This is a genomic window from Paenibacillus xylanilyticus, assembly GCF_047246825.1.
Taxonomy (GTDB): domain Bacteria; phylum Bacillota; class Bacilli; order Paenibacillales; family Paenibacillaceae; genus Paenibacillus; species Paenibacillus xylanilyticus_B.
The window spans coordinates 57,672-111,532 of sequence record NZ_JBFOLB010000010.1 but is presented as its reverse complement, the minus strand read 5'-3'; the positions used below and the strand labels follow the sequence as shown (position 1 = coordinate 111,532).

Genomic DNA, 53,861 nt, shown 5'->3' with positions numbered 1-53,861 from the left:
GATATTTAAAATATTTAGACAGCATCTAATATATCACATTTATTTTAGGAGATAAACATTATATATTCCCGGTGGCTGGCTTCCGTCTCAGGCACATCTGGAAAACTCAAACCTGCAGGGATTATTGAACATGGCCCGAGCCCGAAACACAAGCAGGCCTTTCGCGGAGTGTGCCAGCAGATCGTTACAGGCGAGGATAAGAATCATGTTTACCTGGAACCGAGGATACAAGCAAGGGTTAAGATGAGGAATTGGACGAAATCGGGTTTATTACGCACTCCGGTGTTTGAACGTTTTATCGTGTAATGAAAAAAAGCTCCCATTAATACTTGAGGAGCTTTTTTTGTTGCTTAATATTCACTTACCTCAAACGTCAGCACTCGGTCATACAGGATATAATCTTTACGGCTCTTGAACGGCCCTTTGTTGTTATCATGCTTATCGATGGCGTATAATGCCTTTCCACCTCCTGCTTGTTTTGCTTCGTACCAATTAATGAAGTCATTTACTTCCTGCAGGCTCAAGTCAAATTCTTTCTCAAGACCGGTGGTCATGGTCACGACGAGAATCGCACGATTTCCAGTAGGTTGTTCAGGATCAGGATCAGATGTCGTTGGTGGGTCTGTGGGTTCGGGTGCATCATTCTGAAATGAATATTTCTCGACTGTCATTAAAGTACTACTTCCATTGTTACCACCAATAATGAAAATCTCTCCATTGACAGTTACCGCGACACTCTGATTTCTTGGGGAAGTTAAATCTGTGAATGATCTAACTTCGTTGGTGTCGAGATTATATACTTCTACTCGTGATTGTGAATTAGTATTATTAAGCCCACCAAGTACATAAATTTCTCCATTATGAACTGTTGATACTGCTGAAGTAGTAGCTGTTTTAAAGCTGTTTCTTTTTATCCATGTGTCATCAGCCACACTATACTCGTATATTGCTCCCGACATCACACTAGCGAAACCGGTTCCTCTCCCATAAGCATACATTTTTCCTTTAACTATGCAGCATTCATCCCATTTACAGCTATTGGGAAATTCCTTAATGTAGTCCACTTTCATTAGTAATATGATAACGTTCTACAGTTGATACAATTATCGAACTATTAACTCCTCCACCAATCACGTAAATCATCATTTAAAACTGTGCCACCCGACCAAGCTCTAGCTATCGACAGGCATGAAACTGTCTCCCAACTATCTGTGAGAGTATTGTATACTTCTACCTTGTTAGTCCTATACTTACTACCATTACTATCGCAATATCCTCCAATTACATAAAATTTCTCACCATATACAGCAGCAGAAATCTAGATGTGAATGATATGATATAGATATCTGCAGTGGTAATGAATCTGAATTATCAGAATTAGTCAGTTCGGATAACCCTGAACAATCTTCAGGCGATCGCGCTATCCTTGTTGTTACTGGCTTGGAGAAAGAATACGACCTTCCAATGAGCGATGTAAATGCATTCCTTAACTGGTACGATGCTCGTGATGCAGGATCAGGACCAGCTAAGTTTGCCATCAACAAGTATAGCAACAACAAAGGTCCATTCAGTAAGCGTACAGATTACGTAATCTTCGATACGATTTTAACGTTCGAAGTAAGTGAATATACGACCAACTAATTACACGGCTCTGTGCTTATTGCACGGGGTCTTTTTTCTAACAGAAATATATGGAAATAACCACATAGGTCTGATAGACTATTCTGGATTAATTATATACTGGGAGAATTAACCATGCTTAAATACCTCAATTTAATTTAGAAATGTTTGTTTTAGGTATAGTCACTTTATTTTTTTTACTATTAGGCTTGTTAGCTTGGATTCTCATGTTCAAAAATATTTACTTGAAAATAACTAAGCGATCATTAAAAATGAAACCTTGTGAAGCATGTGGACATAGCATCTCTTCCACTGCAATTATTTGCCCACACTGCGGAGAGAGTTATCGGTCATCAGCTGCCTATGAATCAATTACTGGCTGCATTATAGCTGGAATAATGTTTTCGGTAATAGGATTGAAATTTATTGAGCTCTTTATTGAGGAGTTTTTAACAAAGTAAGAAGGAACCTAACTATGATAATATTTTGGAGTATTAAAAGAACTATAGCCGCAAGCTTATTAAAACGAATTGAATTAGGTGCATATTTGGAGGAATAGAATGCTTGACTACTTGTTAAAAGTCTTCGGATGGCTAACTGTGGTTGGTGTGATTTTATTGTTTTTTGTTGGAGGAGGAGCACTTTTCTACAGGTCATTTATTAACACTAAGATAAAGATCTTTAAAAAAGGTCATTACTTGAAGTGTAATGAGTGTGGAAATAAAGTCCCGCATGATGCTCGCTGCTGTGAATGGTGTGGTCTACGCTTCAAACGAACAGATCCTTTGTCAAACTCCATATTTTATTGTTTTATTTTTGGTTGCATGATGATCCCTGGTGGATTAGGCATGACACAAGAATTTTACGAAAATATTTTTTTCTTCTTAAATGACTAAAACAATAGGAGTAACCGCTATGGTCGCTCCTATTTTTGTACCCGAAATTCATACTGCTCTCGAAAGTATCTCCCGCCCATGATTTAAATGGACAGAGGACTAGACTCTTCAATTGGTCCCACCGTAATCCATGAGCGTTTCTCGATCATCCTGGACGTGCCATACGGATACGCGGACCTGACTTAAGGCTTCTGTAAGGAAATCCATTTCTGTAGATAGTACTTTGTGTGTACGGTTCATATGATCACCTTACTATATTATATTGGTAAAACAAAAAGTGTACTGCCAGCTTTATGCCTGCAGTGCACTTTTTACCGATGCTTTCGGATTATAGTTATATAAAAACCCAATTCGACATTTTTGTAAATAGTTTCAAATATATATAGAAACATTTTCCTAGTTCTGTTAGACTAAATGTGCTCATTTGAATTTGGAGGATAATATGTTAGATACCTTTCTCAATATTGCTGCATACATAATTATTAGTAGTTTGCTTTTGCTCCTTCTGCATATAGCTTATTTGTACTTTAGAATTTTCCTGGAATGCATCCGTTATAATTTTATGAGGATTTTTTTTCGTTCTAAAACTCAAGAAGAAGAAGACCTTGGTTTTGGGGACTTGATAATGTCTTTTACAGTTTCTTTTCCTTTATTTTTACTTTCTGCAGCAGGTTTCTATATGCTCATAAAAGAAGGGATTTCTATGGAAGAATTATTAAATGCCTTATCCAAAGCTAGGCGTCATTAAACTCATATCTTATCAACTTTGATTAATTTCGTTTTTCCCCTTCAATTTCTAGGAGTCGTTCATCCAACTCTTTTATATCTCCATCCACACCTGCAATCAACTTTAGGAAATTTTTCCTTAGCCGGTTCATCACGAATGCAGCTTCTTCCCTCGTTATCGTTTCCCCTGGACGTTTTCCGTCAAAATACCCATTGGGTGTAACCTCTTCCCATGCCGCCTCTGCCCACTTACTTGGCTTGTTAATGTCTCTTCCCTGTGATACTGGTTTGTCCTCCTTATTAGGCTTCAGCCCATAAAATCCAGCTCAGCCCTTCCCAAATTCAGGTCGATACAATCTAACCACAAAATGCTAGATGTTCTTAGGCTCGTTCATTCTATTCATATATAATAAGCCGCATACTCCAATGAGAGCAGCGGCTTTGCTTATGTACAAGCTTCATTGTTGGTAGTTGAATGTGAATGAAAAAATAAACTGAATCTACATTGACTTTATATTTCAAAAGCCATAAATAGTACTATACGTTACTTGGCGATGTACTGGAGGTTACGCGTTTGTGGAAGACTGATTCAGGGAAGTTAATTAGTCATGTTGAACGACGACCTTCTTAGTTCAATAAAGCTACTGTTCTCCGTTTGTTAGAACACTTACTATTCCTTTAGTCGTTTAAACTTGAAGAGATCAAGTAATGCTTAGAAGAAACGAAGCTTGAATAAACTAAACGACCGTTTCCCGGTAGAATACCGGAAAACGGTCGCAGCTTAAATCTTACCTGTCTACTTGACAGGATTATGAACACAAATACCGTTTTTTCTTTTCAAATTCTCCTCCAGATATCAACTTCCAAAGCTACAGTTTTCTTGCATACATAATTTCGCCATATCCGCCAACAAATATAAATTTCCCGTACATTTTGATGCCGTCCTGCATCCTTTGTATACCGACACTGCTTAAACCTTGATTTTTCGAAGGAACAGCGGTCTCTTTCCACTGCACTCCGTCTTTAGACAGATAGTACGTATTCGAACCGTTGTTCTCCCCATAGCTCGTAGCCATAGCAAAAAAGTTTCCGTCAAAAGAGGTCAGGAAGTCGAATCCGGTAAAATCGCCTTTCGTAAACGTCGTCTTTTTCTTCGTCCAGTTTAACCCATCTTTCGATACCCATGTCTTCAGAGAGTTGCTTTGATCTGCCGCAACATAGGAGCTACCATTCCAGGCCAGATGTGCTTGATCCAAATCTATTGTCTTCACAAACTTCCAATGAACGCCATCCGTGGTCTGCATGAGTTTCGTCGTACCGACGCCGGTATTGAAATTGTGCACGCGGAAGGTGGCGAGCAGCCGATTGCCGTCCCAAATCATCGAGGTCAGCCAATTGTCGCTGACGTTGGGGATCCGGGTCCATTTAAGACCATCTTTAGACGTATAGGTACCATAAGTTTGATCTGAAGCTACAAAAAATTTGCCTGTCCATAAGATCTTTCGCAATTGGCCGTATTCGTCTTTGAAAGGTACACTTGCTTTCTTCCAGGTGTACCCATCCCCCGAATAGTAAATCCCGTTATGGCCTGCAGCGACAAATTTATTCGCACCCCAAACCACATCGTACAAATTCGGTCTACCCAGTTTTTCCCGGTAGGCAAACGGGTTACTGCTACGCCATGTAGTACCGTTATCGGTATATATGACGGTACCGTTCATGCCAACAGCCACGGTTCTTTTCCCGTTTGTGGCAAGACCACTTAGCTCGCCTCCCGTGTGAGAGCCAACTATCCGGTAACTCCACGCAGTACCGTCCTTCGTATATATGGAATATGTGCTGTCGGGTGCGTCCTGTCGATCGTTTGATCCAATCCCGGCAAATCCGTTAGCCACCGGATAGATGATATAGATATTGGTATAAAGATATGAAAGATCAGTTTTCTTCCAATTCACGCCGTCTTTTGAGGTATAAGCGATATTTTTATTGATACCTGATTTTTGATTGGTTGCACCTGTCACAATGTACTTGTTGTGGCCGTATACAATGGTCGATAGTTCTGCGCCGCTTGGGGATTTAGATTGCTTCTTCCATGTGAACCCGTCAGCGGACGTATAAATTCCGTTACCGACCCCAATGTATTGTTTTCCCGTCCAGGCAATGTCCCGAATAGCTGCAGACTCGTTGTATTTTTTGGCGGACCAATTCTGCCCATCCTTCGAAATCAGCACGAATTTATCATCATAGATACTGGTTATAAAGTAAGTCCCATTTACATACTTCAGAGAGTTCGCCCCATACTCGTTATACAATGAACGCGAGGTTGTCCAGTTTTCCCCATCTACCGACGTGAATATATGCTTTTCCCCCAAGGCGACAAAGCCGCCATTCCCCCAAACCAACTGATGGATCGTTTCTCCCGGGTTAAAGTTGATTTTCGTCCACGTTAACCCGTCTGTTGAAATAAATCCTTCGGAAGGTTTCTTGTAAAGAGTAAAGGAATATTCCGTATTGGAACCAAACATCACATATTTGGATCCATCCCAATCAATAGCGGTTAAATGATATCCTCCGAACTTCGATAGAGCTTTCCAAGTGATTCCGTCCTTTGATTTTATCACCGAACCGTAGGCACCTACGGCTATGTATTCGTTCTTTCCCTTAGTCAATGCATATGGTGCGTTAGAACTATAACTTTTGTCGACAGTCCACCCTTCACCAATCGAGATGGGCATTTCCTTTAGTGTAATCGAGTCAATTGTCTTATCTTCGGCGTTCGCATCGACCGAACCTACGGGGTGAACCAAAAATAATAACGACAACGACAAACAAACTACCCATAAAAATGTGCTTTTTCTTCTCATGTTCTCCTCCTGTTGTTAAAAGCCTTGTTGTTGAAATCATTCTTCATCTTACTTTCTTTTCCACAAAATGTAATGGGTCTTTATACCTATAATAATAAAATTCCAACTCTTAGGACCTATTATATTGAGCTGTTATCCTTCCAGGGACCCCCTCCCGGAATCAAAAAGTTCACATATCACTTAAACGCGAAAATCCACAACCTCAGTTGGTTGTGGATTTACAGTATAAAACAGTGAGAGCTAGGAGCTAGTGAACCCCTATCCAACAATAAAGATGGTTCACCCCCTTAGGTTCATTTTGTTATGTAAATTACAATATACTAATTTATATATTTGTCCTTCTGAGAATACGGATATCGTTTACCATCATTAAATTGTCTACTCTCTCCAAAACACCTTTTTCATGGCTACCTTGAAATCTTTGGGGTAGTACTTTACCATTGTTGCGAAGTTGAATGCTATAGATGTTCCTAACAGCAATGTGGCAACACTATTTCCGAAGAAAACAAGATTAAGAACGAGCATCGCTAGTGATCCTACTCCCACAGAGAAAGACAACACAAAATGCTTATCCATAGCAACATTTCCCTCCTTTGAATATGCCGTTTACTACTCTACGAAAATTTATAAGGATATGGCCAACTTTTTATTCGTGAGAACAGAACATTATCTAACTTCTTTAAATCTTACTTATTTTAAATCACGGTCATAGGCTCCAGCAAAAGCAATTCCTACGATTTGTACTTGTTCGCAATCCTTAAATTCCGCTTGAGAGTCAATAAGCCCTGATACGACATGGGCTGCTCTTTCTGTGAGTTCATCCTTACTTAATATCTCATTTGAACCAATACGAACATTTTTGTTTATATAATCATCGTGATCATCCTGGCGAGTATATATGTTCACCACAACATGATACGAGAACCTCTGATTATTACTGAATTTTTTCACGATATCTGTCATTGGGGAATATTTCATTGCTTCCTCCTTAAATTACATGCTCTGTCTGCACTATCCTCTAAATAAAGCGATTTCTCGGGCTTCTGGTTTTGCATCATATTCTTCACACGTAGGTCCTCCATGACGATTACTTGGTTATCGCGAATCATCCGGGTCGACACGTTGTGTAAAAAGTCCTTTCTCTGGTTTGCCATTTTTCTCGTGGTGTCGAGCAACCTTTAGACGTGTTTTGTCCCGATTTCGGCTACCTTTCTGTTTCCTGGACAGTTCTCTTTGTAGCCTAGCTAAACGTTTTTCCGAACGACGAAGGTGTTTAAAATAGGTAATTAAATCACCCGATGGCAAAGTCTTTGAGTCCCAGATCGACGCCGATCTTGTTTTCGCTTCGTGGCAAAGGTTCAATCTCGGTTTCAACCAACAAGGAAGCGAAATATTTCCCTGACGCTGTCTTGAAAATGCCGCTAACATGGCTGAATTAGTAGAATAACTATACGATATTTTAGCAATTTTGTCTTCGTTTGATATCCATACAAATAGCTGGTACGAATAGGATCAGAGTACGATTATACTTAATGAACACGTTATGAATCAGTCCGTATCTTATTTGTGTATTCTCTATCCTCTAAAGAAGGACATATCTGTAATAGGGATAGGAAGGGTTCTCATTTACTGTTTCAATTATAATTCAATTATAATTTCGTGATAATAGGTTTTTCTGCTTTTTTGGATAATCATAAAAAGACATAGATAACACAAAACAGGCCAAACGTGGATATGGACCATAATCGCCCCGGTACTACACTTGTTTCAATATTTACGAGCCTTTGTGTTACCAGTGTAATACGGATATCCTCAAGTAGTACTTTAGAAAAAATGAAAAAATCATCTTCTGCGGATTTGATTCTCACAATGGTGTACATTACATTAGGTATTAATCAACGCTCAAACCTAAGATGTATTCTACCCTGGATTTGGTAGAATTTGTTGTTTCTCTAATTTTGTATTTATCCGTGCGATTAATCAGCAGTTTACAGGTCTCAATGTCTTGCAATAGCTTTTCTATGTCATTGTTGTCTATATGTTCTCCAAATGTCATATTTCTTGTATACCGATCCAGTCTAGCATGTATAAAATCCGCAATCTCTTTATACTTCAAACTCTCTAGAGCAATAGTAATAATATATAAAGTTCTTGTAAACGAACTATCGTTGACTACTCTCCAATCTTCTTCCAACGTTTTGGCTGAAACTTGTGACACATTTAACCCTTCTTGTTCCATATATTCCTTAAAATCTAACGCTATTGATGATTTAATAGATTCATAACTTGTCATGTTCTTTGCATCCTTCTTTATCCCTTATTATTCATTTTCAAATAATATACTAGCGTGGTAAACATGAAAAAGTCGAGATTTACATCTCGACCTTTTCGTGTTGCGCATACATTTAATTATATTTTCATTATTAGATCAATTATAACGGAAGTATTTCTTGCTTCAGTCAGATACTGAACTATTTCCGTTCCACAGAGTATCCTTTATCCTCAAGCAACTTCACAATCCCATGCTCCCCTAAGTAGTGAGCAGCACCTATCACAATAAAGTACTCTTCTTTTTTATCACTCTTCAAATATCCATCGATCTTGTCAGCCATGCCGATGTTTCGGTCGACTAGCATGGCTTTGTTGTACTCTTCGTTATCTGTGTAGTTATTTGTGAATTCTAACAACTGCTCGTCGTTTCCTGTTTTCCACATCTCTGCCAATTGGTTCATACCATCATCCAGTACATCAAAGTTCTCCAGTGTTGCATTCAGATTTTCTTCTTGAAGCTCTTTAGAGAAATTATTGAACATGTTTAGTTGTAACTCGTAAGATTCTAGTTCAATTACTGGAATTTTTCGTTCGATAGCCTTTTGAACAAAATACAGATCCACTCCTGCCGTAGCTTCATATCCAGCAGGCGTCGTCTTGAGGCTGGCGAGGGTATTTTCTACAACCCAAGGCTTGAATTCATCCAGCACATCAGGCTCCAACCCGTTTTTCTTCAAAATCTCCCCTAGCTTGGCATATGTCTCGCTTGAAATATGATCCTTCAGTGTCGATCCATCTTTGTAGGATCCCAGATCCAGGATTAACTGTTGTTGTGCTTCGTCTGTTGCTTTACTAACGTCCAGCTCTACGCCCAAGTAATCCGCTTCAGCAAAAGCTTCTTCAAACTCCTCGCGCAAGGGGTAAAAACTATCGTCAGCAAGATGCATGGATCCAACTAAGTATACGGTGTTTCCGTTGCTCTCCACTTCCCACATAAAGCCGCGGCCACCCGTTTGTGCAGCCGTTTCCGTTCCTTTGGAGACGAGCAGCACGGTACGTGTCTTCGCATCCCAGTTTACTTCGTAACCTGTTGCGTCTCCAATGATACGGATGGGTGCATACGTTACACCGTTAATACGTGTTAGCTTGTTTTTAAGAGTAATCGTTTTTCCATCCACGACGACCGTAATCGTATCATCTATCGCAGTCTTCAGTTTTACGTCCATCGCATCCAGCGTAGAGCGAAGCGGAACCAATGTTGTTCCCTTATTATTAATTGGTGACCCTGCAGTATACTCTACTGCCTGGTCATTGACTTTAATGGATGTCTCTTCTTGAGGTGCAGCCAGGGCCGGCGCTGCTGAAGCTAGCAAACCTACTGAGATGGTGAGAGACAAGAGCATGTGTTTCCAGTTTTTCATATTATGTATTCTCCTTTTATATATAGTTCATAGAATGAACGTACATTAATAATACGCATGCTGACTGGAATAGGTTCCATATTTTCCCTACCAATGATCTTTTTTTAAAAAGTTTTCTTCGGCCATTCCTAACAACTAGTCTCTTGACTGGCTGCCTACGAAGTATGAAAGAGGACGTTGGTTCCCTTCCATCCAGATCTGTTCCATTTGTGGACATCAGGATGGTAAGAGCCACATATCCGGGAGTGGAGCTGCCCCAGCTGCGGTGTCCATCATGACCGGGACGTCAACGCAAGCTTGAATATTTGAGTTGAGGTCCTGCGCCAAATAAGTCTAACTGCCTCCGTACAAGAAACACCGAACTGCAGGAACTGTGGGGGTCGCTTGGCCGATAAATCTAACCGCTGCTTGAATGTATGCCATCCGGGTCAACTATGGGTTCTTCCCGAGAAGCTCCGACTTCTAAAAGTCGGGGTAGTTCACGCACCGAGAAGGAAGTTTTCAAATAGATACAAGATGTGTTATCATTTTCCAATGATATGATATGTAGTGCTCTTGCTGTGATTCATCTAGAAATCGTCACACTCGAATACTATTGTGCGTGACGATAAGTTTGATAAAGATGATCGGTGGGATGTAGGCAACTGACATGTTCATGTCTTTTCTTGAAATAATTTCTGAAACAATTAGTAAGATACTCTTATGGATCATCTGGGGAGGTAGACATATGTGGGAAGATAAAGATCATCAAAGACTCGATAAACTCCGTTTTGATTTTACCATCAATGTAACCGAAGAATATAAAAACGTGTCAAAACATAAGAGAATTCTGGCCCCTGTTGTTCATTGGAATGTGGTTGTTTATGCCAATAATCGAAAGATAAATCAAGACGAAGAAGAAGTTTTTGTGATTGATGAGTTCTTTAATTCACTTGCCAAACAAGGGGAAGTCCCAATGTATACTTGTTCTTGTGGGAACTTCGAGTGTGGTGGGTTTTATATCAATGTCATGTATAAGAAAGATATTGTAATTTGGAAAACAGAGCAAAGGCCTGTTCAAAAGTTTACTTTTTCAAAGATAAATGTATTGCTTTTTGCAGAAAAACTCATGAAAGAGCTTAAAAAGTTGAATAATGTGTTATTGGAAAATGGGTTGACCCCCTATTTTGAGATAGATGAATTTAAAAGTAAAGTTCAAAGTTATGCTACATATAATCATTTATGAGGTTACAGTGATATACAGCAGAAAGTCATGAAAAACGAAAAGAATCCATTTTAGTTCCATCAAAGTGGATTCTTATTTTAACTATTGTCAATTCGCGTTGACTTAACAGAATCCTTCATTTACACATGTGCTTTATAGTTGGGTTATACTGTCAGGAACCTGTGCCCCCACTAACCGACGGCCTAGAATAAAACAGTAAAAATAGTCCAATTCCTAACTTGATGGCTCCATCAAGAAATCCGAAGTAAAGAAAGGGTACATGCTGAAACAACATTCCGCCTATAGCGATTACTGTGCAAACCGTTCCTAGGATAATCATGGACCTCCCGTGAACATAATAAAATATAAAGAAATGAACACCCGTTGCAAGAAATGCCCCAAGCCAGATCATTCGCCAATCCATGCTAGGAAAAAACGGACCTGCGATTAGAAACATAAGAATAAAAAGAGCGATGATCCCAAGATTCCCCACCCGATCTTGAAAAGGTATACTTGGACCCTGAGATAATCTTCGGTGTACATTCGAATTAAAAAAAGAAATGTAGAATCCAACAAAATATCCTGTCATAAAAATAAAAGGATTTAAATAATGTATTCCCCCAAATAGCGTTGATAGAATAATGACGCTTCCGATGATGGTTAACCACAAACCACAAACCCGTTTTTGGTTAAATTGCAATGGAACTTCACGATCATATCCCAGTTTTTGAAGCATACTTACCTCCCATAAAATATAGTGGAGCTATGCGGAGCACATGCTCCATTCAGTTATTCTTCAATTTGGCTAAACTATCCTGCCTGTTAGTGTAACAAAAAGCAGCTGATCACATAGATCAGCTGCTTTTGTTGTATTAGTGAACTGACGTCACCTTATTACTTAACGCATTCTGACCATCAACACTTTTAATATAAATTAGTTGTTGGAGCGCTTGCTTCACATCTCCATCAAACGGACCTCCATGATAGCAAATCAGCTGTTCAATGTCATATTTGAGCAATCGCTGTATGGAGCGGATTGCCTCTTCCAGACCCATTGTATACTGGGGATTAGCGATAGCAAGCTCACCATCCTCAGACGGCATCTGCTGCGACTAATGTTTTGCTGGAAGGGTAATTGGCAGTCCTTTTCAAACTAGCTTACGGTGTCCGCTTTATACTCATCTTCTGCTTTACTGCAGGATTGTATTTGGACCGCTATAAAAAGACACATGCTTCAATGAATGCGCAAAACTTCTATCTTCAATTCTATAACCAGCCTTCTTCTTTTTTTAGCACGCCTCGGTCATCTACTAACCACCCTGTAAAATAAGGAACCTCCTAGTGAAAGGCTCCTTATTGCTTTTTTGAATTGTAAACTCGGAGAGCTTATCGTCGATAGAACGATCGTATGACACACATTAGTTACTCTTACTCATAATGATAATTCGAATTCTCTAGCTTATAGAGGTACGGTGATTACTCTATCCTATGCAGTAAATAATCTTATTTACCGCACGTTCTCTATTAAAACCATCGCAATTCTAACACTTATTTTGGAACTATCCTTCCTGTTCGTTGAACGAAGGCTGAAAATATAGCATGTAACAATGGTGCCACATGCCCATAGAGTATATCTTCTCTTCTCTATCGTCCCCGAACAAGAACCAGGCTAAACTGAGTTTGTCTTACTTACCATCGAAGTCCGAGACTTTCGTTTTTTCTGCAGTCCTCTCCAGGACAGATACGTCCAGATGCGCAGAATGTATTCGACGGGTCCAAACCGGAACTTTTTCAAATAAATTGGACTGAGCCATAACTGCATGCAATATACAGCAAGTGCGATAAGCGCACCGATGAACACACCGGCATGGCCAAACAGTCCAAGGCCATATCCGTAGAAAATCGACGTACAGATTACACTTTGCATTAGATAATTCGTGAGCGAGAGACGGCCAACCGCCTCAAACCTTGCCTTTAAAGCTGCACGACGGTTTCCCGTATACAGAAGTGCAAAGGCGTAAATGTAGCCTAAAGCAAGCAGCATACCTCCGAGTGTTGATCCAATACCGATTCCAGGCCAACTTTCTGCACCTAGCTGCGGAGCTAATACGCCGTATGCTTTAATTAATAGTCCAACCGGAATCAGGAACGCGGTACGGCGATAATATGTACGTCTCATGGCTTGTGGATCGTCAAACGTTCCGATTCTAGCGGAACGCATACCGAGCAGAAACATTGGCAACGTGATAAGCGGGGCTAACACGATAGCGAGCAAGATAAAGTTCGTATCCATATCCCCAAACGGATCGGCATTGTTGCGGAAATCTTTGATCTCCGTATAGTTGCCGTTGCCATATACCTCCTGGCTTTGCACAATGTAATTGATCATCTCAGGAGAAGTGGCAGACAGCGGGTCTGATGGATCCGAAGCTGGGAGACCAAGCAGTCCCGCACCAGTAAGTAAAATGATCGCCCATATCAATAGTGTTTTGGGCTTCCGGTTGAGGAATAATAACAGGAAGAAACCAGTTATGCCATAAAAGGTCAAGATATCCCCTTCCCACAGAAAAGTCGAATGCAGCAACCCAATAATGAATAAAAGCAGAAAACGGCGGGCTAGATGACACTTCGGTCGTAGTTCCCGTGTTTTCAAGCTATCCGATAGTTTAATCATCCCGAATCCGAACATAAATGCGAAGATTGGCATGAAACTGCCCACTACCGTGATATGCAGAAATGAATGAACAGCCAGGTCCGCCCCCTCAATCCCAAACAGGTGCGGTTCGCTCTCGCCGAACAGACCGTATTGGAAAATCAACATATTCGCCAGCACAATGCCCACTAGGCTGAATCCGCGCAGTCCATCGATTAATTGAACGCGCTTTTTGTATGTACTCAATTCAATCACCTCTGTATACAGCATAGCGCACCGTCCTAAATGAACGTTAAAGCCTTCCTTAACGTTTCCTTAACACGGCAATGAAAACAACCTTCTTCCTTTAAGCATCGTTAAGGTTTCTCTGGTACAATGACTAATGCTACATGTAGACAAGGAGGAATTTCCCAATGAATTCAGCAAAAATTCTAATCGTGGACGACGAAAAAGCCATCGTGCAGATGATCGAGTTCGTACTGCGCAAGGAAGGCTTCGAGTATATCTATACAGCAGACAATGCGGAAGAAGGAATGCGACTTCTATTGGAATATGGCGCTGATATTATTTTGCTCGACGTTATGCTACCTGACCGTACTGGGTTTGAGCTTGGACCACAGATTCGGGCACAATCCGATGCACATCTAATTTATTTGACGGCTCGAACGACAGATCTGGATAGACTGACAGGCTTTGCTGTAGGCGGCGACGATTATGTTACCAAGCCGTTCAACCCCCTGGAGATTGCTGCCCGAATTAAAGCGCGCTTAAGGCGAGGAATTGCCGAAACAACACTCCAAACCTTAGCCACGCCTAACCCGGATCCTCGTCAACGATATGATTTCGGGGGATTCGTTCTTGATGAGCGGGCTGGTGAGCTGCTTGTTGGTGACCGAAACATCCCCTGCCCTGCTCAAGCTTACCAACTGCTGCTGTTCCTGTGCCGCAATCCAAACATTGTATTCTCCAAAGCCCAACTGTACGAATCAGTCTGGGGCTTTGACGGACTCGGCGACGATAATACGGTTATGGTCCATGTCCGCAAGTTACGTGAACGCATTGAGCCGGATCCGAGCTCACCACGCTATCTTCTGACCGTTCGGGGTCTCGGATATAAGCTTGTGAAGGGTGAAAACGGATGAAAAAGAAAGCCAAAATGAAACGTAGCCGCATCGCGAGGCGATTGGGATTACATTTTACCGTCCAGTTCTTCACCATCTGGTTGTTGGTGTTAGCCATTGTATTAATTTCTTTATTTACCATTATGTATCACATTGGGAACGAACAGCTGAAGAATGACATACCATCAGAAGTGCTAGATTCGCTGTCGATTGAGACCATGATCGAAGACGACAGCGTGGAGCTTCCTTCTTTCTGGCCGGGTCAGCTTGAACAAAAGGGGTATTGGCTTCAGATTGTCAACGAAAGTGGTCGGGAAGTGTATAATCTGAATGTACCTGAAGGTGTGCCGGAGAAGTACTCTGCTTCTGATCTACTACGTATTAGTGATACAAGAAGGCTGAATGAATACCAGGTCACAACGTTATACGAAGAGATTCTGGGTGACCGAAATCTCTATCTGCTCGGGTGGAAAGATGTGGACAAAACAAGGCTTGTAGAATGGTACCAAGGGTATTCTGAAAACGGAAAGGTACCGGAATCCGCCGCTGGTACAATTGATAATAAAGCGAAATCAATCGGTGTTTCACTTGTTGTTCTGGACGAGAATGGCCGTATTGTACAGAGTTTCGGACTTCCTTCAGAGCACAAGACATACGGGGCACTTGCTCTGATTGAAATGAACCAGCAACCGGCTAAATCGAAGATACAGGTCTCCTATCATTACGATCCTGCTTCCCAATATACCTGGCTGATTGAACGAGCACGAGAGGATGCCGAACCAACAAACCAGCCGATATTACGTACCATGCTCATCGTTTTGGTTATCATCGGCTTAGCGATTTTACTGCTGTCCCTTAGTCTTGCTGTTTGGCACGGCTACCGGTACGGCGGTCCCTTGCTACTGTTCATGAGGGGTTTCGAGCGAATGGGCCGGGGCGAGTACGATCAGGTCTTTACCGAGAAAGAACGTATGAAAATTTATAGCAAAAAGGGCCGCTTTCGCGCCCGCTATAAGTTGTACCATGAGGTAATTGCGGGCTTCTCCGAAATGGCAGATAAATTAGCTCTTGCCCGTAATGAGCGCCTGCGTCTCGAGCAATCTCGCGAAGAATGGATGACCGGCATTTCGCACGATCTGCGTACACCGCTCACTACCGTTCAGGGTTATGGTCATCTTTTAGAGAGTGGACAATTCAGCTGGAGTGAGGATGAACTGAGAGAGGTTGGGAGCACAATCCGCGAAAAGAGTACATATATGTTAGAGTTGTTACAGGACTTTTCGCTTACGTTCGAACTGAAAAATCATACGCCTGGCGAGAAACTGGAGCCGCTGGAACTAAATGAATTCGTTCGCCGTGCCGTTCTTCGCTATGTTAATGATGTGACGTTGCAAAATGTAACTTTTGATTTCGAAGAAAGCCCAACTTCTCTTCGTATTCTAGCGAATCCAAAGTGGTTCCAACGATTGCTCGACAACCTGATTTCCAACGCTGTCAAGCATAACCCTCCAGGTACGGAAATCAGACTGAGCGTTATGCGGGAAGGAAAACTTGCCGTCATTACGGTCCGTGACAATGGTGTAGGTATGGACGCGGAGACACAATCCCGCCTCTTCACTCGTTATTACCGAGGGACCAACACCGACGCGGGAGTTGATGGAGTTGGACTCGGTATGAGCATCGCTTACGCAGTTGTGGCCGCGCTTAATGGCACGATTACGGTGGAGTCCAGTATCAATGAAGGTACAATGATTAACCTGACCTTCCCTATAGAGACGTAGATATGCCATGTTGTTGGAATGAAAAGCTGGGGAAACTTAAGAAGTTATAAAGTATCGCCGGAATGTATAACTGCCTGGAGTAGATACACTGGTGAGTAGGAGGACGTTACCGAGTCCTCCTTTTTATATTCTTGGTTATCTTGATTTGGAGTTTATAAACTATATTTAATGTCTAGGTGGCTGAAACTGAGCTGCGGCATTCTCTTTACGTATTGTACTAAACTAAAGTTTCCCGTTAGTTGAATGAAAATAGTCAGCTTGTTTACTTACCAATGGTATATAACATCAAATATCAGTCGAACACTTTACAAACTCTAGTTCATTTTAGCTTTAATAAGTTCTTTCAGTTCAATAGGATCGTCCGTTTTAATTGCTACATAGTTATATTCTTTTTCAATCCCCATAAAAAGTGTTACTTTTTGAGGAGTCTTCATTTTTAAAATTAAATCTGGACATACCTTTTCAAAATCACGTATTACGAAGTCAATAGTGTCCTTTGAAAGTTTACTTTCTAAAATTGTTGAATCCTCAATCAATAACTCAATATTAGAAAGATCAATTTTTGCACGTTTTGTTAAACCTAATGGCAGATAAAATGAATCATTAGCGAAATGAATTGGATTTAAACGCAACGCTTGTATGTTCGCTAAGAAAAAAATAACCGTGTAAATATTCAACACTAATAGAATAATTGATAAAATTGGAGCTATTTCATGTAGCCAGTAATGTACTCCTAATGTTTCTAATATCATGGCGTGCATCAACATGATTTGGAATGCAATAAAACTCGATTTTTTATACATTGTGATTCCTATTGGCGCAGTATTTTTCCAACTGCTGAATGCATAATAAAGCATAAGCAATTCAGAACAAATTATTTGAATAATTGAATTGTTTCGTACGTAATGCCTCACTGCTTGCGAGAAAGAAAAAACAACAGGGAGATTACTTCTCTTTACATCAGTTAGTATCTTCGGCATATAACGAACAAATGTGATAATTAAAAGAACCTCAAAAAAAATGATACAACCTTCTAAAACAATGCCAATCAAAGTAATCGTTTCATAAGGCTCTAGCAAAGAAATTGGTATAAGAAATCGAATTAAAATACATCCTAATGCTGGTAGGATAATGGCCGATTTAAGCGTGAATTTGTTTCGATATAGCATTAAGAACAAAGGCAATAATATAATTAAATCTAACATTGAGCCTAGAACAATAAAATGGTTTTTTTCGGATAATATCTTTGAACCTATTGTAGTTTGATATAGCATAAAGTTGCCACTAAAAATCAAAACCAGCATCATGAACCACATTGGTTTTGCTTTCTCAATCCAAGTCATTCTGCTCATCTCCAGCTAGCTTTGTCAGTTTTCCAAGTATCCGTGCTAAATGCTGTAAATCTTCTATTGGTAGCATCCCATATAGCTTTTCGTTCATTTCTTTTTCCAGTAACATCAATTGATCGAAATACTTTTCACTTCTCTCAGCTAATTGGAGTTTTATTTTTCTTCGATTTTCTTTGTCTATTGTCCTAATAATATACGCATTAGCTTCGAGCTTGTTTAATAATTGACTGATTGCACTCGTTGATACACTTAAGTTATCTGCCAAAGCTTTTGTTGAATTAACTCCAGATCGAATTAATTCTAATACTAACACTTGTTTGGCCGTTAATTGATTATCAATATGCTTCTCGTATTTACTTGCTAATTGTATATTCAACTGTGTTTGTAAACTATTTATTTTTCCAACAAGATCTAACATGGAACCACCCTTTATTATTAAGATAACTTAATAATAAAGGGTGGTTCCTTAAATTTCAACGCATAAATTTTATGTGCTTCCAAAATTATAGCGTGAATTCTTCAAATCACAGATAGTACTGTGTTTCTGGTTCAACTAACCTGCCCGTTAGCTTAATAAATACATCAATCCAGCAACTGCAAACGAGCAGACACCTGCTAAAGCAGACCATGTAGCAACTTTCTTCTTTTTATGTACAACGGTGAGGACTTTATAGCATAAATGTCATAAATTTAAAGTTCATTCCTTCTTCTGTTTCAACAAATAGGTAGCCCTCCAATCATTTTCTTGAAGTGAAATCTTTGATAGCTCCTACTAGTGCAGCCGGAAGCAAAGTTATAGTGAAAATAGCCGTAAATAAGTTAAGTTCCTTGGTATGGTATGGAGTAAACCATTCTGTAAAAAGCCTTGTATTAGAGAACCTTTCTAACACCACCCCTTCTCTCACTTGAAAGGGTGACCAGGACGAATCGTCAAAAACGACAAAGAGCAACTGTAGAATAATAAATCCGCCAAGGGTGAGCACCCATCCTTTTGAAAGAAACGAGAAACCTTTTTTTTGTGAGTTTTTCATAGTCAAACTCTCCTTTTTTATAGTTACAATTTTAATAAGTTCTTATATTCTATAAAGTCATTCAACTTGTAGCAATGGGTTTACTTGATCTAAGAAAAGATTTATTTTCGGTATGTATTTTGAATAGATTAGGTAACATCAGTATTTAAGTCACCATTCTTAGGCATTGTATCTTCTACTTGACGTCTTTCTTTTTGGAATCAACTCCACCAACTTTTCCTCTAATCGTTTCTCGCCCCACTCTCAAATAAGATCGTAATTTCCTGTTACTCATTAACATATGTCTACAACAAAATTCTCGCGTCTCCCTCGGGTAAGGATACGATAACAACTCTAATATTCTTCCTCAATGCCGATAATGTGTACATAGTGTATATATAGTATATACACACTATGTACACAGGTGTCAAATTCATCTTTTTACTCGTCTCTTTATGTATTCCTTCGCTACTTCGATTAAAAGTGTGATTTTCTTTGTTCAGTTTAAAAATTCCTACGTTTTTTCTAACATGACTGCTTTTTTCCAATGTTTCAGCAGGTTATATTGAACATTTCTACTTAGGTAAGTTAATGAACTCCGTTCACTGTCAGCTGAATGATATATATATAGCCATGTAGTACCATCTATGTGTTGATTCAGAACAGCCATAGCTAACTACTACAGATTTCTTCGCAAAATGGACCGATTCTAGTGTTCTCGTCACTTTCTTCTACATCCAAAACATTACCTTAGATAAAAAAAGGTTATACATTACTCCAATTTGAATTAAAACATAGAATATATCTCATCTGTTGAAAATGTCCGGCAATCTGGAAACATGTAAAAAGTTAGGTTATATTACTTATAGCAGGTTCCTACTATTAGATAAAGGAGAGATAGTTAAAAAATGAATCGTAACAGATGGGGTATTCTCTTGCTGTCTGTATTGCTTGTATTAGCGGGATGTAGCAGTGGAAAGGAAACGGTAAAACAAGAGGAAGTTGAAGTAACGGATGGGGCCCAAGAATCCAGTAAGAATATGAAAGATACTGAGGATAGTAAGGAAGAAGTCTCCTTAGTTATGGAGTCGGATGCCACCGAGCAGGCTGCGGATACCGAGATCGTGGATGGTTCCGCTTCTAATAGCTTAAATCAGCTGGACCCCAATATATCGATTGAGGGTGAAATTATGGTTGAAGATAATAAGATCATCGTGGAGGGTAGCAGTAATTTACCAGCCGAGATCGAAATACGGGGGCAAATCTCAGCAAAGGGTTATACAATGATTGGATATCGAGATCAATCACTGACACAAAATGATGGCAGTTACCGTCTTGAGTTAGAACGTCCGGATATAACTGAAGCACCATTGAATCTTAAAGTGTTTATTAAGCCTGCTGAACTGGAGGAGCCTGTCCAAGACGTACTGGGTGAGTTTGGTGAGAAGATGACGGGCTCATACGTACTTCAGTATCTTTCCAATGATAAGATCGAGTATGAAGCAAGTGCCATAGGCAAGATTAAACCTGGGGAAACTCAAGCTGAACTAAAAGCTCCTACAGGTGAAAAACCGGATGATCAGGGGAACCCAGAGATATGGATTGAACCGACCGTTACTTTTGACGATAAGAACTACTATGTCACGGGCAAAAGTAATCTGGTGGAAGGAACCGAAGTGAATGTAAACATAGACATCCCTGATAAAATTGTCACTGGTTATACGGATCGCTCAAATGTTGGACCTGACGGTACCTTCCAGCTGCAAATCAAGAAGCCGAAAAACGTTGATACCTTGTTCATGTTGTTGCGAGTGAAGCCAGATAAGTATATGTGGCCAACGGTTAAAGAAGCATACGGTGAAAATGGTGAGAAATTCAAAGGTAAACATGTGAAGACGGAGAAAAAATCGGATTCCGTGCCTCAAAAGTACATTGAGGTTAAAGTTAAGGTGAATGGAAACTCATAGTACTTTTATAAATGGATAGATCTTTCCTATTGCTATCCACAATGGTATTATTCTGAACCCAGGCAAGCCTAATTGCAGCCAACTTGCTAAAACATTAGGCAAGAGTTAAAGGAAAATAGCGTTCTTTCAAAAGATCGATAAACAGTCTCATGTAATGAGGCTGTTTTTGTTAGGGTGCCGCTATTTTGAATTCCTTTGCTCAGAATAATCTTGTTAAGTAAGGTGTCTATAAAATAAGGTTTGAGGTATTTCGAATTTGCGAATAGCTAGAGAGATCGGTGCCTTCATTTATCTTCTTATTCAGAATGTTTACTCTCTCCTGATCCATCCTCCAAGGCTTCAGCCGCTCTGTATGAATATTTATTTCGAGTTCGATCGAAATAATTGTTTTCGTTCTTGTTGGAACCACAGCGCTGTTCCGGCAAAAGGCTACAAAACGCGTGCTGGCCATAAGTTACACGTTATCGATTCTTACAGGCAAATCAAGATTAATCGCCGTGTTGTTAACAAAGGAAGTGTGGGAATTAACATGCAGCAACAGCTCTCGCTCTCTACGAGTAATTGTAATACTTGCTTTATCCTAGCCCAGATCACTTTTGAATGGAAGTGTTCTGAAACAGCACGTATAGGAATCAGGCATTCTGTATTTTCAATTTTCCGATTGTCGAGTCTTTTTGAAACGAACCGAAGCTAATCGCTGCATTGTAAATTAATAAAGTACACAATAATTAAAGTGTTAGTGCAAGTGTTGTACTAATACAAAAAGAGTCGCTTTTCTAGCGACACGAATCGAGACTATATTCTTGCCCTATGGACATCCCTGGCTGTTTGACTGCTTAATTTCTGTTGTTATATGCTTTAAGTTGACGGTATCCATATAATTGAACAATTAGCATATAATATATAAACGGATATAATACAAATGACCACCATAGATTCCAGCCATTTGAGTGCCACACTATTCCATACCTAATGGCAAATCCCTCGTATATTGTCGAGAATGTTGAACAAATTATAATGTACATGAGCTTAGACCACCATGTTAGGAAATGTTGGTACCAATTAATTATCAGTATTGTACCGCTGGATAAATTCCAATTATAACCCATAGTGCTAAAAAGTCCACTTTCTCAGCATTGAAGTAACCCCATAAATAGAATCGGAAAGAGGCATGCTTATCCCAGAGTAAATCCATAAATAATGCAAATAACACCGTTGAATAAATTTCATCCAGTGTTAGTCGTTTGCGAATGAATACCGCAGTACTATTAAAAATAACGCATGAAATGATCAGGAACACCTACAATGTTTTAACACGTCCTTCCTTGACCTCCCCATTTATTTCCCCTATGTTACGTAAAAATACTCAGACATAAAAACAACTTATCTACAATCTTCTCTAGAAAGGAAACATGTAGTCTATGGGGGACCCAGCAACTCGGATACGAAACGTACCGGCACAAACGAACTATTCTGCTTCAAAAGTAAAGGCGCATCCAATGAGAAGTGAAAAGCTGCTCTCCTATGATATCAACTACTCGGTCAGCAAATTTAATTTTTAGTGAAATCGTGATTTTATTTGATGTGTGCTGATTGAATTAAATGTTTACACATTTGTTCAATGGACCACTTCTCATCTCATTACTTTGGTTACAAATTCAATATAAAAGATCGCTACTGGAACTATGTTCGGTAGCGATCTTTCATATTGAACTTTAGATTTTATAAGTACTCGACCGTTTTGCCAAGTCCAAATTAAACTGCTCCAAATCCTTGAACTTTCCAACAACCCTTCTTCTTCTAAAAATGATGTATACTTTCGTTTTTCAGAAATAGCTTGTTACGTTTATTACTGCTCATATTTCTAAACTTTAAATTCTTGGACCAGTTTATCTAAGTTTGATGCACTCTCTTTCACCTGATCCGATTGTTGAACTACTTCCATAGATTGTGCGGTAGATGCTACCATATGACTGGCTATCTCCTGACTAGACGCTGCAGATTGTTCACTTGCTGATGCAATTTCATGAATGGATCCCACAAGTGTCTTAATGTTAGCAGTTACTTGTTGCGATGTTGCGTTGAGATCTTTAACTGCATTGGCGTGTTCGAGAGTATCATTGTAATACTGTTCCGCTGTGTTTTCCAATAATTTATAATCTTTTCCTACCTGGTCAAACATAAAGGATAATAATTCTTTTGCGTTGGATGATAGATTGGTTACAGAACTCATGACCTCCTCGGTTACATGTTGTATCTGATCTGCAGCCTGTCTGGAGTCATCCGCCAATTTTCGAATTTCGTTTGCTACAACTGCGAATCCTCTTCCTGCTTCTCCAGCCCGAGCAGCTTCAATGGATGCATTCAGAGCAAGCAGATTAGTTTGTGCTGTAACATCCAAAATAGACTGAGAAAGAATACCAATCTGATCTACAGCAGTTGCCTGTTTCAGTGCTTCAGTCATCTTTTTGCTAGAATTCTCATAAATGTCCATGGCTGCTTGGCTCGACTCACGGGCCTCTTGCTTCAACTTTTCAGCTTTAGTGCTGGTCATATAGGCATATTCCGCTTGTTTAAGCGTTTGTGTCGTAATATATTCAGCGCCCTGCTGCATCTCATTAGCCGACTGGTTCATATTTTCAGTGTGGGCTGATGCCTCCTCCATCGCTGCTGAGAGTTCTTCAACTGTTGCAGATACTTCCCGAATCCGTTCATTCAGACCTGCCATGTTTCGATTCGTAAGATCACTGATCTGGTTGATGTGGCGAGATTCATGAATCACACCATTGATCACATTTGAAGTCGAATTGGTCATTTTGCGGATCGCACGTGCGATAACACTGATCTCGTTGTTCCCCTGTGTTAAAGATGGGTCTATGGATGCCGTTAAATCACCTTGCGTTACCTCTTCACAATAAAGAGTTATCGCTTTCATTCTTTGATGAATGCTACGAATCATTACATAGGATAAACTAATAAGAGCAACGAGTGATAGTAAGAGAACCGTCCCCAATATCATTACTCGTTGTTGAATCACTTCATGAGTATTAGCATACAGATTTGCTGACTGTTCTTCATTGTAATCACTCAACAGGGTCACAGTCTCAACAATGGCTGTACTGCTAGTGTTAATTCTCCCTCTTTCTTCGCTGTCATAGGTTCCCGTGATCTTTTTGACATCCATGATCTGTTCAATATCTTGAAAATATGTATCCATCTTTGCTGCCAAATCTGTGAATATCTCTTTTTCTTTTGTATCCAGTGCTCTGGCGGAAAACTCATTCAGGCCATCTGTAACACTCTTTTTGCCTTTTTGAACCTGCTCATACTGCTTTTCCGTAAACTCTGCATTATCAAGAACCTTGGTGTAATTAGCTCGCATGTTATAGAAATTACTTTTTAATTCAAGGATATTGGTTTGGTGCTGAAAACGGTCATTATAGAGAATCCCCTGTCCCTTTTTAGCTTCGTTCATACTGAACATTCCTATGAGAAAGACTGTGACAAGGCCTATTAGACTGATGGTAATCATGATGACCATTGTGGTTGTCATTTTCAGATTTTTTAATATGTTTCCTTTCCGCTGTTTTTGATTCGACTCCTCTAACATTTCTATTCCCCCGTTTTTCATGTTAACTGATCCATCCTGGTTCTTATGGATGTGTTAATCTATATATCGTACTTGGCTACACTATTTATTAGTTTTTGGCTATGTTAGTCCTTAATGTTGATATTTGATTAAACGAACATTCATTCTAAAATTAGATTAAAATTATTGTTCCGGAGATGATTTAACCATGAGTTTGGAGGAATTGAAACGGTTTACGGATAGCCTGGTGATAACGGAATACGGGAGCGTATCTACCTTTTGCGATCTCGAACAAAGGGAATTTCGGCTCCATGACGAGCAATAGATAAAATTCTAGGGCAGAAGCATAAAGACGGTCTTGTTTGTCCGTATTGCGAAAGATATTCTGTTGTTTGGATCGGTAAATACGTTGTAACAACCCGTACTGAGGGAGGTGAAACGTCAATGTTCCCGTTGTAAGCCCTGCCGTCACACGTTTAACGACCTTACGAACATACCTATCCAACGCACACACAGACTACATATTTGGGCTCGATTCATTGATTGAAGGCTTTTCCCTACGTAAGTGTGCTGAAATACTGCATAAAGAATTACACATGTGACCTTGTTTTCCTGGGGAAATAAAATCCTCGCCGCTTTGAAGCAAATTCCAACCAAAATCTTTCCAAGGCATCGTTGAGTGACTGGTTCAACGATCTTTACAGTTGATCCGGCACAAAGAGAAGCGATAAAAAACCGCATGTTTTGTAGTTTAGTTCGTTACTATCATTCAGAGTCCTAACCTTTTTAAAGACATTCAGGCACCCTCATGTGATAATCCGCTCTACTTTGATTAAAAACTATCCTGCTCCGCTTTTGGAATTGAAGAAACCGAAGCAGGATGAGAGATGCTTTACGTGGCGTCCATCGGATAGAAAGGGAAAGATCTATTCCATCATCCTCGTCTAGAAAAGAGAAAAGCAGACTAAAGATCCACTTTCTTTTGTTTACGTCTGATACTGTAGTATCGCATTCCTGCAGGCACCCCTTTAATTTCAAGAACTCCATCATAGATGAGATCTCTTAGGCGGTATTCAAAATAAGAATCTCCGATATACTGCTCACAATAACCGAGCACCTCTCCAATTAGGCGAGCTGATTTTAAGAAACCCTTATCGCCTGCGGGAGGCCTAAGATCGTCCAGTTTTTCTAGCAAGTATTGATCGTAATAATCTGCTGGAACTTCAAGCACAGCGTTGTCACTCCAGATACGTAAACTTTCTGACTGTTCCGTGATATCTTTCCATTCTCGTTCCAACTGTTGAATTTCAGCAGAATTCAATGTTCTCTTACTATCCAGTCGGGTGACAGCTTCCCGCAGTTTTTGAGAAGCAAGCTCTCCTGAGTGCCTATAGGTAATGAAAGCATCAGGCCGGTTGTAAAGCTCTTCACAGATTGCACAAGCATCATGGACAGAAATAGCATTAGGTTTGCCACGAAGTAAGTGAACCGCATGTCGCATCCCTACCTGCTCGCATGCATTGTTACTCGTCCAAATAATGATCTCTGCATCTTTCGGAATGAGATCTAATTTACCTAAAAGCTGATTATACTCATTTTCGAATCCATCGTAGTCTTCAAATCCTCCGATGATGTTGTTACGGAACCAATTGCTACGCTCCATACGTCCTTCCGATGAGTCCAGACTAAGCGGTCCAATCGCGTAATTCTCCCGTAGCGATATAAGCTTGTGCGTTTCTTCGACACCGAGTTCTCTAAGAGCCTGTTTCATGCTGCCCGCAAAGGAATCCCCGATCACGATATGGACATGAGTACAAGTCGGTACAGGCGACCAGAAGGCCGTTTTCTCCTGAAGGTCCATCAACTCGTCATACAGCTCAATCAGTTCCTGGACAACCGTTCCACTCGCTCCCTCGTTCTCCTTCAATAACTTGATTTTAGCCAGAATAAAATGAAGATAGGGCTTTAATTCTCCTACTTCTAAGTTCTCGGTTGCACTTTTAATGGCTAGAAAATCACTCATATTCAAATCAACTTCCCTCCTCTTCATATATACCGTTTACGTCGTTCCCGTCTACAAGTGGCAATTAGCTTACATCACGGAACTATGCTCTTATACTATTCTCATGGTACAAACGTCCTTGTAACACATATGGTTTGGTGCATTACGTTCCGATTTTGTTCTAATATGAGGATGACCGGGTTTCTCATCTTTTCTATACATATCTGTCTCATCTCTTTCAATACTTAAAGACTCCATTATCTAATTCAGACAGAAATTACGATTGTTTGATAAACTTGAGCCATTCGTAGCCTACTTGAGTTATTGTCCCATTTCAAAATAGAATTTTCAATTAACCTCTCTAGTCACGCAATCGGTTTATGAACCTTAACAACATATCAGAAATGATCCTGTTGATTAAGGAGAATAGCGACTTATGCATGCTACTAGTTGACAGGATAACTGGGAAGCAACTACTGCATAAAAGCAATAACAACTACTGATTCCTTATAGAACTTAATTCTTTTACTAGGATAGTCGTGAAAAATTGAGAAGACACAGCTCTATTGCGCTGATGAATCGTATCAAGTCTTGTCTCTGAATTGAAATCAATTCTAAGCTGGTAAAACCAAACATCCGATATAATAAAAAAGGCTGAGGAGATGATTTCATGTTCAAAACAATAAAGAGCTGGTTTAAGCTTCGAAATGATGATACCGCTAAAAGAATTCCAAAACCCAAGAATATTGCTACTACGCAAACAGCTACTAAAAAATCTAGAATTGATCCCTCTAGAATTGGGGATCTAGGGGAGCATAAAATAAACATTCAGCTGGATCAGCTGCCCAAGGATACAAAATACATAAGCGATATTATGATCATTAACCCCAAATCAAGAACAGGGTACTCTCAGATAGATCATGTTGTTATTTCGCCTTTTGGTCTATTCGTTATTGAAACCAAGAACTACAATGGTGAAATTAAAGGTACACGCAAAGATAAGTATTGGCGTGTGAACAATAGATTTAATATGTTTAACCCTTTGAAGCAAAACTATGGCCATATCAAAGCTCTGGAACATGTTTTAGTTGAATACTCAGACCTCTTTTTCATTTCAATCGTTTCTTTTACAATGCGTTGCCGCTTTAGCATTGATCCAGAACTCCGTAAAATTGAATCAAATGAATTGATCGTTTATGATACTGAACTTTCTGAATTCATAAACCGAAAGATTATTCGAGTTAAAACGACTACTGAAAATGTACCAATAAATAATGTGGAGGTTCAACAAATTTATGAATCTCTTCTAAATGCAAATATTACAGATGCAAGTAAACGAGCGGAACATATAAATAAAATAAAGAAAGACAGTTAACCTTGCAGTGGGTATTATCAAAGATATTGAAAGTATAGAGAGAAGCCCAATACCAGTTAACTGGTATTGGGCTTCTTTTCAATTCAACTAAGCTTACAGGCGATTTAACCTGTGATTTGTCCTATATTTTTATTAGATACCTTATCGGCGAGTCTAATCAGAACATTCATGTCAACAGCATTGATTATTTCATTTTGGAGACTTGCATAATCATTTTTTAACTTCTTATTCTGATCATTTGCCTCTTCAAGACGTTCGGCCAATTCGATAGTCATCTGCCTTAACGCGGTTATATTGTTACCCAGCTGATCCATGACCGCATTAAACGTAGTTAAAAACTCCTGATTCAAGTGATTGGGTACCTCAATGGAATGAACGATATTCTCAGCTACAGATATCTTCTCTTTGGTATTCTTTTTCTGAGAGTTACCTGCAGGAGCGGGATGCGAGTTATTAATCGATACGATATTGCCATCACTTTTATTTTGACTTCGGGTTCTTTTTGCATCCTCAATATCTTTTTCGTGCTGTTTACGTAAGGAACTATTCCAACGGAATCCACACGCTGCTTTCGATCTATTTAACTTTTCGCTAGCTTCCTCAAAAGCTTTTAACTGGGTGCTTCCCGTTTCAATATGTTGTAGTACGGTTTGGGCTAACAACAGATCTGCTTCAACGTCCCAACTATCTTTACGTGTCTCCATCAAGAACACTCCCTCGTTTGGTATATTGTTAATTCTATTTATATCCCAAAGCGTATTAAGATATTCCTAAGGTTCAAATTAATCTATTGAGCAGCGGGTAGGTTTCTTTCCAAAAGATTGGAAACGAGATCTATTTAACTAAGAATATTATCTGTTTTGAGTTTCAAGTAGTTATAAGTAGGAAGGAATATGCTGGAATAGGATATGTGAGCCTTAATCAGATACCCATTACACGTATAGTCACCTCTAAATTAAATTCTTAAATATCTTCTCCTGAGAAAGTTTACGCCTCTCTAGTCATTGAAATAATTCATCCTGCATCTTCTCTCAAAAAGATTGAAATGCTTCTATTATTTCTCTCCCTTCGTAACAGATTTTATATCTTCCGTCCATACCATTACAGTTCTAATATCATATTTTAATACGATATGGGGAGTATTTGGACGACGTGTGGGTAGTACGAATCGTTCAAATCTTCACCCGACCCAAAAAGGAGTGAATTAGAATGGGAGATGAATGTAATCAAAATGCGGTTGGACCGTGCTCCGAGGCGGAAGGATCAAACACAACTGCCAATGGTTCTGCTTCACACGCGGAGGGTTATCAGACTATTACCAATGCGGATACCGCACATGCCGAAGGAAATACAACGACTGCTGATGGTGCGGCTTCCCACTCAGAGGGGTTTCTTACTACAGCTTCTGCAGATACGGCGCATGCCGAAGGAACCTCAACGACAGCTAGTGGGACTGCGTCTCATGCCGAAGGGTATCTCTCCGTTGCAAGTGGTTTATATGCTCACGCTGAAGGAAACGGTACTACAGCGAGTGGAATCAATTCTCATAGTGAAGGGCAGTTTACGTCTGCTAGTAATGTGGCAGCTCATGTCGAAGGGATTTCGAATAGTGCAATTGGAGAAGCATCTCATGCACAGGGCGTTGGGAATAGCGCTACAGGCAGAGCTTCTCACGTGGAAGGCGGTGCTGAAGATCAGTTAGGTAATCCCACACCTAACTTGGCTAGTGGTGCGAGTAGCCATGCGGAGGGAGTGGGAACGACTGCGAGTGGTTTTGCTTCCCATGCCGAAGGCGGAACGTCTGATGTGACTTCGTTTCCTGGATCCGAAGCAAGCGGCAGCTTCTCTCATGCGGAGGGGTTTAGCACAACGGCAAGCGGCAATTTCGGCTCTCATTCGGAAGGACAAAATACAACGGCAAACGGGGACTCTTCTCATGCGGAAGGATCTCTGACAACAGCGAATGGTGATAACTCGCATGCGGAAGGAACTTCCACTGTTACTAATGGTACGAGTTCTCATGCCGAAGGTGCTGGGACAGAGGCAAATGGGAGTTTCACGCATGCGGAAGGAAACGGGACACTAGCCGTTGGAGAAAACTCACACACCGAAGGTTTTAATACGCAGACTACGGTTACGGGTGTGAATGCCCATGCTGAGGGAAACGCAACCATTGCAAGTGGTGCGAGTTCTCATGCGGAAGGTGTAGAAACCAGAGCAAGTGGATTCGCCTCTCATGCCGAGGGGGGGACTAACGATGTTACTCTCTTCCCTGGTTCCGAAGCAAGCGGCAGCTTTTCTCATGCCGAGGGGTTTAGCACAACGGCAAGTGGCAATTTCGGCTCTCACTCGGAAGGACAAAATACAACGGCAAACGGGGACTCTTCTCATGCGGAAGGATCTCTGACAACAGCGAATGGTGATAACTCGCATGCGGAAGGAACATCCACTGTTACCAATGGTACGAGTTCTCATGCCGAAGGTGCCGGGACAGAGGCAAACGGTAGTTTTTCTCATGCAGAGGGTAACGCTACACTAGCCCTTGGAGAAAACTCACACACCGAAGGCTTGAATACGCAAACTACTATTAATGGTGCGAATGCCCATGCTGAGGGGAATAATACAACTGCAGCTGGAAATAGCTCTCATGCCGAAGGCATCGGTAATACTGCTACGGGGAGAGCTGCACATGTAGAGGGCGGAGGTTCGTTCTCAGGGGATAGTCCAAACACCGCGGGTGGAGATAGTTCCCATGCCGAGGGATTAGGTACAATAGCAAGCGGGATCGGTTCTCATACCGAAGGAGTCGCTACACAAGCAAGTGGTCCATTTGCGCATGCGGAAGGTAATGCCTCGATTGCTAGCAACCAAGCCGCTCACGCAGAAGGATTTGCAAGTATTGCTAGCGGTTTTGCCTCTCATGCGGAAGGAGAAGCTGTTTCATTACCAATTACGGGATTTACTCGAACACAAGCCGTAGGCAGTGCATCCCACGCCGAAGGTCAAGCAACTATAGCGAATGGGGTTGCCTCCCATACCGAAGGGCTAAATAGTATTACGCTTGCAGCCCATCCAGGCTCTCATGTCATGGGACGTTACGGAACGTCAGAAGAGGCTTTCTCGTGGTTTATTGGAAATGGAACGTCTCCGACAACACGTGGAATTGGAGCAAAATGGCTAGCTTCAAGTGGGAATATGTTTGTAGATGGTGCCTTTGTTCCTGGAGGTGCTGATTACGCTGAAATGTTTGAGTCGGTAGACGGCACCCCTATAGATGTAGGATACTTTGTCACATTTGATAATTCCAGTGAAAAAATACGTAAGGCAAACAGTCATGACTCGTATATTTTAGGTGTGTCTAGTGCGAGACCCAGTGTTCTTGGAAACGGTGAAGAAATGCATTGGAGAGGCAAGTTTGTGACGGATGAGTGGGGAAGAGCTTATTATGAAGATGTGACTATCCCTGCTAAATTAGATGAGGAAGGAAATCCTGTCTCCCCTGCTTACGTTGAAAAGCAAAGAAAAGTTAACCCTGATTGGAACCCAACACAAGAATATGTTCCCCGTCTGAAGCGCCCCGAGTGGGTAGCTATTGGTTTATTAGGTCAAATTCTAGTTAGAGACAATGGTACCTGTCAGCCTGGAGGATACTGTCTTCCTAATGATGAAGGGATTGCCGTAGCAACAGAACATGGATTCAGAGTTATGAAACGCACGTTACCTCATCAAGTTTTGATTATGCTAAACTCCCAGCCTTCAAGAAGTGAGCTTGAACCTGTAATCAAGTTAGAAAAACTCGCCAGATTGAATGAACAAGGGTTTATAACAGACGAAGAATTTCAAAACGAAAAGCGGAAGATTTTAGATTGATGATTTCATGATCTTCATGATCTGTGGAATTGTATAGTGATTTAATAATATCGCCAAGTGACTGAGAAAGTCCAATGAGTAAAGGCCTACTATAAGAATTCTCTTTAAGCTCGAGATGCCCCATCGTGACGGTAAAAATAGTCTAGGTGGAAGGCTCTATCTCGAGCTCCTCATTTGAAGAATCTTATCGAGAAGTTGAGTGAATTGTTGTACAGTCATGTATAGAAGATGGCTCCTTCCCCTCCGTTCTGACGAAAGAGCATCTAAAAACAACCTTTAGTTATTTATATAAATATTTCTCGTCACCATTTTGCATTCCAAAGTAACGTAATCGGTAACCCTCCCGAAAACGAGCCATCAACTTGTCAATGAACAGGTCATCTCCAAATTGAATGTGTCCCGTCAAATAGAGCGTAATTAAGTACTCCTCGAAATGAAGATTTCCTAAATACATTTCCTCTTGCTCTATTTTTCCTCGAAGCACATCGATTTCAAGAACCAACATGTGAGAAAAACCTTGAAGTGTTGAATTAATGATCCAGGCAAATTCGAAAGGTTCGTGTATCTCCTCGTCGTTGTTGAGTTTTAAAATTTTCTGGATACCTCTTTCATCTTTGAAAATATACGCAGCAAGAGCTTGATCAAAGCCTGCTTCAGGATCAAACCTTAAACTTGAAAAGACATTGAGATCTACTTGTTCAGCATAATAGGCTTCAGTTAGCCGGTTATGAATTTGTTCTAATGTGAAAGGATTGGGAATCTCTAAGGTCAGGTATTTCTCGTATAATCTCTGTATATCAATCATTTATTATCTCCTCATTTTTGGAGTGGATAAGAGGGAAGTTATTGATGCGTTAATTCCTTATGTCCATCCAGTGTGATTCGTACGAAAAAGAATATCATCAGTCTTAAGTTAACCGGAGTACTTATTTAATGTAATCGGATAATGATAAATCTCAATATCTTTATTAATAAACCCTCTTCGCTGAGCAGCAAGTAGAGTTTCATACATATTTTTACGTCCAACTGGGTTATCGGTATGCATATAGATCTTATTAGCCCTCAAACCATGTTCGCAAAAGTACTTCACTAGGTCATACCCGTTATGCAACTCATTTCCATCTACATCCTCACCTAAGTCGTGATCTAGGGTGAGAATGTTAACCTCGCTTGTTTGAAGAATATGTATGGCTTCATCATATGTACGAGCCACAATGTAGCCTTCTGGACAGTCTCTGAGATCGTCTACATAAAGATTGATTTGCTTTGTCATAATTTCCCTCCAATATTAGGCTACTTTGTCTAGTTCGCTTCTTGAGATAAACAAGAAATATCTATCTAGGATCCTGCCCGAAGAAATACCCCATGTTCTGCTAACCTAACAATGATACCTTACTCATTCTTTGCGGCTTCCTTCGAATCATTTTCGTTTTAGTTTTGTAATTAAACTATCGATAAGCCAGCCAATCAAAAACCAACCGATGACGTTAATCACATACCATATCAACATTTGAATCTCTTCGTTGCCGATGGCTCGAATATAACGGGAGTAATCTACTAACAACAAGAGATGTGGACTGGTGAGAAATAAAAGTAAGTTTTTATCGTCTAATCCAGTTGCGTTATAAACACATATCAACAAACTGAGAAAGAAAAGCCAGAAGCGGAACTTCTTCAGCAAAAGTCATACCCTCCTATATGTACTTTACGTTATCCCGTTCACGTTACATTCTTCTACGGTTTTATGCGTCTGAATTTTTCTTCTCAAATTGTTGAAGTACTGCTTTATCGATTTTACGTTTCAGGTGATTAGGTAAATGTTCAAAGCAATAGGTCATCTTGTCTCGGTTTAAGTTAGGTACCTGTCCCAGCAGATCCCATTCATCCTCGGTAAGGGCTTTTCCGCAGACCAAACACTGCCGGTGAGTCCTCATATGAGGCTGAGACACTACCGTTTGTTCGCCAGGGCTAGCCTGCTCTAATAAATGCTTTAGAGCCGGGTTCCCCGCCCAATCATTCATCTTATAAGGTGCAAGGTCCCTCCACCCCATCTGGTAACTATCTAAGGCGGTCAGAAACGCCTCATTTACCGCTTTATCTACGGCGGTGTTAATATTACTAGGTTCTTTGGAAGGGTCCCCAGGGATGACGGCAAACCCATAACCATCTCGGAAATGAGCATCAATCTGCACTTGTACGATCGATTTCACGAATCGATGAGGTACATTAATCTCGAGCTCTTTAATCTCCAGGTTCCAACGGCTCTCTGTAGCAGACTCCACCCGGTCCGTATACACCTGATTAGGGATATACGGTCTATGGTTATCACTTCGGAATTTCACCGTGTCTTTAGGAAAGGTTTTCTTCAATTCAGCTACGATATCCTTGTAATCCCGTTCCATTCGCATCTTTCCTTTCATCCACATAAATTCAATATAGAATGAAGTGTACCATTCTCATCAGGTAAGTAATGATCCACTTAAACCAGTCTAGTATTTCTTAGAACGTATGTTATTACTTAGATAATAATATCATATGTTAGGTCTCACAATGGATCTCAGAGTGTTGCCATTAAATTTCCGACGACAAGTGTAGGACATAATCGACTACATTTTATGATTCGGCATTCACACATTTGGGCTGCTGACCATAACCTAACTAAGAATTGGGGTAACTGTTGAGGGAAATCATTGGGTAAGGAGATAAATTGCTGAACGACCAATAAAGGCTATTGATTCAGTAATGTTGGTTTACGACTAAAATATCTGAAAAGAGGTATTGATATGCATTATTATCCTTATTGTTATGACTGTTATTTGAATAGTTTAGCTCTGCATAATATGCACAGACAGCTTCCTATTCCAGGATTGTTTCCCACCGGTCAGCCACCGATGGTTCCGGGTCAGTTTCCCGGTTATTATCCGACGCCTGTGACCCCAATGATCCCTGGTTCTTCTCCGGGACAAATGCCTCAGCAATCAGCTGGTCAAGGAGCTTCACCAACGACACAACCTCCATCATACATTCCTGTAAAGCCACCGCAAGCTTATGCAATTGATGCACCGAGTATGTTTGGTTGTATCTACAAGTGGACATATGTTTGGCTTAGTAATGGAAATCAAATGTGGTTCTATCCTACATTTATTGGACCAACATCCGTTGCAGGATATGTTTGGCCACCAGGATCACCTTTCCCATCTTATTTTGGAATAGATGCAAAACAAATAGATGCGTTTCATTGTTAATGCTAACCCAATGTTCCTTATAGATAACTAATCGCACAAATAAGTCTGCCTCAACAAGGCAGACTTATTTGATTTCATTATTTCTGGTAAGGTAATGCTTACTAATCACTATTGGTTAGATACAGCTGGTACTCTTTACTCGAATTTTTTCAACGTAGAGTCAAATGCCTTATATACCCGCTGTGCCAGGGCGACGCGCTCCGGTAAATCTCGCTGCAATTGTTTAAAGTATTCCATCCCAGATTCCGTAATCTCATAATAGCGGTAGTAGCGGTTATCACTATCCCAGTAACTATGGGCGTGACCTTTTTCAGCAAGCTTTTTAAGCCGTTGAGAGAGGTAGGAGTCATTCACGCCGACACCCTTTAACGTCTTGGTAATCACTTGATCAAGTTCTTTACCAAACCGTCGTCCAGACTGCAGCTCAGCGAGCACTAAAAAATCGATAACGTGTTGAACCTTAACGACATAACCAAGGGAAGACAGCTTATCTACTTTAGGAACAGCTTCACGCATGAGTAATTACCTCCAGTATAATTAGTAGTCATTTGTTTTTATTGTGCCATTAGGTATATTTATTGCTACCAGGTAGACTCTTGGTTTCATTCCAAGCTTTTATCGCGTCTTCACGTGTTTTGCCTTGATTTTTTGGGTCAGCAAAAAAGTCACGAATGAACTGATTATATTCAAATTGAGGTGCAATCGTTTTCTGATATGCAGGGTCTTTCTTTCGCTCGGCTTCCTCGGCCCATGCATCTACAGCATCACGATATGTCTTTCCGATATGAGTTTTGAAGTAGTTCTGAATAAAAGTTGAAAAATGAAAGTTAGGGATGACCGTCTGAAAGAACGCTCTTACATGCTGACTGCAGTGATGGTTCTCCGTAATCAAGGTATCCAAACTTAACTCAACTTGAGGTTCTCTCTTCTTACGTGCATTTGGCTTTCGTGCAGGAAGCTCTATCTCCCCTGTCCGTAGAAAGGTTTCAACTCGTTCTGAAATCTCCATTTTAGAGCCAGATGCCCGTATACCATGTGTTCGACAAAACGTTTGTAATTCTTCTTTTAACCAATAAAAATCTTTAAAATGCTCTACACGTAAATCTTTGGTTAAATCAGGTCTCATACAGCACACTCCATCGTTTTTATTTCCTTGCTCTTCGCCTAATCTAGTTATGTATTGCAGAATCAGCCAAACAACTGGCTTTGCATTTCATTGGATGTAACAACGATACTCCACAAAAAACAGCAAAGGTATCTTTAGTTCAGTTCCTTCAGTAGCCTGTTATTTTTAAGAAAACCACATTTGCTATAAAACGTCTTCAGTCCGTCATGCGTAATACCCCCACCCTCACGCATGGTCCCCGTGACTGTTGTAATTTGTTTAAACTTCACGTTGCTGGAGTGTTTATTGTAGTCTTCCACCTGTATGTTATAAATTTGGATCAGATCGATCAGAGATTCAAGCAGTATCCGGCCATGTCCTATCCTCTTTCGATAAGAATAAATCTCTTCGATAACAAGTTCATTATCCATATAAATAAAGAATAAAAATGAAGGTTTTTCAACCTCACTAAATTTCAATCTGATTTCTCCAGATCCCTGAAATAATTGGAGCCGTGCAAGATCAAAAGTGACCTCCACTTCGTTTGGGACCGCTGCTTTATCCAGTCTTTTAACCAAGTACATTTGTCTTTTATTTTCTTCTAAGTCTTCACCCACGAACATACACTCCTTTGGTCATTAGATTCATTTATTGTCAGAACCTGTGCTTCATCACTCTTCATATGCAAGCAACCTCGGTAGGGTAGGGGACGTTGAAACCCAAACAACCCACCAGCCCAGCAAACAGCCACCAACATCTAACCTTATTATACCATAAACTACGTGTCCTCAACTTACGTGTTTACACGCTTATACCTTCCGCGCTCTGCATCATGCCCCTCTTCTTTCTTACCTCGCCTCACCTTTTCAACCCCATACGTTGTCTGGATCTAGAAAACTCATTTAGTGACTTAGACGCATGATTAGTTACTAGATCCGTGTTTATTCTTTGGCTAGGTACGGATCTATATCAGGTATGCAAATCTACTTCTATATACGGATCAAGTAGCAGTTTTGATTGAATGGGGGTGTGGCTGGCTCGCGAAAACCGGTCACAATGGTAAGGGAATGGTTTGGTAAATAATGTAACTTGGTGCGTGTAATTTATGTTGTTTGAGTTATCAGTGACTAGATATGTGGGAATAGATTAAATGATAGAAACTAGATAATAGGATATTGGCTTGATGAAGTGGATGAGCTAGGTGGAGTATCGATCGATAGTGAAAGTTATGTAGAGTGAGGGAAGTAGCAGGTAGGTAGGTGGTAAAACATCGCGGAGGGGCAGGATTAGAAGATATACCACGTGCAAACACGTATATTTTAAACACGTGGATTTGGGCTTTTGAGACCAAATATTATGATCCGTATCCTGAGATAGCTTCTCTCCAACTCATTGTGCCTATAGGGTTTTTCTTTCTTTCGATTATTATTACTGAGCAAGTTAGCCGCCTAAGTAATATCCGTATAGATTGATTGGTTTTAATGAAGAACAAGAAATACATAACTATAAGGATCTGCAGTTTGTGTTACGACAATGAAAATTCCTTCTTCTGCCTCTAGTGCTATGAGCAGGCAATATACCGTGTCATTTAGATTTAATTGGTATTCTAATCCTTGATCCCTAACTTATCCTTAAAGATATCCATTTTTATTTAGTTTAGAAACGATTGAAATAAAAAACCGTTTAAACATAATGGAGGATATTTGAGAATATTCACGAGAAAATACGGGCTCACGAGTATTAACCAAGTATCATACTGTGTGAAGTATTAGGGTGTAGCTACACGGTGTATATTTCTGAGAAATAACAGTTCAAAAGTTGTTTTCATACGTAATCTGGAGCTCCGCTGGAACTATAGCTGGGTGTTAACATCGTGGATTTTCAATATTACAATTTGAGCGCTGAAAGCTCTCTTTTTTTTGTGTCTTATAACCGATAAATAATAATGTACACACATCGAGGAGGCACTTACAATGAAAAAAAACATCTAAACTTTTCCTATCTTCATCTTTGCTGCTACCTACTCTTCCTGCTTCAGCAGCATTTTTTGAGGATGTGTCCCCTGTTAAATACTCCTGGGCTACTGAGGCCATCAGCGACATGACAGATCAAGGCATCATCAAGAACGTACAAGCCAAGTAAGACCGTAACCAAGAAGGAACTTGACATCCTACTGGAACGAATCAAACTAGACTCCACTTACAATATTCCTAACTACCAGGCTACCGATCCGAACAAAGCCCTCAATCGCTGGGAGTTATGAGCATACCCAGCTACGAGTAGGTATTCTGATGCAGAGATCTCTTAGACTGTTAGCGCAATCAAGGACGTCAAGAAGAGTGTGGCCAGTGCAAAACGGAACATTCTTCCGATAGCGACTGGACGCCGATTTTAATCGCTGACGAATACAAAAACGGTGTATACGCCTTCTGGGCTGGCTTTGATTAACTCGAAGCATCCGTTCTGACAGACATCACCATCCGGGGATTTATGTCAGTGAACGCAGCTGGTCAATTCATGCCGAAGCAGCCGATTACCCGCGCTGAGAATCGCTACAATTCTCTACCGTGTAATGCAATCACAATAAGGTAGAATTATGAGTGGACAAACAATTGATGAAGCGGTTAATTCAGGATTTGATAATTGGATCTTTTAATCACAGGATCAATAATAAGTGATCGAAGAACAAGCAAGTGCAGAAGCAAAACATTAGTTACACTAATACCGATATATGGGAGAAAAGCAAATAATGAAATTAAAATATTCTGTTGCACTTCTTGTGCTTATCGTACTACTGACGGGCTGTACGTCAGAAACCTTCAAACTAAATATTTCAGAAGGTGATGAAAAGTTTAGTAATGAGCAGTATGGAGAAGCATTCAAGGCATATGAGAAAGCATTAAATGAAGAACCGAATAATGAGGATGCTAAAAGTAAGGTCGATCAAGCTAAATCAAAATACGTAGAAAGTGTTAAATCAATAAATCTTGAAATCATTTCATCATCAGCAGTCGCAGAGCAACTCATAGGGACATACTCTAAGTTGTGGTTGCAAGCTATACAAGACGGAGTTCACTTAGAGGAATTTGCTGAAGCATTGAACGTAAGCAATGCTACCATTAACCCCATTATTGGTGAGGTCCATTATAGTGAACTATTGGAAGACAATGATTTTTCTAAAGTCAACGATTTTAGCGTAGCTGTAGCAGTTGCTGAAAAGTACTATGAGAAACAAGGTGATCTAGAGACTTTAGAAAAGGCCAGAAGCGAAGTAAGTAATACAATTAAAAAGTTGGCTTTACCTCCTCAAGATTATCAGGCTATTTATGACGAAACTTTTGATTTGTATAACAACTATGAAAAATATATTGATTTGGCTATTCAACCATCAGGGAGTTTAAGTAGTTATAGTAACAACGCACAGGCCTTAGTTTCTGATATTATCTCTGGTACAAAGTCAGTAGATGCTAAACTTCCACAATAAAGATAAAAATGGAGTTCAGTTGATTATATCTTGAAAAATGCTTTACCTAGTTATATTCCGATACAAACTTGTATCACATTTATTAACAACAAGAAGGAGTCGCGCACCATGAAAAAAGCAATACAAATTTTACTTTTATGTGTCTTGTTGTTTTTCCTAGCTATCTTAGGTATCGCCGTATTTCAAACGATACAAGAGAAAGGTTTGTCTCTTAATTTCTCGGATATGAAGACATCAGCACAATCAACAACACAATTCAATGGAACAGTTGCAATTGGATTGGACTATAAAGTAGATTATGGCCAAAACACACTAGGTTACACATTCCTTCAAGAAATAGATCGCGAAGGAGAATATGGGGCTACTAAAACTAATCTATTTGGTGCTAAAAATGCATCTATACAAGTATCAGATTCATCTGGTAAAATAATCGGCTTGTTCAACGCCGATTCCCAAGGTAGTTTCTCATTTAATGTTGATACAGATGATTATTATCAATTATTTATTAAATTTCAAAACATAGAGAAATCAATGACAATAAAAGCGTCAGAGGCAAACAACCTGAAGATATACCTTGGCTATATAAACGTTGCGACAGGTGAATGGTCCGAACAGTAGTCCTTTCGTGATTCAGTGCTTTACTGTGAGGTACGGATTATAGGATTGATAATACAAAGGGAGCTAATTGCATAATGCAATTGGCTCCCTTTGTATTATCAATATCACTGTTCCAAATCACAAAGCAAGGGATGTTAAAGGCAAACTCTCTCTATTCTATCGAACATTTTGATCATAAAGATCCAAAATTTTCATACATCTTTCAGTAAAGTTCTTTGGTAACCTTTGTCTAATCAATTCTTTTGGATCTGATTGAAGCACTATTCCTTGATATTTAATTGCTATGGTATAGATCTGAATAGCATCATCCATGCGGGCTTCAAGCTTCTCTCCCTTAAATGGGTAACAGTTACAAGCAGCTATAGATAATGCTTCGATTGATTTGCTGAACTTAAAGCCATCCCATTTTAACATACAAACAGACAAGTTTATCATTGAGTCACTAATTAATTCGAAAACCCATTCCCAATACATATTATCTGAAATGCTAATACTAGATTCATGTTTTAGATGTTTCATGCTTTCTATTATAAGAGTGTCCAATATTTTAAATGCAGTACTATAATCGCCCTCATTATTCATTATATTTACTGCTTTATTCATTTTAACCGAAAAATCTTGAATATCAATTAACCCATCATTAAAGATAAGCATGTTATTAACTCCTTTTATATAATCTTTCTATGGCCTTATATTACTATCGGTTATTTGATTTAAAAAGTTTAAGCAACTTACTGACTTTGAGGTAATTCTTTGCTATTCTATTTTTTGATTGGAATAGTTAAGCCAGTCCTCCCCCAACCAGTATCTACGAGACGTTCTCCCCCGAAATTCGTTGAGGTCAAAAAAACATGGTATGTAATAACCCTGGTGGGATTCAATTGGCAAATCTATTCATGTTGCTTCATAGCATTGTGACATTTGGGATGGCCAACGGCAGTCTTTTGTCTGAAATGTGAGACCTTGCAAGATAAAAGTGAGCTTTGTAATTACCTGAAAATATACTAATGCACTTAAACGTATATGTGTACATAAATCTTTGAAAAAATGTTATGTATCTAGTAGTTGTTGTGTCTCATAAGGAGCATATATTTTTTCCTTTCGGTATAACACATTGGTACTGGACAAGTTCCAAGATAACTATGATACTTATGAATGTATAATGTTAAGGAGGGGGAAGTTTGTGGGATTCTCTAGATTTTTATCAAGAGTTTCTGTTTTAGTCGGAATAGCAATGGCTATATATTTTTATCCTGAATGGGGTTGGGGCTCTATTTTGGCAGGTTTTGGAGGCTTTGCTTTTCTTACTTTTTTAGCTTTTATACTAGCCAGAGGGCAAAATATCTCAGAAGTTCATGCTACACCTGCTAACAGTAATGCAACACCAAACCCACATTTCCTTGACTCTACAGCTAAAGTTGGTGAAAACCTAGGGCAACAAACGTTACTTGGAATAGATGCATTTGAAACAGGTTTAACTAAGGCAGATCTATCAAATGAACAACGAGAGCTAAAATTCTTGTTATCTTACATTATGACCTCTTCTTCAGAAATGATAATCGGGGACAATATCTTTTCAGATACTCTGAATGCATGCTTTGATAAGGCTTTAATTAACTCTCATGATATGGTGAATTATAGTGATCGCTGGAGAACTTATAATGGGGTAATAGCGAGAAGTAAAGGTGAAGGTTCTGACATAAACCTCAGTTTAGCAAAATCAATGTGTGAAATTTATTTGAATGATACCAGTAGCACTTCTGCTCATCAAGTTACAGAATTAATTAGTGAATTATCATCAGTGTATAGTAAAGTTCTCTTAGAGTTTAAGCCTCAAATGGATAAAGAACTTAAACGATTGAGTTAATTAAAAAACTCCAGTTCAGCTGTTTCAAAATTTGAATCATCCTTATGCTTGAATTATCATCGGTTCGTTTTGATAGTAAAATTATGTAAGGTGAATGATACCCTAGTAGGCAGACCCGTTCAATAAAAAAGCAGCCGATTATTTTTAATCGGCTGCGGTTAACTTTATGAACAAGGACTAACTATCTGAAGTAATGACATTTAGCGCAACTCATCGTCCAACGGTACAATGATTTCACCTAGCAAAAATTTCCATTGACGTTTCATCTCTGGTGCGTATTTCAATGGCTTGGCATCTGGATGTATGGCTCTATACTTATCAAACTGTTTGCTATTAATAATACCTCCGATATTTGGGATCGGATCCATACCGATTACATATTGAACCGCAGATAAATAAAGTTCATTCTCCTCCACAAACCAAGTTTGTGCAAATTCTTGAATCGCCACGTTACGAGCGTTCTTGAAGAATCTCCGCTTCACTACAAGAATATCTTCCTCTGCGTCTACCTCTTTGGTGTCAATCGCGTTTAAAATTGCTCGGTATACGCCTTTAACAATTTCTGATTTCTTCAGTTTTTGGAGAGCCTTTTCGATCTCGTCACGAATACTCTGATTGTTGGCTAGATAGGATTCTAATAATCGGTCAATATAGGTTGAGTCAATATCATAGATCTTAATGGTATTATCTCCATAGAATTCAATTTCCGAAAAGTTGGGGACGGATCCTTCGTCGTTATCTCTCTCAACTATTAACGATCCTTTGACCGTGTTATAGATACCAATGTATTCTTCTAGAGTCTTTGCTTGCTCTTGAAGTATTGTAGATTTCTCCATTTCATCGTTATAGTCATCGTAGGTTACCAAAGCTTCAAAGGCGTTGTTTAACTCCTGGAATGCCTTCACAAATTCAATCCGGGTTTCTAGGGCGGAGTGTTCGTTGATGTCACTTGGATCTGGAACGAGTTTGGTTAGCTTTTTCTGAGCCTTCTGGAAACGTTTCTTGGATTCATCATAAGTTGGATAAACAAGAGTGGATTCCTCTTGTGCATGTGAATACAACTTCGTAGCATCCTTCACATTTTGCTCCATTGATGCAGGCTTTCGGAAGGTGACAATCATTCCTTTTTTCTTGGCTGGGTAGGTACGATTCGTCCGAGAGAAAGCCTGGATCAAATTGGCGTAACTCAAATTTCGATCTACAAATAACGTTTGGATCGTTGGGGCATCAAACCCAGTCAACAAGCGATCTACAACAATGACCAGGTCAATTTGTTTACCGAGTTGTTTGAATTCTGCTTTCTTACGGGCTAACCGATTATTGATATCACTGTTATATCGTTCAATATCCTCTATAGACCAAGCTGTACGATAGTAATCGTTATAATCCTTTATGATTCCTTTCATCTCATCTTGAATTTGCTTGGCATTCTCTTCATTTTCCTGCATCGAATAGGTGATGGCTATCCGAGGGAAGTCTGGGTCTTCAATTGTACGGCCCGTTCGAATCGGATATCCAGCAAATTCTTTTGTTAACCACTCCGGATCATGAGTTATCTCTTTAATCGCCTGATAATACCGTTTGGCCATATCAATGGAGCTTGTGGTTAAGATAGCAGACTTTTGGGGCCTCCCGTTTTGAAAATCAAACTTGATGTAGGCATTATCGGGCCTGAAGATCTTATGGATTACTTTGTGGATGTGTGCATCACTTTCAAATATAGAAGGATCAAGATAATATTCTTTCTCTATTCCTTCCATCTGATCGATTCGTTCATTAATATCATCATCACTATCATCAGGGAACTTCATCCGAAGTTGTTTATGAATATGATTATTTAATGAAGTAGGTTCAATCGTATCCTCATGTTCTACTTGAAATCCCAATACAGCCCCATCATCCAAAGCATTTTTAATCGTATACGTGTGCAAGACTTCTCCATACTGATCATGCGTAGTGCGAGCCAATTGGCCTTTTGCCTGTTTTTTATTTTCATTAAATATCGGCGTACCTGTAAAACCAAACCATGTGGAATTGGGGAAGAACCCTTTGATCGCATCCATTCCTTCTGAACTGAGCGCGCGATGGCATTCATCTACGACAAAAACAATATGCTGTCCCAACAGTTTTTTGAATCGCTGGGTGCCTTTTTGCTCTTCCTGCCTCTGAGCATAACGTAAGGCTGCCTCTAATTTTTGGCGAGTCGTGATAATCACGATATTGGAATTGGCATCAGATAATAGCGTATTACTCAGCTCTTTCGAACTTCCGGTTCCGACAATCAAGCTGTTAGACCTAGCACTACCCGAAGAAATACCCGTATTAAATTCGGAAGCAAATTTGGTGAACTCCGTCGTTGTTTGGTTATCTAAGTCTTTTCGGTCAATGAGCATAATGGTGCGATCTACACCTGACTTGCGAGCTAATAGCTTCGTAGAAACAAAGCTGGTCAAGGTTTTCCCTGAACCAGTTGCATGCCATATATGACCAGATTGATGTTTCATGGCAGCAGTAAATAAAGCCTCGATCGCATGGACTTGATACGGCTGCAAGACCAATAAGGCTTTGTTATCTTGGTCTTCACTCACAATGGTATAATTGGCAATTAAACGGTGCGCATCCGGAATATTTAAGACTTGTTTTACAAATTCGTAGAGATTCTCCACCTTCCGATTGTCTGTTGTCCGCCAGCCAAAGATAAACTTCTTATGCATATATTTAGGTAATACATTGGCAAAATAGCGAGTGGTTTGTTCATTAGAGATGACAAAGATTTGCAGAGTAGAGAAGATATTATTTCGAAACATCCCTTCCTCTGAATATTTTTTAATTTGATTATAGGCTTGGAACACGCCATCTTTCGCGCTGGCTTGCTTGAGTTCAATTTGAATAATTGGTAGACCATTAATTAATAGGGTCACATCAAACCGGCGATCACGATCATCCATGTTGGCCCTTTTTTTCGCAATCTGATGAACAACTTCATATGTAGAGATTCCACCGCCAATATCTTGATTAGAGTATAGCACCAATGACATCGAACCCAGTGCTACTTCTTCACGTTCAATAGTGATCCGAGCTATACCATTCTCCCCTTTGAGCCATTTAGCTGCATCAAAGGGGGTTTGGGTTTTCAATAGGATTTCTATTTTAATCGTGTCAAATTCCTTATCAGAAATGGGATGTTCCCCAATCTCTGATAAGTTGTTTTGTGTGATTTTTTGACGTAAGTTTTTCCATAAGTCTTCTTCTGATTTTAGATCTGGACGATAATTCCACTGATTATGTCCTTCTCCAAGTACTTCAATGAGGCGACGTTCGATTTCAGCCTCATCGTTATTCGGTATCTTCGACATGGGTTTTCCTCTCTTCTGATTGATTAGACAAACATTTTTTGAAGGAATGCCTTTTTGGTTTCATTTAGAGCATCTAGTTCTCGTTCGTGTAAAGCAATTATCTCATCGCATTGTTTAAAAAAATTACCTATTTGAATTTGTTCGTTCATAGAAGTAATAGGTACGGGAACATCTTTTAATTGTTTAATAGGTAATTGTTTAAGTGCAGTACCTGTATTTCTGGATAACAGTTCTTTCTGTCCTTTATTACTAAGAAAGTATTGAATCAGAAATCTACCGAATAGTTCTTCTTTCTCAGTTCTGATAATTGCCAACTGTGAATTTATATTCCAACCAATATTATCAGCACCTGTATATCCTAGAGCTCCTAAAGATCCACGAACAGCGATAACAATATCATCAATCTCCAAGTGTCCTGAGGTTAATTCTTTATGCTTTTCTTTCGTGATGTAATTAGATTTTGATACGTCAAGATAACCATTTTTTAAATCACTTCCACGTAAAAATGGAACTCCATGAAGGGAATCACTCATATCTATATCTGACGGATAAGCTTCACCATAATTTCCGTCAGTAAAGATTGTTTTTGTATTTCCCAATTTACGTTGTTCCCAGTCTCCAGTAAATCCCGCGAAACGAAATTCTGGAGTGGTCTCCCCTTCTCCCGGAAACATTTTTTGCAAGAAACCCTGTTTTATTTGTTTGAGGGTAGTTAGTTCTTGCTGATGAAGGGTGATAAGGTCGTTAATCTCCAGGTTCAACCCAACTAATTTTCTCTGCTCTTCAATTTGTGGAAAAATCAAGTTTATTTTTTTTAAATCCGAATTGTGCAAATGAACTACTGATTTACCTTGAGCTCGCTTTGCCATATCTCTATTTGGCGAACCATTTGATATTGCTAGAGCTAAGAAAATAGGGTCAATTTGCTTGTTAGGTCTAATGATATTCAGATCTCCACCAAGTATTATTCCTGGTTTTCCAACCACTGAAGCTCTTGAGATGTCTTCTGCCGATTCACCAGAAGATGGTACTATAACCTCACCACCTAAACTAATAACGGAGTTTTCCTTCTCTTTTACAAAAGTATCTACATCTTCAATCAAAGTTTTGTAATTAGTGTAAAGGCGTCCGTATAAAATGATCGGTGAGCCTGATTCCTTTAAATCTTGTTTACTATACCCGCTTCCTTTAATGAAAGTGGCGAGATCACTTAACTCCCGCTGTTCCCAATCACCGGTAAATCCAGAAAATCTGATTTCTGGTATATTGTTAGTTTTCACGATTGAACACCTCTAATGCACCTTTGACCCATTCAGCATTTTCTTCATTAATTTGTATGTTTGAAATTATGTCATATAGACTAGATGCTAATTTCTCTTTCTCTTTTCGAATGTCTTGAATGGTTGAACCGATCTTAGCCATATCGATAGGCTCTTCTTCTTTGAAAGTATCAACGTAGCGAGGGATATTTAGATTGAATTCATTTTCTTTGATCTCCTCAAATGTAGCGACATGAGCATACTTCTCAACGTTTTCTCTTCTTTTATATGTGTCGACAATCTTTTCAATATGTTCTTTAGAAAGATTGTTTTGATTCTTTCCTTTTTTAAATTCATGACTTGCATCAATAAATAATACATCACGAGTCGTACGGTTTTTCGTCAAGATGATAACAGTTGTTGGAATTGAAGTTCCGTAGAACAGGTTTGCCGGCATACCAATGACTGCATCAATACTTCCATCTTCTAGTAGTTTCTTTCGGATCACACCTTCTGCAGCTCCACGGAACAGTACCCCGTGCGGCAGGACGATTGCCATAGTTCCGGAATCTTTCAAATGGTAGAACCCATGCAAAAGAAAGGCAAAGTCTGCTTTGGATTTAGGAGCTAATTTCCCGTATCGGTTAAAACGTGAATCATCTAAGAATGTATCATCCGAAGACCAGTTGGCAGAATATGGTGGATTCATAAGAACGGAATCAAAGGTATATGGCTCATCAGTTGGCCAGTCTTTGTTCAAGGTGTCACCATTGCGTAAACGCATATCCTCTTTGTCTACACCATGCAAGATTAAATTCATCTTTGCTAGGTTGTAAGTCGTCGTATTGAGCTCTTGACCATGATACTTAACACTATCCGGATGGTTAAGATAGTTTCGGACATTCAACATCAAGGAACCTGAGCCCATTGTAGGGTCAAATACGCTAAACAATTTTTTATCTTCTTGTCCGATTACAGCTATGCGAGCCATCATGTCAGAAACTTCATGTGGTGTATAGAATTCACCAGCCTTTTTACCGGCCTCAGAGGCAAATTGGCTAATCAAAAACTCATAAGCATCCCCAATGATATCGCCGTTATGTCCGATCACATCAATATCATTTAGTTTTTTCAACACTTCGGTAATGGTAATGTTTCGTTGTTGGTCATCGGATCCTAGTTTTTTGGATGTAAGATCGACATCATCAAACAATCCATTAAACTGGTCATACTTCGTGGACAGATCGATGAACGCTTTATTCAAGTCATTTAACTGAAAAATGTTTTGTTTAGCCTGATTTGTCAATACGTTGAATAAATAATCTGCTCCAATGTCATATCCTAATGTATCTACTAAGGTATCAATGAGATCCTTTTCCACTTCTTTATCTTCCAATAAGCTTCTGTACAGTTCGGTTTGTTTTTCTTGTGTGTTGTATTCTTCTTTCGATTCATCAGCAATTTCAACCACTTTTTCTAATAACTTATCGGATAAGTACTTGTAAAAAATCAGTCCTAGTAAGTAGTTTTTGTATTCCGATGCATCCATTTTGCTACGCAGGTTGTCTGCGGCACTAAATAGTTTGGAGTTTAATTCAGCCATGTTAGAGTCCTCACTTGTCTATTGTTGTTGGTCTAATTGATTCAATATCTCTAAATAAAGCTTCTCTTCAAGTTCTGCTTGTTTCTTAACTAAAGCGTGGTGCTTTTTTAAAGTGAAATAAGCTTTACCAATGGTCCGTTGTTTCTCGATTATTGGCAACTTGATTTCAAACTCTTTTAGAATTGCTGGGGTTAATTTAGGGACAATACTACCTTGCATAGAAATTGCCATTTGCTTTTTCACGGAATAGGATTCATTTAAGGCGTAGCATAGATAGCAAGGATCCAGAGTCCTATGATCAAAAACGAGCTTAGCAAAGTTCTGGTTGATGATTTTCCCTTGGTTAAGGTCACTTACGATTCCCGCCTTGGAACTCACAAAACTGAAAACAACATCTCCAGTACTGCTTAAATAGCCGTCTGTGTATTCTTCATCCAGATTAGCCTGGAAATCTAGAAATGAGCCCTCTAAATCATTTTGTAAATCCTCGTATGAATACGCTACTAAAGTTAGATCATTTTTTTCGTTTCCTCTTGAAAGGTTTTTTCCGATTCTAACCGTTACAACATCTTCAAGCTTCATCTCTCACCTTCGTCCTAAAAAAGTAATTCTTTAGAATTACTAAAACTCGATTGCGATTTAAATCATATTACTTTAAAAGCATCTAGTCAATATATTTTTATGTAATTTTTAAGAATTACATGATAAATGACGTTCTACTTAGTGAAGATTTCTAAGAGTTGAGAAAAACACTAAATAGATAATCCGATATTCTTGGAAAGATTGCGTTAGACAGTAACGTCTCTTGCGGAAGTATAAACGGTGACGCGTTCCCAATTTTATGTCCAACTAATTGATTTTACCGCTGCCGCTAGATCCTCCATTCCAGGAGTTGCAGTTCACATCTTGGAGAAAAACCCAGAAGGATGACGACATTAGATTCGCTTATTAGGACAATAAAAGACCAAGACCATCTACAAGTAGAAGGTCTTGGTCTTTTAAAAAGTAATTAACAGTTCACTCCACGATTGAACGTACTGATGGATCCTTTCTTCGGATAGTGCTTTATCGCTCACAAGCAATTCCGTCGTTATCTCGATCTAAATGATCCGCGTAACCTTCTTCTCCAACACGAATATTTGATACCCCATATTCAAAAGCTTCTGAACAATTTTCATAAGACCAGTATGAATTAACAGGTGGAGAGGAGGTATCTGAATAATCAACACAAGGCTCTATAATGCTTCCCACATTCGGAATTTCCATTAATGAGTAGCTTGACGTGTTGCTGTCTCGGATCTCTTGTATCTGTTCCTTAGCTGGTGCACAATTTAGGTTGTTCTTGCTTCACTGGAGCAATTGTATTCACTGACTGCTGTACTGGAACTACAGACTTTGCTACTGAATTGTTAGATTCCGGAATCATAAGAAGAGAGACAACAAGAACTATAAATGAAACCAGGAATCCTAATGAGAAGAATTTCATTTTCCCAACGAAATCTTTAAAGTAGAATGTTGAAATTATTCCCGCTAAAAACACTACGAATGATGCAGAAGAAAAAACAAAAAGTATAAACAAATCCTCACTCCTTTTAAAGTATTAATTTCAAGGGACTTTTGAAAATTGCTCAGAAATCATTTCTGGCTTCCATAACTGTAGTGGCTAACTAGTTACTGTTTAATACCTAATCTGCCGTATACAGCATCAATGGAACTACATCATTATATTGATTCAAAACATTTTTTGCATAGCTGTAAGACATGAATGAGTACATGCCAAGTCAATTAGTCGTGGCAGCATCGCTGATATGCTTTTCAAACCCACTTACATGTCTTTCTATATTTTGTACCTTATTTTCTTTATGGTAATAGCGCCGATATAGGAAGAGAATTTTCGTTTTGATTATTGTATAAGCAAAACAAAAAGAATAACTTTTCGCTTCCCCTTGTCGGTCTTGAGTAGGTAATTGCCTAACATTAAACAGTTATTAGGTGTGTCCTCTTTATTCCAGGAATACCCGAGCGAGTAACTAATACATCATTTGATGATAAAAAACAAGTTCACTCATTAGCTCTGTCGTTGAAAGGCTTATATAACTTTCCTGTAAAGTGTTACAAAATTCTGTTATCTTTTCTTTTTCGCCTTCAGATGCGATTCCAATTGAATAAAAATAAATGTCTAAATTTGATCCATTGTGATAATGGTTTTTGGCTTAGAACACAATGAGAATCCGTCGAATTTACCCGTTCGGAGTATTAAATATTACAGAAAGCCAAGCAGTCAAGATGGTTAAAGATGGATTTACAGCTTATCCGTAAATTGTTGGGGTGAATTACATTGAAATTAAAATCTATATAGTTCATGCATATGACATAGCTATCGTAGATAAAGAAACAGAAGAAGGACATACAATGACTTATGGCTGGTACTACGTTAACAAAGATACTGGAAAAATAACGTCTATGTTTTAAATATGGAAATGGGCCTTCTAATCGAGTCCCATTTCCAGCTACGAATGTACTTTTCGTATCAATCCAAAAATGTTATAACTTTAACTGCCCTTTTATAATTAACGACAAATCTTAACTATTATCTTTTATAAGTAAGGGCTTTATTGTGGCACTTTATAACGGATACCAATTTTAATTTATTTGTGGGATCTTTTGTGTCAAACGGAAGTGATCCAGCTATTATACCGTCCCATACCATAGTAATCCGTCTTAATTTATCGTCCCAACTACAATCAAATGCATCTGTTCAAAAGAAGTGTTTATCTCTATAAACAGCGCTTTTATTTCTTCTTTAGTCAATCGAAAACTATGTTTTGATACTTGTTGCCAGGATAGAACACCCTAATACAATAATTCGTTATAACCTTTATTACAAAACCACTCATTCTCAGCCATACCTTCGTAAAATGCAGATTGCCAAGAGTTTGGGTTGTGTTTAATCCTACTTTTTGCTTGTCTCTTCATCTCTTCTTTAAGCACCTCCATGCTTAAATCGTCCCAATATGCAGCTTGAGCAGCAATCTCATCTATGACATGGATACAATATAGAGTATTTAGTTCATAAAATTTGAAGTGGTACTCTACTCTTGTAGCTTTTTGTTCAGTCCAATCTGGTCTGGGATGAATATAGAAATAAATACTGGCGGGCTTACTACTTGATATTGATGCGAATAGAAAGCGCTCTGACCCTAAGTCATCAAAGTATGGGTGAAGAGTCTCCTCTTCGCTCGAAGTCGGCGTTTTATCCAATTTTTTCTTGTTACACTCTGGACAAGAAGGAACTAGGTTATCTGGAGTTACCACTAAAGAGGGGTACTCTGCTTTAGGTAATACATGATCCAACTGTGAGACTTTGCGCTGGCCACACAACGGACATGTAAAGTTAAAAGGAGATGACATTAATTTATCATAAAAAACTCTTCCTCTTGACTTTTTTGCAGCCATTCTACCATTATAAACCTCTTTCATCTCATCTATGGTCACCTCGTTTTTTTCACACAAATAGTCTTTAAATGTGTAAACTTTACTTTCTTCCGCTAACTCCGCAAAACGATCGGATGCTTCAATTACATCACTTAGACAATCTTCTAGCCTTCTTCTCAATTGTTTGTTTCTAATTTGCCTTACGCATGTAGAATACACATCTTCAACCTGTACCTCTGGTCTATTTAAATTTCTCATTCAGCTTTTTCTCCTGATTTCATAAGTATTCTTAAAATAGCACGTGCTTCCAAACCTAAGTTTTCATCAAAGTGAGCTAGAGCTTCTTCATAATCTGTATATTTATTAGCAGCATCTTTTAAAATATTATGAAATCCTGAATCCGTAACTTCAAATGAAAAAACTTCTTTAGTCAATGTATTTATATTCTCTCCGAAAGTCTCAATCTCTGGTCTATTAAAAGAAAGTTCTCTACCGATACGGTTGTAGATCCAAGCACAATCTCTTGGTACCTCCTGTAAAACAACTGGCGAATGAGTAGCAACAATCCCAACACCATTTCTCTTTAATAACAAGTAAGACAGAATTCTTGTCAAAGTGGATAGTAATGGTGGATGCAAATGAGTTTCTGGTTCATCAAGTAAAATTAAAGTGCGTTCTTCTAATTTCTCAACTAATTTTGAAATAGTAAGTAAGACAATACTATGTCCAGAACTAAATTTTTTACATATTGGCTCAGCCATTTGTTCAAAGTCTTTCTTCAGTTTTTGCATATCGGAAGTAGCTATTCTCTTTTTTTCATCATGTGCCTTTTTCATCAGTTTGCTTTCTTCTTCTGAATATTCTAATAACTCTGCAATACCAGATTCCATGAAAATTGGGTCACTGTTCAGCATTTTCACAGCCTGTTTAAAACGTTCTTTTTTAGATGGCAACCTATTGCCCACATCACGTAAAAGCCACATACTATTAATAAATTCTTCACGTAGTTGTTCAGTACTTTTGGATTCTATAATTAACTGTTTCTTTGGGCTTTTTGAGGTTTCTACCTTTCTTTTTAGACCAATATAAGTGTACCCGGGTAATACCTTACTGCCCTGTTTATTTTGTAAAAATTCACTTTCATCAAAAGGGCTAAAGGATACATATATAACATTATCAAAAATCTTTTTTCTTTCACCAAAACGATCTTGATAAAAAACAAATCCACTTTGATCATCATTCTCCATTTTTTTATTAAGGAGGGATTGTATCATACCGTTCAATAAATGTGTCTTTCCTACACCATTCCTCCCAATGATGGCATGAATATTGCTTGGTGGTTTAGAGTTAGGATTAACCTCGAAAGATATTTGGTAACTCTCTGTTGAACCTCTCGCTGGTTTAGCAACAACATAATTAAAAGAGTAGTGAGACAATGTTGAGTCTCCTTGTGCTAAAGAATGGAATTTCCCCTTCACTTTTATTGGATTTATATCTCTTAACACTGCTTGAGTTGTAACCCTTTCCTTACGAACTTCACTATATTTCTTCAAATCCAGAGCAATATCATTCAGGCTATTGAGCAATTCATCTCTAAAAGAATCACCCAAACGATTTAAATTGTCATAATATGAAGTCTCATTCCCTAAAGAAAAGAAGTCTTCACTTAGTTTTTCAAAATAATCTGGAAGATCAACACGATCTTGATTAGCTTTCATTCCAATTTGTCCAAACTTTAAAGGCCCTATGTAATTAACCTCACCTTGATTGTCCTTGTAATACATTTGGTGCAAAACTCGGTATTCAAACCAATCATTCCAATTGTCCATTACTAAATATACAGTCTCGTTATCTTCTTTACTAAGATCAGCATTGACTGGCATTAATTTAAATATCATTCTCTTTTCACTACCTTCACCTAAAAATTCTCATTGACAGAGCACAACGCACATACTAGTATTTCTCTTTATCACAATCTAAACTGTTACTATCGATTTCTTTAAGTGTATATATTTAGTCAAAGTTGTGGAACTGTTATTATGAAAGAGATGAATAAAATAACTTCAAAGCTTTAGATAATAAAGAATCATGAGGTTTCTTGCTTTAACTATTCACCTCATCGTTTTGCTCTTTAAAGACGGTGCTGCAAGAATATATTTTTTTTAGTCTA

General features: G+C 39.2%; 46 protein-coding genes and 6 pseudogenes. 16 read left to right on the top strand and 36 right to left on the bottom strand.

Annotated features, from left to right (window positions below):
• Nucleotides 1-350: 350 nt before the first annotated feature.
• The 4 genes and pseudogenes from AB3N00_RS29190 to AB3N00_RS29175 form a co-directional block, all read right to left on the bottom strand.
• A pseudogene (locus AB3N00_RS29190) lies at nucleotides 351-755 on the bottom strand (Kelch repeat-containing protein); the annotation flags it as partial.
• Nucleotides 756-959 (bottom strand): annotated as a pseudogene (locus tag AB3N00_RS29185) (kelch repeat-containing protein); the annotation flags it as partial.
• A gap of 91 nt (nucleotides 960-1,050) precedes the next feature.
• The gene (locus tag AB3N00_RS29180; RefSeq protein WP_413037637.1) at nucleotides 1,051-1,143 is read right to left on the bottom strand and encodes a hypothetical protein; all 93 of its coding nucleotides are present in this window, start codon (nucleotides 1,141-1,143) and stop codon (nucleotides 1,051-1,053) included.
• Nucleotides 1,115-1,318, bottom strand: coding sequence for a kelch repeat-containing protein (locus AB3N00_RS29175; RefSeq protein WP_110758138.1), 204 nt, complete (start codon nucleotides 1,316-1,318; stop codon nucleotides 1,115-1,117). The genes AB3N00_RS29180 and AB3N00_RS29175 overlap by 29 nt, the downstream gene beginning before the upstream one ends.
• 71 nt (nucleotides 1,319-1,389) lie before the next feature.
• Between AB3N00_RS29175 and AB3N00_RS29170 the strand changes: the two are divergent.
• The 4 genes and pseudogenes from AB3N00_RS29170 to AB3N00_RS29155 form a co-directional block, all read left to right on the top strand.
• Nucleotides 1,390-1,641 (top strand): annotated as a pseudogene (locus tag AB3N00_RS29170) (ran-binding protein 10); the annotation flags it as partial.
• A 143-nt stretch (nucleotides 1,642-1,784) separates the two neighbouring features.
• A complete protein-coding gene (locus tag AB3N00_RS29165; protein WP_413037632.1) occupies nucleotides 1,785-2,081 on the top strand; it encodes a zinc ribbon domain-containing protein in 297 nt (98 codons plus the stop codon).
• Between the two features lie 99 nt (nucleotides 2,082-2,180).
• The gene (locus tag AB3N00_RS29160; protein ID WP_110757933.1) at nucleotides 2,181-2,516 is read left to right on the top strand and encodes a hypothetical protein; all 336 of its coding nucleotides are present in this window, start codon (nucleotides 2,181-2,183) and stop codon (nucleotides 2,514-2,516) included.
• A 442-nt stretch (nucleotides 2,517-2,958) separates the two neighbouring features.
• Complete coding sequence (locus tag AB3N00_RS29155; RefSeq protein WP_110757935.1) at nucleotides 2,959-3,264, top strand: hypothetical protein; 306 nt, start codon at nucleotides 2,959-2,961, stop codon at nucleotides 3,262-3,264.
• Between the two features lie 847 nt (nucleotides 3,265-4,111).
• On the opposite strand, the gene AB3N00_RS29150 is transcribed toward AB3N00_RS29155, so the two are convergent.
• The 5 genes from AB3N00_RS29150 to AB3N00_RS29130 form a co-directional block, all read right to left on the bottom strand.
• Nucleotides 4,112-6,106 (bottom strand): WD40/YVTN/BNR-like repeat-containing protein, encoded by a 1,995-nt coding sequence (locus AB3N00_RS29150; RefSeq protein ID WP_413037631.1) that lies wholly within the window; start codon nucleotides 6,104-6,106, stop codon nucleotides 4,112-4,114.
• A 378-nt stretch (nucleotides 6,107-6,484) separates the two neighbouring features.
• Nucleotides 6,485-6,682, bottom strand: coding sequence for a hypothetical protein (locus tag AB3N00_RS29145; RefSeq protein ID WP_413037630.1), 198 nt, complete (start codon nucleotides 6,680-6,682; stop codon nucleotides 6,485-6,487).
• A 114-nt stretch (nucleotides 6,683-6,796) separates the two neighbouring features.
• The gene (locus AB3N00_RS29140) at nucleotides 6,797-7,084 is read right to left on the bottom strand and encodes a hypothetical protein (protein WP_413037629.1); all 288 of its coding nucleotides are present in this window, start codon (nucleotides 7,082-7,084) and stop codon (nucleotides 6,797-6,799) included.
• Nucleotides 7,081-7,260, bottom strand: coding sequence for an IS200/IS605 family element transposase accessory protein TnpB (locus AB3N00_RS29135; protein WP_110757946.1), 180 nt, complete (start codon nucleotides 7,258-7,260; stop codon nucleotides 7,081-7,083). Before AB3N00_RS29135 ends, AB3N00_RS29140 begins: the two co-directional genes overlap by 4 nt.
• The gene (locus tag AB3N00_RS29130) at nucleotides 7,202-7,411 is read right to left on the bottom strand and encodes a transposase (protein WP_413037628.1); all 210 of its coding nucleotides are present in this window, start codon (nucleotides 7,409-7,411) and stop codon (nucleotides 7,202-7,204) included. The genes AB3N00_RS29135 and AB3N00_RS29130 overlap by 59 nt, the downstream gene beginning before the upstream one ends.
• Between AB3N00_RS29130 and AB3N00_RS29125 the strand changes: the two genes are divergently transcribed.
• Complete coding sequence (locus AB3N00_RS29125) at nucleotides 7,405-7,545, top strand: hypothetical protein (protein ID WP_413037627.1); 141 nt, start codon at nucleotides 7,405-7,407, stop codon at nucleotides 7,543-7,545. The two genes, AB3N00_RS29130 and AB3N00_RS29125, sit on opposite strands and share 7 nt — an antisense overlap.
• A 452-nt stretch (nucleotides 7,546-7,997) precedes the next feature.
• Here AB3N00_RS29125 and AB3N00_RS29120 read toward each other — a convergent pair whose 3' ends face one another.
• Complete coding sequence (locus tag AB3N00_RS29120; protein WP_413037626.1) at nucleotides 7,998-8,399, bottom strand: hypothetical protein; 402 nt, start codon at nucleotides 8,397-8,399, stop codon at nucleotides 7,998-8,000.
• Nucleotides 8,400-8,577: 178 nt separating this feature from the next.
• Nucleotides 8,578-9,798 carry a TraB/GumN family protein gene (locus AB3N00_RS29115; protein WP_413037625.1) on the bottom strand — a complete coding sequence of 407 codons (1,221 nt, stop codon included), beginning with the start codon at nucleotides 9,796-9,798 and terminating at the stop codon, nucleotides 8,578-8,580.
• A 181-nt stretch (nucleotides 9,799-9,979) separates the two neighbouring features.
• On the opposite strand from AB3N00_RS29115, the pseudogene AB3N00_RS29110 reads away from it, so the two are divergent.
• Nucleotides 9,980-10,107: pseudogene (locus AB3N00_RS29110) on the top strand (zinc ribbon domain-containing protein); the annotation flags it as partial.
• Between the two features lie 418 nt (nucleotides 10,108-10,525).
• Nucleotides 10,526-11,023: a hypothetical protein gene (locus tag AB3N00_RS29105; protein WP_110757955.1), complete on the top strand. Its 498-nt coding sequence runs from the start codon at nucleotides 10,526-10,528 to the stop codon at nucleotides 11,021-11,023.
• 151 nt (nucleotides 11,024-11,174) lie between these two features.
• Here AB3N00_RS29105 and AB3N00_RS29100 read toward each other — a convergent pair whose 3' ends face one another.
• The 3 genes and pseudogenes from AB3N00_RS29100 to AB3N00_RS29090 all read right to left on the bottom strand — a co-directional run bounded on the left by AB3N00_RS29100 (nucleotide 11,175) and on the right by AB3N00_RS29090 (nucleotide 13,925).
• Nucleotides 11,175-11,738, bottom strand: a complete 564-nt coding sequence (locus AB3N00_RS29100; RefSeq protein ID WP_413037624.1) for a DUF6609 family protein — start codon at nucleotides 11,736-11,738, stop codon at nucleotides 11,175-11,177.
• Nucleotides 11,739-11,874: 136 nt separating this feature from the next.
• Nucleotides 11,875-12,130, bottom strand: a pseudogene (locus tag AB3N00_RS29095) (hypothetical protein); the annotation flags it as partial.
• 541 nt (nucleotides 12,131-12,671) lie between these two features.
• Nucleotides 12,672-13,925 (bottom strand): DUF418 domain-containing protein, encoded by a 1,254-nt coding sequence (locus AB3N00_RS29090; RefSeq protein ID WP_413037623.1) that lies wholly within the window; start codon nucleotides 13,923-13,925, stop codon nucleotides 12,672-12,674.
• Between the two features lie 143 nt (nucleotides 13,926-14,068).
• On the opposite strand from AB3N00_RS29090, the gene AB3N00_RS29085 reads away from it, so the two are divergent.
• Entirely contained in the window at nucleotides 14,069-14,797 is a 729-nt protein-coding gene (locus AB3N00_RS29085) for a response regulator transcription factor (protein WP_413037622.1), read from the top strand.
• A complete protein-coding gene (locus tag AB3N00_RS29080; protein ID WP_413037621.1) occupies nucleotides 14,794-16,557 on the top strand; it encodes a sensor histidine kinase in 1,764 nt (587 codons plus the stop codon). Before AB3N00_RS29085 ends, AB3N00_RS29080 begins: the two co-directional genes overlap by 4 nt.
• Before the next feature lie 314 nt (nucleotides 16,558-16,871).
• On the opposite strand, the gene AB3N00_RS29075 is transcribed toward AB3N00_RS29080, so the two are convergent.
• From AB3N00_RS29075 to AB3N00_RS29065, 3 genes are all read right to left on the bottom strand, one after another.
• Nucleotides 16,872-17,900: a beta-carotene 15,15'-monooxygenase gene (locus AB3N00_RS29075; RefSeq protein WP_413037620.1), complete on the bottom strand. Its 1,029-nt coding sequence runs from the start codon at nucleotides 17,898-17,900 to the stop codon at nucleotides 16,872-16,874.
• Nucleotides 17,887-18,324 (bottom strand): MarR family winged helix-turn-helix transcriptional regulator, encoded by a 438-nt coding sequence (locus tag AB3N00_RS29070; RefSeq protein ID WP_413037619.1) that lies wholly within the window; start codon nucleotides 18,322-18,324, stop codon nucleotides 17,887-17,889. The genes AB3N00_RS29075 and AB3N00_RS29070 overlap by 14 nt, the downstream gene beginning before the upstream one ends.
• A 319-nt stretch (nucleotides 18,325-18,643) precedes the next feature.
• Nucleotides 18,644-18,937, bottom strand: coding sequence for a YfzA family protein (locus tag AB3N00_RS29065; protein WP_413037618.1), 294 nt, complete (start codon nucleotides 18,935-18,937; stop codon nucleotides 18,644-18,646).
• An 887-nt stretch (nucleotides 18,938-19,824) separates the two neighbouring features.
• On the opposite strand from AB3N00_RS29065, the gene AB3N00_RS29060 reads away from it, so the two are divergent.
• Nucleotides 19,825-20,883, top strand: coding sequence for a hypothetical protein (locus tag AB3N00_RS29060; RefSeq protein ID WP_413037617.1), 1,059 nt, complete (start codon nucleotides 19,825-19,827; stop codon nucleotides 20,881-20,883).
• A 1,864-nt stretch (nucleotides 20,884-22,747) separates the two neighbouring features.
• Here the strand turns inward: AB3N00_RS29060 and AB3N00_RS29055 are convergent.
• Nucleotides 22,748-24,493 (bottom strand): methyl-accepting chemotaxis protein, encoded by a 1,746-nt coding sequence (locus AB3N00_RS29055; protein WP_413037636.1) that lies wholly within the window; start codon nucleotides 24,491-24,493, stop codon nucleotides 22,748-22,750.
• A gap of 187 nt (nucleotides 24,494-24,680) precedes the next feature.
• Between AB3N00_RS29055 and AB3N00_RS29050 the strand changes: the two are divergent.
• Nucleotides 24,681-25,152: pseudogene (locus AB3N00_RS29050) on the top strand (transposase); the annotation flags it as partial.
• A 284-nt stretch (nucleotides 25,153-25,436) separates the two neighbouring features.
• Here the strand turns inward: AB3N00_RS29050 and AB3N00_RS29045 are convergent.
• On the bottom strand, nucleotides 25,437-26,495 hold the full coding sequence (locus AB3N00_RS29045; RefSeq protein WP_413037635.1) for a DUF1835 domain-containing protein: 1,059 nt from the start codon (nucleotides 26,493-26,495) through the stop codon (nucleotides 25,437-25,439).
• A gap of 649 nt (nucleotides 26,496-27,144) precedes the next feature.
• On the opposite strand from AB3N00_RS29045, the gene AB3N00_RS29040 reads away from it, so the two are divergent.
• Entirely contained in the window at nucleotides 27,145-27,849 is a 705-nt protein-coding gene (locus tag AB3N00_RS29040; protein WP_413037616.1) for a nuclease-related domain-containing protein, read from the top strand.
• 104 nt (nucleotides 27,850-27,953) lie between these two features.
• Here AB3N00_RS29040 and AB3N00_RS29035 read toward each other — a convergent pair whose 3' ends face one another.
• Nucleotides 27,954-28,553, bottom strand: coding sequence for a hypothetical protein (locus tag AB3N00_RS29035; protein WP_413037615.1), 600 nt, complete (start codon nucleotides 28,551-28,553; stop codon nucleotides 27,954-27,956).
• Between the two features lie 505 nt (nucleotides 28,554-29,058).
• Between AB3N00_RS29035 and AB3N00_RS29030 the strand changes: the two genes are divergently transcribed.
• Complete coding sequence (locus tag AB3N00_RS29030; protein ID WP_413037614.1) at nucleotides 29,059-31,719, top strand: peptidase G2 autoproteolytic cleavage domain-containing protein; 2,661 nt, start codon at nucleotides 29,059-29,061, stop codon at nucleotides 31,717-31,719.
• 280 nt (nucleotides 31,720-31,999) lie between these two features.
• Here the strand turns inward: AB3N00_RS29030 and AB3N00_RS29025 are convergent, their stop codons facing one another.
• The 8 genes from AB3N00_RS29025 to AB3N00_RS28990 form a co-directional block, all read right to left on the bottom strand.
• Complete coding sequence (locus AB3N00_RS29025; RefSeq protein ID WP_110757992.1) at nucleotides 32,000-32,524, bottom strand: pyruvate kinase; 525 nt, start codon at nucleotides 32,522-32,524, stop codon at nucleotides 32,000-32,002.
• 108 nt (nucleotides 32,525-32,632) lie between these two features.
• The gene (locus AB3N00_RS29020; RefSeq protein ID WP_413037613.1) at nucleotides 32,633-32,992 is read right to left on the bottom strand and encodes a cyclic-phosphate processing receiver domain-containing protein; all 360 of its coding nucleotides are present in this window, start codon (nucleotides 32,990-32,992) and stop codon (nucleotides 32,633-32,635) included.
• A gap of 147 nt (nucleotides 32,993-33,139) precedes the next feature.
• A complete protein-coding gene (locus tag AB3N00_RS29015; protein ID WP_413037612.1) occupies nucleotides 33,140-33,400 on the bottom strand; it encodes a hypothetical protein in 261 nt (86 codons plus the stop codon).
• Between the two features lie 61 nt (nucleotides 33,401-33,461).
• A complete protein-coding gene (locus tag AB3N00_RS29010; RefSeq protein WP_413037611.1) occupies nucleotides 33,462-34,127 on the bottom strand; it encodes a hypothetical protein in 666 nt (221 codons plus the stop codon).
• 448 nt (nucleotides 34,128-34,575) lie between these two features.
• A complete protein-coding gene (locus AB3N00_RS29005) occupies nucleotides 34,576-34,722 on the bottom strand; it encodes a hypothetical protein (RefSeq protein ID WP_413037610.1) in 147 nt (48 codons plus the stop codon).
• Between the two features lie 377 nt (nucleotides 34,723-35,099).
• Entirely contained in the window at nucleotides 35,100-35,480 is a 381-nt protein-coding gene (locus AB3N00_RS29000; protein WP_413037609.1) for a PadR family transcriptional regulator, read from the bottom strand.
• A gap of 49 nt (nucleotides 35,481-35,529) precedes the next feature.
• Nucleotides 35,530-36,090, bottom strand: a complete 561-nt coding sequence (locus AB3N00_RS28995) for a DUF6434 domain-containing protein (protein WP_413037608.1) — start codon at nucleotides 36,088-36,090, stop codon at nucleotides 35,530-35,532.
• A 134-nt stretch (nucleotides 36,091-36,224) separates the two neighbouring features.
• Complete coding sequence (locus AB3N00_RS28990; protein WP_413037607.1) at nucleotides 36,225-36,686, bottom strand: hypothetical protein; 462 nt, start codon at nucleotides 36,684-36,686, stop codon at nucleotides 36,225-36,227.
• A gap of 2,132 nt (nucleotides 36,687-38,818) precedes the next feature.
• Here AB3N00_RS28990 and AB3N00_RS28985 point away from each other — a divergent pair.
• Nucleotides 38,819-39,553 (top strand): hypothetical protein, encoded by a 735-nt coding sequence (locus tag AB3N00_RS28985; protein WP_413037606.1) that lies wholly within the window; start codon nucleotides 38,819-38,821, stop codon nucleotides 39,551-39,553.
• Nucleotides 39,554-39,661: 108 nt separating this feature from the next.
• Entirely contained in the window at nucleotides 39,662-40,171 is a 510-nt protein-coding gene (locus AB3N00_RS28980; protein ID WP_413037605.1) for a hypothetical protein, read from the top strand.
• A gap of 156 nt (nucleotides 40,172-40,327) precedes the next feature.
• Here the strand turns inward: AB3N00_RS28980 and AB3N00_RS28975 are convergent, their stop codons facing one another.
• Nucleotides 40,328-40,825: a hypothetical protein gene (locus AB3N00_RS28975; protein WP_413037604.1), complete on the bottom strand. Its 498-nt coding sequence runs from the start codon at nucleotides 40,823-40,825 to the stop codon at nucleotides 40,328-40,330.
• A gap of 529 nt (nucleotides 40,826-41,354) precedes the next feature.
• Between AB3N00_RS28975 and AB3N00_RS28970 the strand changes: the two genes are divergently transcribed.
• The gene (locus tag AB3N00_RS28970) at nucleotides 41,355-42,038 is read left to right on the top strand and encodes an ATP synthase subunit I (RefSeq protein WP_413037603.1); all 684 of its coding nucleotides are present in this window, start codon (nucleotides 41,355-41,357) and stop codon (nucleotides 42,036-42,038) included.
• Nucleotides 42,039-42,238: 200 nt separating this feature from the next.
• Here the strand turns inward: AB3N00_RS28970 and AB3N00_RS28965 are convergent, their stop codons facing one another.
• From AB3N00_RS28965 to AB3N00_RS28935, 7 genes are all read right to left on the bottom strand, one after another.
• Nucleotides 42,239-45,394: a type I restriction endonuclease subunit R gene (locus tag AB3N00_RS28965; protein WP_413037602.1), complete on the bottom strand. Its 3,156-nt coding sequence runs from the start codon at nucleotides 45,392-45,394 to the stop codon at nucleotides 42,239-42,241.
• Between the two features lie 23 nt (nucleotides 45,395-45,417).
• Nucleotides 45,418-46,674 (bottom strand): restriction endonuclease subunit S, encoded by a 1,257-nt coding sequence (locus AB3N00_RS28960; RefSeq protein ID WP_413037601.1) that lies wholly within the window; start codon nucleotides 46,672-46,674, stop codon nucleotides 45,418-45,420.
• On the bottom strand, nucleotides 46,664-48,256 hold the full coding sequence (locus AB3N00_RS28955; RefSeq protein WP_413037600.1) for a type I restriction-modification system subunit M: 1,593 nt from the start codon (nucleotides 48,254-48,256) through the stop codon (nucleotides 46,664-46,666). Before AB3N00_RS28955 ends, AB3N00_RS28960 begins: the two co-directional genes overlap by 11 nt.
• Before the next feature lie 18 nt (nucleotides 48,257-48,274).
• A complete protein-coding gene (locus AB3N00_RS28950) occupies nucleotides 48,275-48,838 on the bottom strand; it encodes a restriction endonuclease subunit S (RefSeq protein ID WP_413037599.1) in 564 nt (187 codons plus the stop codon).
• 483 nt (nucleotides 48,839-49,321) lie between these two features.
• The gene (locus AB3N00_RS28945) at nucleotides 49,322-49,522 is read right to left on the bottom strand and encodes an excalibur calcium-binding domain-containing protein (RefSeq protein WP_413037598.1); all 201 of its coding nucleotides are present in this window, start codon (nucleotides 49,520-49,522) and stop codon (nucleotides 49,322-49,324) included.
• 1,587 nt (nucleotides 49,523-51,109) lie between these two features.
• Nucleotides 51,110-51,949: an HNH endonuclease gene (locus AB3N00_RS28940; RefSeq protein ID WP_413037597.1), complete on the bottom strand. Its 840-nt coding sequence runs from the start codon at nucleotides 51,947-51,949 to the stop codon at nucleotides 51,110-51,112.
• Nucleotides 51,946-53,589 carry an AAA family ATPase gene (locus AB3N00_RS28935; RefSeq protein ID WP_413037596.1) on the bottom strand — a complete coding sequence of 548 codons (1,644 nt, stop codon included), beginning with the start codon at nucleotides 53,587-53,589 and terminating at the stop codon, nucleotides 51,946-51,948. Before AB3N00_RS28935 ends, AB3N00_RS28940 begins: the two co-directional genes overlap by 4 nt.
• Between the last annotated feature and the right edge of the window lie 272 nt (nucleotides 53,590-53,861).

What these genes read in the sequence shown, in the direction of transcription:
- AB3N00_RS29155 (WP_110757935.1), top strand. Translation starts at nt 2,959, where the DNA reads ATGTTAGATACCTTTCTCAATATTGCTGCATACATAATTATTAGTAGT.
- AB3N00_RS29135 (WP_110757946.1), bottom strand. Translation starts at nt 7,260, where the DNA reads ATGGCAAACCAGAGAAAGGACTTTTTACACAACGTGTCGACCCGGATG.
- AB3N00_RS29020 (WP_413037613.1), bottom strand. Translation starts at nt 32,992, where the DNA reads ATGACAAAGCAAATCAATCTTTATGTAGACGATCTCAGAGACTGTCCA.
- AB3N00_RS28955 (WP_413037600.1), bottom strand. Translation starts at nt 48,256, where the DNA reads ATGGCTGAATTAAACTCCAAACTATTTAGTGCCGCAGACAACCTGCGT.
- AB3N00_RS29055 (WP_413037636.1), bottom strand. Translation starts at nt 24,493, where the DNA reads ATGTTAGAGGAGTCGAATCAAAAACAGCGGAAAGGAAACATATTAAAA.
- AB3N00_RS28940 (WP_413037597.1), bottom strand. Translation starts at nt 51,949, where the DNA reads ATGAGAAATTTAAATAGACCAGAGGTACAGGTTGAAGATGTGTATTCT.
- AB3N00_RS29145 (WP_413037630.1), bottom strand. Translation starts at nt 6,682, where the DNA reads ATGGATAAGCATTTTGTGTTGTCTTTCTCTGTGGGAGTAGGATCACTA.
- AB3N00_RS29180 (WP_413037637.1), bottom strand. Translation starts at nt 1,143, where the DNA reads ATGATTTACGTGATTGGTGGAGGAGTTAATAGTTCGATAATTGTATCA.
- AB3N00_RS29035 (WP_413037615.1), bottom strand. Translation starts at nt 28,553, where the DNA reads ATGGAGACACGTAAAGATAGTTGGGACGTTGAAGCAGATCTGTTGTTA.
- AB3N00_RS29060 (WP_413037617.1), top strand. Translation starts at nt 19,825, where the DNA reads ATGAATCGTAACAGATGGGGTATTCTCTTGCTGTCTGTATTGCTTGTA.
- AB3N00_RS29075 (WP_413037620.1), bottom strand. Translation starts at nt 17,900, where the DNA reads ATGACTTGGATTGAGAAAGCAAAACCAATGTGGTTCATGATGCTGGTT.
- AB3N00_RS29150 (WP_413037631.1), bottom strand. Translation starts at nt 6,106, where the DNA reads ATGAGAAGAAAAAGCACATTTTTATGGGTAGTTTGTTTGTCGTTGTCG.
- AB3N00_RS29040 (WP_413037616.1), top strand. Translation starts at nt 27,145, where the DNA reads ATGTTCAAAACAATAAAGAGCTGGTTTAAGCTTCGAAATGATGATACC.
- AB3N00_RS29165 (WP_413037632.1), top strand. Translation starts at nt 1,785, where the DNA reads ATGTTTGTTTTAGGTATAGTCACTTTATTTTTTTTACTATTAGGCTTG.
- AB3N00_RS29070 (WP_413037619.1), bottom strand. Translation starts at nt 18,324, where the DNA reads ATGTTAGATCTTGTTGGAAAAATAAATAGTTTACAAACACAGTTGAAT.
- AB3N00_RS29045 (WP_413037635.1), bottom strand. Translation starts at nt 26,495, where the DNA reads ATGAGTGATTTTCTAGCCATTAAAAGTGCAACCGAGAACTTAGAAGTA.
- AB3N00_RS29025 (WP_110757992.1), bottom strand. Translation starts at nt 32,524, where the DNA reads ATGATTGATATACAGAGATTATACGAGAAATACCTGACCTTAGAGATT.
- AB3N00_RS28965 (WP_413037602.1), bottom strand. Translation starts at nt 45,394, where the DNA reads ATGTCGAAGATACCGAATAACGATGAGGCTGAAATCGAACGTCGCCTC.
- AB3N00_RS28950 (WP_413037599.1), bottom strand. Translation starts at nt 48,838, where the DNA reads ATGAAGCTTGAAGATGTTGTAACGGTTAGAATCGGAAAAAACCTTTCA.
- AB3N00_RS29100 (WP_413037624.1), bottom strand. Translation starts at nt 11,738, where the DNA reads ATGCTTCAAAAACTGGGATATGATCGTGAAGTTCCATTGCAATTTAAC.
- AB3N00_RS28980 (WP_413037605.1), top strand. Translation starts at nt 39,662, where the DNA reads ATGAAAAAAGCAATACAAATTTTACTTTTATGTGTCTTGTTGTTTTTC.
- AB3N00_RS28945 (WP_413037598.1), bottom strand. Translation starts at nt 49,522, where the DNA reads ATGGAAATTCCGAATGTGGGAAGCATTATAGAGCCTTGTGTTGATTAT.
- AB3N00_RS29105 (WP_110757955.1), top strand. Translation starts at nt 10,526, where the DNA reads ATGTGGGAAGATAAAGATCATCAAAGACTCGATAAACTCCGTTTTGAT.
- AB3N00_RS29125 (WP_413037627.1), top strand. Translation starts at nt 7,405, where the DNA reads ATGGCAAAGTCTTTGAGTCCCAGATCGACGCCGATCTTGTTTTCGCTT.
- AB3N00_RS29080 (WP_413037621.1), top strand. Translation starts at nt 14,794, where the DNA reads ATGAAAAAGAAAGCCAAAATGAAACGTAGCCGCATCGCGAGGCGATTG.
- AB3N00_RS29140 (WP_413037629.1), bottom strand. Translation starts at nt 7,084, where the DNA reads ATGAAATATTCCCCAATGACAGATATCGTGAAAAAATTCAGTAATAAT.
- AB3N00_RS28975 (WP_413037604.1), bottom strand. Translation starts at nt 40,825, where the DNA reads ATGCTTATCTTTAATGATGGGTTAATTGATATTCAAGATTTTTCGGTT.
- AB3N00_RS29115 (WP_413037625.1), bottom strand. Translation starts at nt 9,798, where the DNA reads ATGAAAAACTGGAAACACATGCTCTTGTCTCTCACCATCTCAGTAGGT.
- AB3N00_RS29090 (WP_413037623.1), bottom strand. Translation starts at nt 13,925, where the DNA reads ATGCTGTATACAGAGGTGATTGAATTGAGTACATACAAAAAGCGCGTT.
- AB3N00_RS29085 (WP_413037622.1), top strand. Translation starts at nt 14,069, where the DNA reads ATGAATTCAGCAAAAATTCTAATCGTGGACGACGAAAAAGCCATCGTG.
- AB3N00_RS29065 (WP_413037618.1), bottom strand. Translation starts at nt 18,937, where the DNA reads ATGAAAAACTCACAAAAAAAAGGTTTCTCGTTTCTTTCAAAAGGATGG.
- AB3N00_RS28995 (WP_413037608.1), bottom strand. Translation starts at nt 36,090, where the DNA reads ATGAGACCTGATTTAACCAAAGATTTACGTGTAGAGCATTTTAAAGAT.
- AB3N00_RS28985 (WP_413037606.1), top strand. Translation starts at nt 38,819, where the DNA reads ATGAAATTAAAATATTCTGTTGCACTTCTTGTGCTTATCGTACTACTG.
- AB3N00_RS29160 (WP_110757933.1), top strand. Translation starts at nt 2,181, where the DNA reads ATGCTTGACTACTTGTTAAAAGTCTTCGGATGGCTAACTGTGGTTGGT.
- AB3N00_RS29120 (WP_413037626.1), bottom strand. Translation starts at nt 8,399, where the DNA reads ATGACAAGTTATGAATCTATTAAATCATCAATAGCGTTAGATTTTAAG.
- AB3N00_RS29010 (WP_413037611.1), bottom strand. Translation starts at nt 34,127, where the DNA reads ATGCGAATGGAACGGGATTACAAGGATATCGTAGCTGAATTGAAGAAA.
- AB3N00_RS28935 (WP_413037596.1), bottom strand. Translation starts at nt 53,589, where the DNA reads ATGATATTTAAATTAATGCCAGTCAATGCTGATCTTAGTAAAGAAGAT.
- AB3N00_RS29000 (WP_413037609.1), bottom strand. Translation starts at nt 35,480, where the DNA reads ATGCGTGAAGCTGTTCCTAAAGTAGATAAGCTGTCTTCCCTTGGTTAT.
- AB3N00_RS29030 (WP_413037614.1), top strand. Translation starts at nt 29,059, where the DNA reads ATGGGAGATGAATGTAATCAAAATGCGGTTGGACCGTGCTCCGAGGCG.